Here is a 57671-nt window from a genome sequence, read left to right as displayed (position 1 = left end):
TCGCACCGGTCTCCTGCCCGTTTTTTCAGGTCACCAACTTATCCTCGAGCGAGAGCCAAGGAAGAGAAGAGGTGATCCATGAGCTATCAGTTTGTCCATATCGAATGTTACTCGGCCGCCCCGCGCAAGGTTAAGGGGGCGCCTGAGCAGGTGAACACGGCCGAGCAGGTCTTTGGCGAGGCGATGCGGGTGCCACGCTATTCGCGCCATGTTGCGGAGCCGAAAACGCCAATCAAGCTTGACGGCACGACGACGCTCAAAAAGCTCGAGGCGCTCTGGGCCAAGAAGGTGGAGACGATCCGTGAGACCGTGAAAAGTGCGAAAGGCACGAGCTATCAGCGTCGGCTGCGTCGGGATGCGGCGACGCTTTATGCGGAAATTCACTCGCATCCATTATCGGTTGAGACCCTGACCCATGATGGGGGACGGCATGCACCTGAGATCAAGACCTGGGTGCAGCGAGTGCTTGCGCATTTTAAAATCCGGATGCCGCAGGGCGTGGAGTGGGCGGCCGTGCTGCATCTCGATGAGGCCCATGTCCACCTCCACATCTTGGCGATCAATGTCGACGATCCGAAGCTCGATGCGAACAAGCTGCATGCGGGCAAACGCGCGGCCACGGAGGTGCGCGCCTCCTGCGAGACCCCTTCGGCCATTTGCTCGCTCCCGCGTCCCATTCCCAAGCCTCTTCCTCCGAGACCGCGCAAGCGGGCTCTTGGCAAGCGACCGGAGACCATCGCGCGCAACAAGGCGCATAATGCTGCGCGTCTTGAGGCGTGGCGCACGGACTGTCGCGCGGCGCGGGCTGAAAATGCGAAGGTGCTCGCGTCGTGGAAAGAAGAGAACCGCACCCATCTGAAGGCGGCTCGAAAACTGCGGGGTGAGGTTCCGGAAATGGTCGCCTACCGTGCGGCCATGCGTCAGTTCCAGGACGATTACCACCGGGCGGTCGGAGAGCACTGCGGGCTCTTGCGCGACGGGCCGCGAAAAGCGCGGCTAACGACGAAACAACATGCCGCGCGCAAGGCGATCGCGGAGCAGATGCGAGTGCAGTCTGCGGAGCTCGACCGAAGAACTCTTGAGTTTGCGCAAAAGCAAGCCGCCCTGAGCAATGTCATCGCCGCGCTTTCCGGCGGCGGTGCCGAAATTTTGGGCGGCGAGTTAGTGATGGAGGATATGCCTAACTGTCTCACTAAGCTTGGTGAGAGCGACGAAGACCGGATCATCCAGGGGATTCTGGATCTCCTAGTGCGTGCAGGGGAGGCCGGTGTTGGTGCGCTGCAGCTGTCGCGCGATGACGAGATTGATGGGCCGGGGATGGGGTAGGCGCCCGATGCCTTCTCCTATGCCGACCTTGCGTTCCTAAGTCGAAGTATTCGGCGATCACGCCGTCCCGACTTCAGCTCTGCCGAGGCGCGACCTCGAAAAGCTCTGTGTGATCATCCTGAATGCGGTCGATCTGATCGAGGATCCGCGACAGGTGATCGCGCATCGCCTGCGTCGCGCGGTCAAGGTCCCGGCTTTCGAGCGCGCTCAGGATCTTCACGTGATCGTCGAACGCATCGCGCGAGGCGAAAGACAGCGACAGCATCCGCACGCGGTCCATGTGCCCCTTGTTCTCGGCGATCAGTTCCCATGTGAAGCCGAGCCCGGCACGGGTGCAGATCTCGCGATGAAACTGATCGTCCAGTTCGTGGAATTTGGTCTTCTCACCCTTTTCCATCGCGGCGCGCTGTTGCTCGATCAGATCGCGCAACGCCGCGAGATCCTCATCGGTCAATGCGGCGACCGCGACGCGCACAGTTTCAACCTCGAGCGCGTTGCGAATGAAGCGCGCCTGCAGCACCGCTTCGCGTGAAATCAGCGAGACCGTCGTCGCACGCTGAGGTCGAATCACAAGAAATCCGAGCTTCGACAAACGGTAGAAGGCATCGCGCACCGGCTGGCGCGAAACCCCCATCTGCTTGGCGACCTCCACTTCTGAGAGCTTGGTGCCCGGTGGCAGGGATAGCCCCAGAACCTGTTGGCGTAAATGTTCGAAAACGACATCGGAAACCGACATGCGTGCGTTCTGATCAAGCTGGGTCAAAGGCAGGGGCGCGGGCATCGGAACTCCTCGTTGACGGTCCGGGTATTCTAGCATATTAGTTTATTAGTTCGGTGGTAGTCCACCTAAGAAAATAGCTACAGGGGGAGCGATAGACCATGGCGCTGTTGAATAAAGATCGCCTGCTGCCAGCGGATCCGGGGGTTCGTGCCCTTGCGCGCGATCTCTATGACACGATCAAGGACGCCCCGATCATCTCGCCCCACGGCCATACCGATCCGCGCTGGTATGCGCAGAACGAAGCCTTTCCCGATCCCGCCCAGCTTTTCGTGACGCCCGATCACTATGTGTTCCGGATGCTTCACAGCCAAGGCGTGCCGCTGGAAGCGCTTGGCGTGCCGCGCGTCGATGGCGGCGAGACGGAAACCGATGGCCGCAAGATCTGGCGGCTGTTCGCGGAGCATTACCACCTGTTCCGCGCCACGCCCTCGCGGATCTGGCTGGACTATGCGTTCGAGACGATCTTCGGCTTCACCGAGCGGCTCAGCGCCGACACCGCGGACATGTATTACGATCGCATTTCGGAGGCGCTTCAGCGCCCGGAGATGCGCCCGCGCGCTTTGTTCGATCAGTTCAATATCGAGGTGATCGCGACTACCGAAAGCCCGCTCGAGGATCTGAAATGGCACCGGATGATCCGCGAAAGCGGGTGGGGCGGGCGCGTGATCACCGCCTATCGCCCCGATCCGGTGGTCGATCCCGATTTCGAAGGCTTCGCGCAGAATGTCGAGACGTTCTGTCAGCTTGGCGGGCAGTCGGGCACATCCTTCGCGGCCTATCTGGACGCCCATCGCGACCGGCGCGCCTATTTCGCCTCTTTCGGGGCGACCTCGACCGACCACGGTCATCCGAGTGCCGCGACGCTCAATCTGGATCGCGCCGCGGTAGAGGCGCTCTATGACAAGGTGCTCGCGGGGAAAGCGGACGCGGCGGAGCGCGAGGCATTCCGCGCCCAGATGCTGACCGAGATGGCGAAGCTGTCCTGCGAGGACGGTCTGGTGATGCAGATCCATCCCGGCTCGTCGCGCAACCATTCTGATCCTATCCTGTCCCGCTTCGGGCGCGACAAGGGCTGCGATATCCCGACGCGCACCGATTATGTCGCAGCCCTCAAGCCGCTTCTGGATGCGGTGGGGCAGAACCCCGAGCTGCGCGTCATCCTGTTCACACTCGACGAGACCACCTATGCGCGCGAGCTGGCGCCGCTGGCAGGGGTCTATCCCTGTCTGCGCCTCGGCCCCGCGTGGTGGTTCCACGACAGCTTCGAGGGCATGTGGCGCTACCGCGAGATGACCACCGAAACCGCGGGTTTCTACAACACGGTCGGCTTCAACGACGACACCCGTGCCTATTTGTCGATCCCCGCGCGCCATGACGTCGCGCGCCGGGTCGATGCCGGATTCCTTGCCAACTTGGTCGCCACCGGGCGGCTGACGGAGGAGGAAGCTTCTGAGGTCATCCACGACCTCACACACAGGCTTGCACGCCAAGCCTACAAGCTCTGATTGAGCACTTTCTGGGAGGAGAGAAGTAATGAAGAAGACACTGACACCTATCGCTGCGCTGCTGATTTCGGCCGCCAGCGTCACGACCGCGTCGGCCTGCGACATGACCCTGCGCTCGTCGGACACCCACCCCGACGGCTACCCGACCGTCGAGGCGGTGAAATCGATGGCGAAAGAGGTCGAGGCGAAGACCAATGGCCGAATCTGCATCGAGGTCTACCCTTCGGCTCAGCTCGGCGAGGAAAAGGATACGATCGAGCAGACCCAGCTGGGCGTGATCGACATGGTGCGCGCCTCGTTCGGCACCTTTAACGACATCGTGCCGGAAACGCAGCTGTTCTCGCTGCCCTACCTGTTCCGCTCGGTCGAGCATCAGCACCACGTTCTCGACGGGCCGATCGGCGCGGAAGTCGGCAAGGCGTTCGAGGCACATGATCTGGTGCAGCTGGCCAATTACGACGCCGGTTCGCGCAGCTTCTACAACTCCGAGCATCCGATCAAATCGATCGACGATCTTCAGGGCATGAAGTTCCGCGTGATGCAGAACGACGTGTTCGTCGACATGATGAAGGCGATCGGCGCCAATGCTACGCCGATGCCCTATGGCGAGGTCTATTCCTCGATCCAGACCGGCGTCATCGACGGCGCAGAGAACAACTGGCCCTCCTATGACAGCTCGGGCCATTACGAGGTCGCGCCCTATTACACGCAGGACCAGCACCTGATGGTGCCGGAACTGGTGGCGATGTCGCTCACGACCTGGAACAAGCTGAGCCCCGACGACCAGAAGGTCATCAAGGCTGCTGCGAAGAACTCGGAAACGCTCGAGCGCAAGCTCTGGGCCGAGCAGGAAAAGAAATCCGAGGACAAGGTCGAAGCGGCTGGCGTCAAAGTCGTGAAGGATATCGACAAGCAGCCCTTCATCGACGCGATGAAGCCGGTCTACGACAAGTATGTGACCACGCCCGAGGCGAAGGATTTGGTGGCGCGCATTCAAGCGACGAAGTGATCTGACCCCTCGACCCCCGCCCGAAGGGGCGGGGGCACCTTCTTTCCGTGGAGTTCCCTCCGATGCGCAACATTGTGGAGAAACTAGCCGTCTGGACCGGCTGGTTGGGCCAGGCTGCCCTATGGCTATCAGGGATCGGGTTGGTGCTGATGACGGCCTTCGTCTTCGCCCAGGTCTTTTACCGCTACGTCCTCGGCTCAAGCCTGTTCTGGGCCGAACCGGCCAGTGTGATCCTGATGGGTTGGTTCATCTTTCTCGGCGCGGCTGTCGGCATCCGGGAGGGCTACCACCTCAGCTTCGACGTGCTGCTTTTCGTGCTGCCCGAAAAGGTGCGCCTGACCTTCTTCTCGATTTCTGACCTCGTGGTCGCGGCCTTCGGTTTCGGGATGCTCAAATACGGCTGGGAGCTGGCTGACAAGATGGCCGCCACGACGATTTCGGGGCTCGGCGTTTCCGGGGCCTTCCGCTTCGTGCCGGTCGCGGCGGGCGGAGCGCTGCTGATGATCTTCTGCGCCGAGCGCATCCTGCGCCGGCTCGCGGGTCTGTCTACGTCGCGGTTCGGCGACGATCACGACGCGGCGGAGCTCGAGGGCGAAGCTGTAACTGGCGAAGGGAACTGAGCTCATGGAACTCTGGATCTTGTTCGGGACCTTTACCGTCCTTCTGCTGATCGGAACGCCGGTCGCATTCTGTCTCGGCGTGGCCTCCTTTGCGACAGTCACCTATCTCGGGCTTCCCCCGGTGGTGGTGTTCCAGCGTCTGAATTCCGGCGTCTCGGTCTTTGCGCTGATGGCGATCCCGTTCTTCATCTATGCCGGTGACCTGATGGTGCGCGGCGATATCGCGCGGCGGTTGGTCGCGCTGGCGGGCGCCTTGGTGGGGCATATGCGCGGCGGGCTGGGGCAGGTGAACATCCTCGCCTCGGTGATGTTCGGCGGCGTGTCGGGCTCGGCTGCGGCGGATGCCTCGGCAGTGGGCGGCCTGATGGTGCCGCAGATGCGCGAACGAGGTTACGGCGCGGATTACGGCGTGAACATCACCGTCACGGCGGCGATCATCGCGCTGATGCTACCGCCCAGCCATAACATGATCATCTATTCGATCTCGGCAGGCGGGAAGATCTCGATCGCCGACCTGTTCACCGCCGGGATTATTCCGGGTCTGGTGCTTGCGCTGTCGCTGATGACCGCCGCCTATTTCGTCGCCAAACGCCGCGGCTACCCGACCGAACCGTTTCCCGGTCGCAGGGCCCTCGGGCGGTTGTTCTGGAACGCGATGCCCGGTCTGATCATGATCCTGATCATCTTCGGCGGCGTGCGCTCGGGCATTTTTACCGCCTCTGAAAGCTCCAATATCGCGGTGGTCTACGCGCTTCTGGTGACCGTCTTCCTGTATCGCACGATGAAGCTGTCGGATTTCATCGAAGCGACCAAGGGCGCGGTGCGCACGACGGCGATGGTGCTGATGGTGATCGGCTGCGCGGCCTCCTTCGGCTGGCTGCTGGCCTATCTGCAAGTGCCGGCCAAGCTGATCAATCTGCTCGAGAATTTCTCGCATAATCCGATCGTCATCCTGCTGCTGATCAACCTGTTGCTGCTGGTGCTGGGCACGTTCATGGACATGTCGCCGCTGATCGTGATCACCACGCCGATCTTCCTGCCCGTGGCTCAGGCCTTCGGCGTCGATCCGGTGCAGTTCGGGGTGATCCTCGTGCTCAACCTCGGGATCGGTCTCTGCACGCCGCCGGTCGGTGCGGTGCTGTTCGTCGGCTGCGCAGTGGGCCGGGTGCCGATCACGACGGTGATGAAATCGATCTGGCCGTTCTATTTCGCGACCTTCGCCACGCTGATGCTGGTGACCTACATCCCGGCGCTTTCGCTCTGGCTGCCGTCGGTCTTCCACTGAGAGGAGTTTTCGCATGAGCTATCCGATCGCCTATCCCGATGAGGGCATCGCCCGTCAGGTGCTGACCGAAAACGAGCAGATGATGCTGGTCTCGGTTCGCTTCGAGGCCGGGGCAGAGGGCGCGCTCCACTCCCATCCTCACGTGCAGGCCACCTACTGCACCTCCGGCGAATTTCGCTTTGTCCTCGATGGTGCGGAGCACGTGCTGCGCGCCGGGGACAGCCTGATGATACCGTCCGGCGCCGAACACGGCTGTGTCTGCGTCGAAGCGGGGGAGCTGCTCGACTGCTTTACCCCGCGCCGCGACGACTTTTTGTGAAAGGACATTCAATGCTCAGCGTAGAAACCCGCCACGCCATCCATCCCGATCACGCCCGCACCATGGGCACGCAAGAGCTGCGTGAGCATTTCCTGGGCACGGGGCTGTTCGCGCCCGGCGAGATCCGCTTGATCTACACGCATTACGACCGCTTCACCCTCGGAGGCGCGGTGCCGAATGGCGCATCGCTGACGCTCGACGTGGTGGACGAGACGCGGACCGCCACCTTCCTCGAGCGGCGCGAAATGGGCGTCGTGAATATCGGCGGCACGGGACGCGTCTCAGCCGCTGGCGACACCTGGGAGATGGGGCGCGGTGATGTCCTGTATCTGGGCATGGGCGCAGGACCGGTGACCTTCGAGGGCGACGGCCGGTTCTATCTGGTTTCCGCCCCCGCGCATCGCGCCTGTCCGCATCGCCTGATCAAGCTTGCCGAGGCGAACCGCGTCGAGCTGGGCGAAGCTGCGACCTCCAACAAACGCGTCATCAACCAGTTCATCCATCCGACCGTGATGGAAAGCTGCCAGCTGGTGCTGGGCTATACCCAACTGGTCGAGGGGTCAGTCTGGAACACGATGCCCGCGCATGTCCATGACCGCCGGATGGAGGCCTACCTCTACTGGGGCATGACGCCCGAGGCGCGCGTGCTGCACCTGATGGGCGAGCCGACCGAGACCCGCCACATGATGATCGCCAACGAGGAGGCCGTGATCTCGCCGCCGTGGTCGATCCACTCCGGGGCCGGGATCGGCGAATATACCTTCATCTGGGCGATGGCGGGCGACAATGTCGATTACACCGACATGGACTTCGTGCAGCCGGCGGATCTGAAATGAGCCCGTTTTCGCTAGAGAACCGCCGCGCCCTCGTCACCGGCGCGAACACCGGCATCGGTCAGGCAATCGCTGTGTCGCTGGCTGCGCAAGGCGCACATGTGACCTGTGCTGGGCGGCGCGAATGCACCGAAACGCTGGCGATGATCGCTGATGCGGGCGGGCAGGGCGAGGCGCTGCTCCTCGACTTCGCGGACCCGATGGCCGCGCAGGACAGCTTCACGGAGGCGGGCTATTCGATCCTCGTGAACAACGCGGGCATCATCCGGCGCGAAGACAGTCTGGAGTTCACCGAGACCGATTGGGACGCGGTGATGGACGTGAACCTCAAGGCGCTGTTCTTCACCACGCAAGCCTTCGCCCGCGCCGCGCTCGAGCAGGGCAATACGCCTTCGGCAGTGGTGAACATCGCCTCGCTGCTATCCTTTCAGGGCGGCATCCGCGTGCCGTCCTACACCGCGTCCAAGCATGGTGTGGCGGGGCTGACCAAGATCCTCGCCAACGAATGGGCGGCCAAAGGGATCAACGTAAACGCCATCGCACCCGGCTATATCGCGACCAACAACACCGAGGCTCTGCGCGCCGATCCAGAGCGCAGCGAAGCGATCCTTGCGCGAATTCCGGCCGGGCGCTGGGGCGATCCTTCCGATATCGGCGGCACCGCCGCCTTCCTGTGTTCCCCCGCCGCGCGCTACATCCATGGCGCGGTCCTGAATGTCGATGGAGGCTGGCTTGCCCGCTGAACGTCTCACCCGCGAAAGCGCGAAGCTCAAAACCGGTATCGTCCATCTCGGCCTCGGCGCGTTCTTCCGCGCCCATGGGGCGATCTACACGGCTGAGGCTGCTGCGAAAAGCGGCGGCGACTGGGGGATCACCGGCGTGTCGCTGCAATCGTCGCGGATGCGCGATGCGCTGGCGCCGCAGGATTTCGCCTATAGCGGGCTGGAGTTCGGCCCCGAGGGCGAAACGCCCGAGCGCATCGAGATCGTCAGCGATATTCTGGTGGCCCGCGAAAATCCGCAAGCGGTGCTCGACGTGATGGTCGATCCGGATGTGCGCATCGTATCGCTCACGATCACTGAGAAGGGCTATTGCCATTCGCCCGCGACCGGCGCGCTTGACCCCGATCATCCCGATATCGTGCATGACATGGCCAACGACCTGCCCGTCTCTGCGCCCGGCTATCTTGTGCGTGCGCTGCAGCTGCGCCACGCGCGCGGCCTGCGTCCCTTCACCGCGATGAGCTGTGACAACCTGCCCGAAAACGGCCGGCTGCTGCGCGGCGTGGTGTTGGATCTGGCGCGTCGCATCGACCCGGAGCTGGCGGACTGGATCGCGGCTGAGGGGCGGTTCCCGTCGACCATGGTGGACCGCATCGTGCCCGCGACGAAGCCGGAGGACATCGCGCGGCTCGAAGAGCTCGCCGGCTGGCACGACGCCTTGCCGGTAATGCACGAGCCGTTCCGCCAATGGGTGATCGAGGATGATTTCGTCGATGGCGAGCGGCCCGATTGGGGCGCGGTCGGTGTCGAGATGGTCAGCGACGTCACTCCGTTCGAGCATATGAAACTGCGGATGCTGAACGGCACCCACAGCTCTCTGGCCTATCTTGGCTATCTGGCGGGGTTCGAGACGATTTCCGACACGATGGACGACGAGGTGATGGCCGACTTCGTGCGCTATCTGTGGCGCGACGAGATCATCCCTTCGCTGACCCCGCCGCCGGGCGTCTCGCTCGAGCGTTATGCCGACGCGCTCGCAGAGCGCTACGCCAATCCCGCGATCCGTCACCGGACATGGCAAATCGCGATGGATGGCAGCCAGAAACTGCCGCAGCGCATTCTGGCCACCGTCGCCGATGCGTTGAAGGCCGGGCGGAGCTGCCCGGGCCTGATGCTCGCGATCGCGGCCTGGATGCGCTACGTCGGCGGCGTCGACGAGAGCGGGCAGCCGATCGAGGTGAAAGACCCGCTGGCCGCTGAGTTGCGTGCGCTCTCCGACAGTGCCGCGGATGCCGAGGGCAAGGTTGCGGCGCTTCTGTCGTTGCGTTCTGTGTTTCCGCCCGAGCTCGCACAATCCCTGCAGGCCCCGGTCACGGAGGCCTATCGCGTGCTCGTCGAAAAAGGCGCGCGCGCCGCGGTGCGGGAGGTTCTCCAATGATCGAGAGCTGGCGTTGGTATGGCCCCGAGCTGGACACGATTTCCCTGCCGCAGATCGTGCAGACGGGCGCATCCGGCATCGTAACCGCCTTGCACGAGATCGCCTATGGCGAGGTCTGGTCGCGCGAGGCGATCACGGAGCGGCGCGCCCGGATCGAGGCGGCGGGGCTGCATTGGCACGTGGTCGAAAGCCTGCCGATCCATGAGCGGATCAAGCGCGGCGAAGGCGATCTGAGCGCGCTCTTCGCCAATTACCGTCAATCGATGGCCAATCTCGCCGCCGAGGGCATCACCACGATCTGCTACAATTTCATGCCTGTTCTGGACTGGACCCGCACCGATCTGACCGCGCCACTTGCGACAGGCGGTAGCTGCCTGCGCTTCGAGGCCTATCGCATGGCGGCTTTTGAGATTCACATGCTGAAGCGCGAAGGGGCCGAGGACGATTACACGCCCGACGTTTGCGCCCGCGCCAAGACCTTGTTCGAGGGTTCGACACAAGACGAGCGTGACGCGCTGTTGCACGCGATCATGTCGGGTCTGCCGGGTGCCTATGACCGCTACGACATCGCCGGGCTGCGGGACCAGCTCGCGCTTTATGACGGTATCGATCGCGACGAGATCCGGCGCAATTTCAAACGCTTCCTCGATGAGGTGATCCCCGCGGCAGAGGAGCTGGGGCTGCGGTTCTGCGTCCATCCCGACGATCCGCCGCGCGACATTCTGGGTCTGCCCCGTGTCGTCTCCAACGCCGAGGATATCGACTGGATCCTGCGGGCGCATGATAGTCCCGCGAACGGGCTGACGCTTTGCACCGGCTCGCTCGGGGCGAACCCGGCCAACGATCTGCCCGCGATCGCCGAGCGCTTTGCGCCGCATATCCATTTCGCGCATCTGCGCAACGTGCGCAAAGATCCCGATGGCAGTTTCGAGGAAGCCGCGCATCTGGGTGGCGATACCGATATGGTCGCGGTTTCCGCGGCTCTGCTGGCCGAGGAAACGCGCCGGGCGTCCGAGGGGCGTGCGGATGCGCAGATTCCGTTCCGCCCCGATCACGGTCATGTCTTGCTCGATGACGCCGCCCGCGGCTCTTTCCCTGGCTATCCGCTGATCGGGCGGATGCGCGGGCTGGCCGAGATGCGCGGCGTGATTGCCGGGTTGAAAGGGCGTCGCGATGGCTGAAGCGATTACACTTCATCCGCGCGATACCGTAGCCGTTCTGGCCGCGCGCGCCGATGCGGGCAGCATCCCGCTTGGCACCGGTGAACCGCTCGCGCAGCCAGTCTCCGCCGGGCACAAGCTGGCGCGGGTGGCGATGGCCGAGGGTGATCCGGTGATCAAGTTTGGCCAGATTATCGGCCGCGCCAGTGCCCCGATCGCGGTGGGCGAACATCTCCATAGCCACAATGTCAGCTATTCCAAGCATGACGAGACCCACCAGATCGGCGCGGATCTCGCAAACGCCGAGGCCGCGATCCCGAAGGTCGCGCCCCGCAGTTTCATGGGCTACGAACGCGCCGACGGTCGGGTCGGCACGCGTAATTATATCGCGCTCTGCGCAACGGTGAACTGCTCGGCCACGGTGATCAAATGCGCAGCCGCCGAGATCACGGCTGAGGGCGCGCTCGATCCTTATGACAACATCGATGGCGTCGTCGCCTTCGCCCATGGCACCGGCTGCGGTATGGCGGCGAGCGGGCGCGGGGCGGACAGCCTCGAGCGTGTCCTCTGGGGGCATGCGACCCACCCGAATGTCGGTGCGGCGATCTTCGTGGGCTTGGGCTGCGAAGTGATGCAGATCGCGCGCATGGAGGCGCATTTCGGGTCTGCGGGGACCGAACGGTTCCATGCGCTGACCATTCAGGAGACCGGCGGCACCCGCGCCACGATCGAGGCGATCAAGGCGAAGCTGCGCGAGATCCTGCCGCAGGTTAACAAGGCCAGCCGCAGCTCCTGCCCGGTTTCCGCGCTGCGGATCGGATTGCAATGCGGCGGCTCGGACGGGTTCTCCGCGATCACCGCAAACCCGGCGCTGGGTGTGGCCTCGGACCTGATCGTGGGGCAGGGCGGGGGCGTGATCCTCTCCGAGACCCCCGAGATCCATGGCGCCGAAGATCTGCTGCTGCGCCGCACTATGCCCGAGGTGGCCGAAAAGCTCCTTGGTTGTCTCGACTGGTGGGAGGGCTATGCCGCACAGGGCGGCGGATCGATGGACAACAACCCCAGCCCCGGCAACAAGCAGGGCGGGATCACCACGATCCTCGAGAAATCCCTCGGCGCGGTCGCGAAGGCCGGGGCGACGCCGCTGCGGGCCTTCTATGACTATGCCGAGCAGGTCCGCACGCCGGGGCTGAGCTTCATGGATAGCCCGGGTTACGATCCTGTTTCGGCGACGGGCCAGATCGCGGCAGGTGCGCAGATCGTGGTGTTCACCACCGGGCGCGGCTCTGCCTTCGGCTCGAAACCCGCGCCGACGATCAAGCTGGCGACTTCGGATCGGCTCATGGAGGCGATGCCCGACGATATGGATATCGGCTGCGGCGACATCCTCAGCCAAGGCGTGTCGATCGCTGACAAGGGCGCGGAAATCTTCGAGGCGATCCTGCGTGTCGCATCGGGAGAGAAAACCAAATCTGAAGACCTCGGGCTGGGCGATAACGAATTCCAGCCGTGGCAAATCGGAGCGGTGATGTGACGAAGAAACCCGTGATCGCATGCGTCGGGGAAGCGATGGTCGAGCTGTCTTTCGATCGCCCCGAGCAGCAGATCGGCTTTGCCGGCGATACGCTCAACACCGCGGTCTATCTTGCGCGCGCGACTGGGGCGGCAGCGCAGGTCGAATTCGTGACCGTGCTGGGGCGTGATGCGGTCTCCGATCGCATGGGCGCTTTCATTGCCGCCCAAGGCGTGGGCTGCGCGCACATTCGTCGCCACCCCGAGCGTCTGCCCGGTATCTACGCGATCGCACTCGACGCAAAGGGAGAGCGCAGCTTTTCCTATTGGCGCGATCAATCCGCGGCGCGCTGCCTGTTTGAGGACGGGTTCGCGCAGCTTGAAGGGGTCGATCTGATCTATCTCAGCGCGATCACGCTGGCGATCCTGCCCCATTCGGTGCGCCTGTCGCTCTTGGCACATCTGGAGGCACATCCCGCCCGGGTGGCTTTCGATTCCAACTACCGCCCGCGGCTCTGGGAAGATATCGAGACCGCCCGCGCCGTGACCGAGGCGGCGTGGCGCATCAGTGACATTGCGCTGCCTTCGCTGGATGACGAGATGGCGCTCTTCGGTGATCGCGATGCGCAAGCGGTGCGCGCACGGCTTAACGGCTGGGGCGCGCGCAAAGGCGCGTTGAAGATGGGCGCGGGAGGGGCGATATCGCTCGATCCCACCGCCAAGCCGCTCGACCTGCCTGCTGCGCAAAAGGTGGTCGATACCACCGCAGCCGGCGACAGTTTCAACGGTGCATGGCTCGCCGCGCATTTTCGGGGCGCTTCAGACGAGGGCTGCCTTGTTCAGGCTCATGCCTGCGCGCTCGAGGTGATCGCGCAGCCGGGGGCGATCATAGCTGCGTAGCTACCAAAGAGGGGGCTCGTCTTGCAACTTGCGATGCCGCGATCCCCCGAGTGGCCAAGATTGCCGGTTCCAGCGGCACGCAGCGCGACCCGAGAGGGGATCGGGCTTCAATCTCCATTCTTCACCCCAGTCGTCGGCTCAGCTCTTCGGTCTTATGGATTGATTATTGTTAGTTGCTCAGAGTGATACGGCCTCGGTCAAGATTTTTGATCTTAAGTCCTCAGGATCGCCGCCTCATGATGCTGCCAGCCCGAAATCGCGCGGCGAGATCGCGATATCGGCAATCGTGTAGTTGTCGAGCGTCGCCAAGAAAGCCGCCCGGGCTTCCGCCAAGGGAGAAATCAAACGGCAGGATGCTGTGATCGTGCAATCTCCGTCGCTGCGCATACATTCGACGAGATCGAAATCCGTCTCCATGTGGCGCACAATTGTTCCGACGCCGATCTCTTGGGCGGCACGTGCAAGCCCCAGGCCGCCGGACCGGCCGCGTTGGGCAGTCAGAAATTCGCCTCGGGTCAGCGCGTTGACGACCTTCATGACCGTGCTTCGAGGCGCGTGATAGGCCGCGACGAGATGATCGATCGTGAAGCGGCGGTCTTTCATCGACGCCGCATAGATCATGACGCGCAAGGCAAGGTCCGTAGTGTCGTTCAAGCGCATTCGCAGATCTCTCCTGATCGGGCTCCCAAGCGACGCGTCTCGTATCACGAGGCCGGACAGAATGTCGCACAAGAAAAACATACCTGTGATTGGCATCTTAATTCCCGAGAGAATAGATGCGGTTCATTGGTATGTTTTATAACCCAGGAGACAATGATGGCCAAGCCGCTCTCGGAAAACACACTCGCGATCATCGAAGCCACTGCACCCGTCGTCGCCGAGCACGTCGATCAGATCGTGCCGGTCATGTATCGCAGGCTGCTCGCCGCTCCCGAAATCCGGGCGCTGTTCAACATGTCGCATCAACATGGCAACTCGCCGCAGCACAAAGCGCTCGCGGGGGCGCTGGTGGCCTATGCGACCCATATCCGGAATCCCGGGGTCTTGGCCGATGCGCTGGAACGGATCGCACAGAAACATGTCGGTTTGCAGATCCTCCCCGAGCATTACCCCCATGTCGGCGAAGCGCTGCTGGGCGCTGTCGCCGAGGTGTTGGGCGAGGTCGCGACCCCCGAGATCCTGAATGCCTGGGGCGAGGCCTACTGGTTCCTTGCCAATACGCTCATCGAGCGAGAAGAAGAGATCTACGCCGGTGCGGAAGAACAGGACGGCGGCTGGCGCGGGTGGCGGCGCTTCAAGGTTGGCGCGAAGGACAGCGAAACCTCCGAGATCGCGTCCTTCACGCTCTATCCCGTGGATGGGTTGCCTGTTCTCAAGCATCGCCCCGGTCAGTATCTGAGCTTCCGCTTTGCACCTGCGGAAGGCGAGGAGTATCGGCGCAACTACTCGATCTCCTCGGCGCCGGATGGTCAGTCCTACCGCATCACCGTCAAGCGCGAGCCCGGCGGGCGGATCTCCAACTGGCTGCATGATGCGGTCGAGGTCGGCGCCGAGTTCGACGTGGCCGCGCCCGCTGGCGAGTTCTTCCTCGATCCCGCAGACAAGCGAGAGGTGGTTCTGCTGTCAGGCGGCGTTGGCCTCACCCCGATGATCTCGATGCTGGAGAGCTATGGCGGCGGCGATCTGCGGATGGTCTATGTCCACGCGACGCGGAACGGCCAGTCCCATGCGCTTGCCGCGACCTCCCGTGCGAAGGCGCATGAGAGCCACGTCTTCTATGAGGTGCCGGAAGAGAATGATGTCGCGAATGGTGTCCATACCGGCCGCGTCGATCCGAACTGGCTCGTGCAGATCAGCGATCCCGCTAGGGCGGACTATTTCATCTGCGGCCCGACGGGCTTCATGCAGGAGATGGTTTCCGGTCTGAAGGCAGCAAACGTTCCGGACGCTCGCATTCACTATGAGTTCTTCGGCCCCGCATCCGCGCAGATCGGTTGATACCTCGTCCCAGCGCTCTATCCGTCGAGCGCCGGGCCGCCGCTCTATGTGACCAGAGCTGCTTTGAAGAGATGCCGGTGACTTGAAAAGGGGAGGGGACGATACACGACGGGCCGCACCTAGAACCGCACCCTCTTGCTGTTGAACGAGCTCCTGCGAGCCCGGAGCTTCACCCGCATGTCGATATACGTTCTGAGCATGATGTGTCGTCGATCGAACGTCCTAGCTGCCTAAGCTTCATGGCAATCTCTTCCGGCTTGTGCCGCTTATTCGATGTCTCTCGTCCTCCGTTTTCTGAATAGAACGGTGGGGTCGTGCGACCGGGAGGCTCAAAGCGACGTAATCGCTCTTTGCTTTGGCATGCCGCCGAAAAGATTAGACAATTTGAGCTTCAGAAGCTGACATAGAAGAAGGCCGGGGAAGGCTCAGATGAACGCGAAGCAGCCGGGCGATCGCCCGGCTGCTCCCGCCACCAACCTGACAGCTTGAGGGGCTAACTGCGTCAGGTCACTCGACGATGTGCTTGAAAGGGTGTGGGTGGTTCACGCCGTCGATAGCGGTAGGGTGGAAAAGCTTGGATGGCCTTGAGGGTCTCAAGGCGGGCTGAGAAAACGGGATCACATCTCGGGCAAAGCAGAGATATAAGGTAAGAAAAAGACCAAAAAATATGCATTTTAGGCTCCAAGATAACTATTTGGAGAAAGTGTCGTTCCTTAAATTGAAATGACGACCACTCAACCTTTGAGCGAGAAGGTGGCGAGAGGACGGTGGGAAAGTGACGGATTTGTGTCTGACTTTTTCTTTCTTGTGCCGACCATGATTTCGGTCCGATTGCGGCGTTTATAATTGCGTTCGCCGAATTCTACGAGGATCTGCGCGTCTTTGCAGCGAGAGATGTATGCCCTCAGAGCCCCGCAATCAGATAGGGCGGACTATGAGAGATAGTGGCGCCCCCCATGGCAACTCACGCCTTCAAAGTCCGGTCGAGGTTGCCTCATACGCACCCCGGCTCCCCGCGTCACTCGCCCGTTTGGTCGCCTCTCCGAAGATCGCCGATCCGCCGCTCGATCGCGTCGAGCCGCAGGAGAACTTCATCCCGGTAGGCACCGGTGCGCGTGGTCTCCTCTTCTGAATGAGCGTCCTGCATAGAATCCACGATCAGGCCCACCAGGAGGTTCACCACTGCGAAGGTCGTGACCATTATGAAGGGCAAGAAGAAGGTCCAGGCCAGAGGGTGGGTTTCCATCACTGGGCGCACGAAGCCCATCTCGCTCCAACGCTTCCAGCGGTTGTAGAGTGTTTTGGGTGGACCGTATTCCTGCGGTGCATCGCGCCAGTGCAACCCATTGCGGTTTATGAAGATTATCCCGCTCAGAATATGACGATCATCAACCCGTGGGCGGCCATGGCTCTTCGGAAGTGAGGAAGATCAGAAAACAGTCCATTGGACTGTTTTTCTGACGAACGGCTCGAGCAGTGCCATCTTCTCGTCGCTCAGCCAGAGAAGACTGCTCACCACACGCGCCTATATCTAGTCAAGCGGACGATCGAGAGCGGTCTTCCCTGCTTTTGAGCTGAATTGGTCGTCTCGGCAAAGAAGCTTTCCTCCAGGGGTATGGCTTGCGTCCTTTTGCCGACCCACTCGGTTCGATTTTTGGTAAATCCGGCCCCCCCCCCCCCCCATCTTTCCCACAGCGGGTATCCTTCGGCGTGGGTGTTTTTCCCTCCGGCAGATCGCGCGGGCACGAGGAACGTATCGCGAGAAAGGTCATGCCCCGACGCGGTCGTATTTCTTCCTCTGACACGTGCTTCATAGGGCCGCGCTCGCTTAGAATGAAACTGCTCCGCAAGGGGTCAGGTTTCGCGCAGGCCCTCAGGCACGGCGTAACCCCAGTCGGGATACATTTCGCAGATGACTTCCTTCATCAGGCAGATGGGCGGCGAGGTGTCTCCTTGCCGGTAATTCATGAAGATTGGCGAAGTGGGGTGTTCCTCGATGGGACGATAGCAGATGCCTTCCATCCGGAGCCTGTCCAGAGAAGCAGGCACGACCGCGATACCCTCCTCGGCCGCGACGAGGCCGAGGGCGATGTGCAGTTCGCGGGCTTCATGGGCGATCATCGGCGTCAGTCCGTGGTCGTGGAAAACCGTCAGAACCTGATCGGCGTAGCTCGGGCGCGGCTTGCTCGGGTAAAGGATCTGCGGCTCTTCGGCGACCCGCGACAGGGGCAGCGGCGCGTCGGTTCCGGCCAGGGGATGCGTGATCGGAAGAGCGACGATCATTTGTTCTTCACGCAGCAGAACGCGCCGGATGTCAGTGTCCTCGAACCGCTGGGTGCCAAAACCCGCGTCGATCCTTCCTTCCTTCAAGGCGTTAATCTGTTCAAGGCTGCTCATCTCGACGAGATGCACTTCGATATCGCTGGCTTTCTTGCGAAAACCTCGGATCAGTGCTGGAAATCGACCATACATCGTCGAGGCGACGAAGCCGAAGACCACGCTGCGCTTGGCGCTCTTGATCGTTCGCGTCATCATTACCTTCGTCGCTTCGGCATGGCCGAGTATCTGTTCGGCCTGCTTCAGGAACAGACGCCCAGCCGGGCTCAGGCGCAACGGACGCACCGAGCGGTCGATCAGCTCCGCGCCCATCTCCGCCTCGAGCATCTGAATCTGCCGGCTCAGAGGAGGCTGTGCCATGTTGAGTGTGTTCGCCGCACGCGAGAAGCTCCTCTCCCGCGCCACCGCCACGAAATAGCGGAGCTGCCGCATTTCCATACTATACCCTCCCGGCATAAAGGCAGACTTACTTGGTCTTGGCCAAACGCCTCTCACTTTGTCAGTTTAGCCGAAGCTTGATTGAGCCGGGTAGAGGAGGACGCTACCCGTCGGGAGGTATCGCTCGATACCTATTAGGTCTGAAGAGCCGCGAGATGGCTCCGAAACCCGATTTTCGGGAACGGTTTTTTACACCCGGACGGTCGGTCTCCCAGCCGCTCGGCTCGACGATCCAGCCAAGACCCTGCCGTTGCAGGAACGCACCAGATTGGAGGAGGACCTATGGCAAACGACCTGAAATCCCGTATCGAGAACGCGGTGATCGAGAACCCAGAGACCGGTATTCACCGCTGTCGTCGCGACATCTTCACCGATGAAGAGATGTTCGAACTCGAGATGAAGCATATCTTCGAGGGCAACTGGGTCTATCTTGCCCACGAGAGCCAGATCCCGCAGAACAACGACTACTTTACCACCTGGATCGGGCGTGTGCCGATCATCATCACCCGCGACAAGGAAGGTGAGTTGCACGCCGTGGTCAACGCCTGCGCGCATCGCGGCGCCACGCTCTGCCGTCGCAAGCATGGCAACAAGTCGAGTTTCACCTGCCAGTTTCATGGGTGGACCTTCAACAACGCGGGCAAGCTGCTGAAGGTGAAAGACGGCAAGACCGGCGCCTATCCCGAAGCCTTCAACCGGGATGGGTCGCATAACCTCAAGAAGGTTGCGAAATTCGCCAGCTACAAGGGCTTCCTCTTCGGGTCTCTAAACCCCGACGTGGCGGACTTGGAAGAGCATCTTGGCGAAACCCGTGTCATCATCGATCAGATCGTCGATCAGGCACCTGAGGGGCTCGAGGTTCTGCGCGGAAATTCCAGCTACACGTTCGACGGGAACTGGAAGCTGCAGATGGAGAACGGCGCAGACGGCTATCACGTCAGCTCGGTTCACTGGAACTATTCCGCCACGATGGGGCACCGCAAGGAAGAGGGCACCAAGGCCGTCGATGCCAATGGTTGGTCGAAATCCACGGGTGGTGTCTACGGCTTCGAGCAGGGGCATATCCTTTTGTGGACCCGGACACTAAACCCGGAGGTGCGCCCGATCTGGAATCACAAGGACGCGCTGGCCGCACGCCTGGGCGAGGAGAAGACGAGCTTCATCGTCAACCAGACGCGAAATCTCGGCCTCTATCCCAATGTCTACCTTATGGATCAGTTCTCGACCCAGATCCGGGTGGTGCGTCCGATTTCCGTCGATAAGACCGAGATCACGATCTACTGCTTCGCCCCCGTCGGCGAGCCGCCGGAAGAGCGCGCGCTGCGGCTGCGGCAATACGAGGACTTCTTCAACGTCTCAGGCATGGGCACCCCCGACGATCTGGAAGAGTTCCGCGCGTGCCAAGAGGCCTACGCCGCCGCGGATGGCGTCTGGAACGACTTGAGCCGCGGGGCCACCCGCTGGGAGAATGGTCCGGATGAAAACGCCAAGGCGATGGGAATGAACCCGATCCTCAGCGCAGAGCGTGCCGAAGATGAGGGGCTTTTCGTTCGTCAGCACGAATTCTGGGCCGAGACCCTTCTGAAGGCGCTTGAGGCAGAAAAGGCAGAGAGCCGCGTGGAGGAACTGGCATGAACGCGCCTTTGACAAATGATCTGACCGCACTCACGCAGTTTCTCTATCGCGAAGCGCGCTTGCTCGATGATCGGGAATGGGATCGCTGGCTCGAATGTTACGCGCCCGAGGCGAGCTTCTGGATGCCGTCCTGGGACGATGACGATCAGCTGATCGAGGATCCGCAAAGCCAAGTCTCCCTGATCTATTACCCCGATCGGGCCGGGCTCGAAGACCGGGTTTTTCGGATCAAGACCGAACGCTCCGGCGCGACGATGCCCGAGCCCCGCACCAATCATATGATCAGCAATGTCGAAATCCTCGAGCGGCGCGAAACGGAGATCGATCTGCGGTTCAACTGGCACACGCTGAGCCACCGCTACAAGACGACGACGAGCTTTTTCGGAACGTCTTTCTATACGGTGGATCTGTCGGGCGACACGCCGCTGATTGCCGCCAAGAAAGTGATCCTGAAGGACGATTACATCCATCAGGTCATCGACGTCTATCATGTGTGATCGGAGGCAATCATGAGCTATCGCGTAGCGCTCAATTTCGAAGATGGCGTGACCCGTGTCATCGAGGTCAAGCCGATGGAAACGGTGATGGACGCAGCCTATCGCCAGAAGGTGAATCTGCCGGTCGACTGTTCGGACGGGGTTTGCGGCACCTGCAAGTGCCGTTGCGAGCAGGGGGTTTTCGATCTCGGGGATGATTTCCTCGAGGAAGCCTTGTCGGAAGACGAGGCGCAGGAGGGGTATGTTCTCTCCTGCCAGATGGTGCCCTCGGGGGATTGCATCGTCTCGGTCCCGGTGCCCTCGTCGAGCTGCAAGCTGACCCCTGCGGAGTTCGCGGTCGAGGTGAGCACGCTCGACCGTGTATCGCCGACGACGATCCGGCTGGGGTTGACGCTGCCTGACCCAGGGACACTCGACTTCCTGCCGGGGCAATACGTGAATATCGCTCTCCCGGATGGGCAAACCCGCTCCTATTCCTTCAGCTCGGCACCCGGTGCGTCCGAGGCGTCGTTCCTCATTCGCAACGTGCCCGGCGGGGCGATGAGCACGCATCTGACAGAGACAGTGACACTCGGAGAGAAGATGTCGTTCACAGGCCCTTATGGGAGCTTCTTCCTGCGGCAGGTTCAGCGCCCGGTGCTGATGCTGGCCGGTGGGACCGGCCTTGCGCCACTTTTGTCGATGCTCGAAGTTGTGGCCGAGACCGGGGAAACCTCGCAACCGGTTCACCTCGTCTACGGTGTGACGACGGATGACGATCTGGTGGAGGTTGCGCGGCTCGAGGCGCTGTCTCAGCGTTTGCCGAACCTGACATTCGCCTGCTGTGTGGCCGATGAGGCCAGTGTCCATCCGCAGAAAGGTTATGTCACCCATCACCTAAGCGATGCGGATCTGCGTGGCGGCGATCTGGACGTCTATCTTTGCGGGCCACCTGCGATGGTGGAGGCGGTGCGCAACTTCCTCGCGGAGAAGAACATCGTGCCTGCGAGCTTCCATTACGAGAAGTTCACGCCCGCAGATATCAGCACCTCGGAGGCCGCATGAGCGCAACGGATCATTTCCCGGAACGCTTTGCGGGGCAGGTCATGGTCGTGACCGGGGCGGCGCAAGGCATCGGTCTTGGCGTGGCCGCCCGAGCCTGTGCGGAAGGGGCTGATGTGTTTCTTGCGGACCGGGCGGAGTTCGTCTCCGAGGTCGCAGCTGAAATCAACGCTGCGAGTCCGGGCCGGGCAAAAGCGGTGGTGGCCGATCTTGAAACCTATGAGGGCGCCGAGGCGGTCATGGAGGGAGCGATAGATGCGTTCGGCGGGATCGACATCCTCGTGACGGGTGTCGGGGGCGCAATCCGGATGCGGCCTTACGCAGAGTTCGAGCCTGCGCAGATCAAGGCCGAGATTCAACGTTCCTTGATGCCAACGCTTTGGTCCTGCCATGCGGTCCTGCCGCATCTGCGCGCGCGGGGTGGGGGCGTCATCGTGAATGTCTCCAGCAACGCCACGCGCGGCATCCATCGCGTGCCTTATTCGGCGGCCAAGGGAGGGGTGAATGCGCTGACGGCCAGCCTCGCGATGGAAGTCGCAGGCGAAAATATCCGGGTCGTGGCCTCCGCTCCGGGTGGCACGGAAGCGCCGCCTCGCCGTATCCCGCGTAATGCCAAAGGCGACACCGAGGCTGAGCAAGGCTGGATGGCGGAGGCGGTCGAACAGGTCAAGAATTCGACCATGATGGGACGCTACGGTTCACTCGATGAGCAAGTCGCGCCTATTCTCTTCCTTGCGTCACGAGAGGCGTCCTACATCACCGGCAGCACTCTGGTGGTTGCAGGTGGCGATACCGGGTGATTCATCGTTTCTCTCGAGGCTGCGGGCTGCTGCTCGCGGCCTTCCTGCGGCGATACGACGACAATGCGGTCCGACCACATTGTTCTTTGAGTAACCAAGCAGCCGTTCATCTTGCCGGCGGCTAGACTGCGCCAAATCCGGGGGGCTCGTTTTGCTGTATTTCATAAATCCCGGTTTCAAAGCATATCAATGGCTTACGGCGGGGTAAGGGTGCTTGATAGACGGTATGCCACGGCGCGAATCGCGCACCCCCGTGAAGTTGAACGAGCACCTGCGGGCTCGGTGCTTAAAGTGCTCGATTATATGCATTCCGGGTGTGACGTGTTGTTAAACGAGCCCCGAGGCGTATGCCTCGCTCCTCCGAAGACCGACATGTCTTCTCACTCTTCGCGCTCGGGGCGTCCTTCGCGTTTGCTCTAGCGAGGGGCTCGCATTTTCGCCTTGCCCCGACAGTCCGGAAAACGCACGCAGCCAAGGAAGACACCGTAGCGGCCCCTGCGTTTGGTGAGCCAGCCTTCACTGCAATTGGGGCAGGCTGGTTGCCCCGCGCCGCATGCTGGACAGGTCATTTCTCCGGTCTTCGTATCGCGAAGCGGCAATCCAGCGCCGCATTGCGGGCAGGCGGGCATGCGATTGCCGCACAGCTTTACGTGTTCGCAGCGATACCAGCCCGAACCGCCTTTTCCGGGCATGTAAATCAATCGCCCGCCGCATTGGCTACAGATATGCTGTTGCTCCGAGGCCCCGTGAGGGCGCTTGATTTCGTAGCGCGGGTCGTCGATCAATTCGCGGACGAAGATCGATGGCTGCGCTTCCGAGGCGAGAATGGTCACCGTGTTGCGTGCGCGTGTCATCGCGACATACATCACGCGGCGTTCCTCGGCGTTTTCGAATGGCTCCGCCTCTGGGGAGACTAGTGTCAGGAGTGGATCGTCAACGATCTGCGAGGGGAACCCCATACGGCTATTGTCAGCCCCGAGGATGATCACATGATCCGCTTCGAGACCTTTGGACGCGTGGATTGTCTTGAAGCTGAGCGAAAGCGAAGGGTGTTTCTTTTGTAAACGCCCGAGGTCGGGCTTGATGAAGCGATACCTTCCCAGCAGCAAGACCGAAGCGCTTCGATCGCTTGGTGAGTGGAATGTCGACAGTGATGTGAGCGCGCGATCGAGTGCCTCATCCGCGGTCTCGCGGTGGGTCAAGGAAATGCGAATGGCTGGTTGGTTTGCTTCCCCCGCAGGGACCACCTTTTTTGAGATCTGAGCCGGATTGCGCAGAACGAATAGCCTGGCCGCCAGTGCGATTTTGTCGACCGATCGGAAGGTGCGCCCGAGATCGACTGTCCGATGAATGCCCGTCTCACCGGCGAATGTCCCTCCGAATTCGTCTCCGAAGTTGCGCATGATGTGGATTTCGGATCCGGCGAAGCGATAAATTGACTGCCAGTCATCGCCGACTGCAAAAATTCTGGCATCGGCATGCTGCGCTTTAAGGGCCTGAATGAGGCGGGCGCGACCGGTCGAGATGTCCTGAAACTCGTCCACGAGAATATGGCGGAATGGACTCTGGTATCGTCCGGATTCGACATGTGCGGTCGCACGGAGGACCATGTCCTCGAAGTCGATGCGTTCGCCCAGTCGCGCCTGATATTCTCGATAAACGGCACCGAAGATCTTCAAAAAGGCTTCCGCTCTCTTACCCATTTTCAGGGTCGTGGCTTTTTCGGCGCAAGTTTTGAGCTCGTAGCCGCCGTTCTTGAAGTGGCGTAAAAAGGTTCCGATCAGAGACGTTAAACCATCGACGACGCCGATCTGCGTCACCCGGTCGTAAATTTCCTTTGGCGGGATTGGGCTCGGAGCGACATGCGGTTCGAGTTTCCTTGCGAGTTCCTCAAGAAGCCGACTTTCCTGACGTTCCCAGCTATAGGTCTCGATCAAGACAGTCTCATGCGCCGCGTGGACCTCCCGTTTCCACAGCATGCCTTCGAGATACGCGTTGCGATCAACGAAAGGAGCGGTCGTAAGTAGCTCTTTACCGTTCGGGTCGCGAGATTTTCGCACGCCGAAATGTTCGATATAGACGCCGCTTTCGGTCAAGCGAAAATCGGGGGTGTAGATACGCCGCCCGGTTTCGGGAAGTTTATGCTCGTAGGTCGGTTCGTATTCGTAAGCGATGCCATTGCGATAGAGCCAGTTCGCAATCAGGAGTTCTTCGAAGCTTTTGACGGTGTCGCCCTTCAAAGATCTGAGGTTGCGACTCTCGACCTCCGAATACCACTCGTGCGCCCGCGAGTAATCCCATTGGTTGGGGAAATCATCGTAATACCCTGCAAACCATCCAATCACGGTTTCGGCCAGCTCAGTATCGCCGCGCACGATGTCTCGGAGGATGTCCTTGATTAGAGACAGGAAGGCTTTGTCATCCGTCGCTGTTGGCGCGAGCGCCGGCTTTTTACCTTCGACCGCACCGATAATTTCATATGAGAGCGCATGGAAGGTGCGTGCTGCAACAGGCTCTCCGCAGCGGCTCTCGATCCTTTCCGACATCTCCGAAGCAGCGTCTCGCGCGAAGGCCAAAAGCAGCACTTCGTCCGGCGTTCTGATGCCAGCCTTGAGAAGATAGGCAGCCTTTGCCGTGATGACGCTCGTCTTGCCGGATCCGGCACCGGCCAGAACCAGCGTCGCATCTTCATCGACGATCACCGCCAAGCGCTGCTCTGGTGTGAGCGGCTTCGACTCGACCGTGTCGAGGAAACTCTTCCAGCGCTCGAGTTGGGTGTCGACAAAACGCTCGATTGCCGCGGCGCGCGCGGCGGCGGGATCGCTGGCGAAGGCAACTATTGGGGCGAAGCGTGCAATCTTTTCTTTACCAATGGCTGTGGCCTTAAGTTTCGACAAAACGCGCTCGTTTAGCTCCAATGCGTCGCGCGCGAGTGTTGCCACAGAAAATGCGGCCGGGTATGCCTCAGGCGTCCGAAGGGGCCGCAAGGCTGCGAGGAGGCGCTCGATCGTCTCCTCTTGTCTTCCCAGTTCTTCGTGATTGAACGCCGCCCAAGCTGTTTCGAGAGCCTCAGCGAAAGCTTTGGCTTCTGCTTGGTTAACAGCCGGCAGGGCTACTCTCTCTCCGGTTTGCAGATCAAGGATAAGCCGCGAGAAAAACACTCCTCGTTTAAGCGTGGGTTTGTCGGCGACCTCTTCGAAGCCGATCCAGGTCCGCATGCCCGAGGCAACAGAAATGCCACCCTCCGCCAGGGTCAATGAGCGCGGATGCTTTCCACGAGGGTTTGAGAGAAATCCGAAGATTGAATGAGAAACGAGATCCATACGCGAGAACGACAAATACCTTTTCAACAAAACCTGAACGCGGAATGACCGATGTGGTCGCGTAACCTGCTATGGCACGGAGGCATGTCCCTTGGGGCGCCGCCTTCAAAGTCCAAGATTGCACATTCTCATCCCATCGGCGAGATGCGTTTTCATCGGCTTCTTGGATCGCCTAAAGGGGTGAGGTTGATTCTTGTGGTGAGGGAACCTAGCACGTGATGAAGCCGTCGTTTGGTGCGTGGTCTATCATCTACGAAAAATTCCAGATGCCATCAATGGCAATTCCTCGAGGGTGGTTTGAGTATTTCGTGGTCGCCTTGCCTATATGGAATTGGACAAGGCGATGCTATTTCTGAGCGGCTCAGGGCCAGACTCTGTTGGATCGAGTCGAACGCTGAGGCGCCTAAAAACGATCCCTGCGCCAAATCTGCGACAGTTACCGATCAGATGAAGAAAGTAAATATTTGCGATATTCGGAAAGTTCATCGGGTGGTTCTACATATGTAATCGCTAAGGTTTGAACTATTCTTGGTGCCCAAATAATCCTTTTTCGACTTAGGACATCCAAAATCGTAAGCTCTTTGATCGGCCATAAACGGTAGGCGTATTCAAATGGGCTTATTTTATGAGGCGGTGGGTTCGGAGGCATGAAGTTGGAAAGGGCGGTTTGGGCCATGGTGATCGGAAGTTTGTAGCGTGAGTTTTCCGGATCTTTCCAGGCGATAGGAGGTAAGGGCTTGCGGTGTTTCTGGTTTGTGAGCTTGATTGGTAGGTTGTTGTAGGTGCGCATTGTGCTTAATGCACGTATGCATAGCGCTTCTAATATTGTGAAAAATTGATAATATTGCTCACCGTCTTGTATGGAGACTTCATCTTCGTGTATAAAAAATACCCACTCACCAAAGCCTTGCTTGGAAATGCTTTGAGATACTCTTTGCCTTAAATTCTTTCCCATTCCGCAATAAACTGAGTTTCTTCCAATTATAATATAAACTCCAGGTTTGGCGGGAATGAGTTCTATGTCTTTTGCGCGAACTTTGTAGATGCTGCCAGTAGATTTGAAGATGTAATCGCTTTCTGCCAGTAAGCCATCAAACGGTTTTGCCTCAATGTGATTTCCCCAAAAATCATATGCGCACGTTGTTTTCATTTCGGATATCCTTTCGAAACATTCTTCAGCTGCGTGCGCCCAACCTGAAATTCCGCAGCATGGTGGGTATGGCCGAAAAGCCATTTCTCGGGCTGGTATTCCTCGATGAGCGCAGTCAGGTCTGAAGCGTAGCACCAAGGCAGCGGCGCGCCCGGAGGGAGTGCAGCCGGGTGCGGGGCATGATGCGTGACGACGACGGTTTCGCCATCGAAGGGCGTCGCCAATTGCCCTCGCAGCCAATCGAGATGTTCATGGTGCTTCGCGATGGTGTCGGCTGGCCGCGCCTTGCGGTAGCCGCTTCCTGCGACGCGAATATAGCGATAGTCATTCATCACCCAGTCGTTGCGGGACGACTTTTCCGCAACGCTTCCCGGTCCGAGCGCGAAGTCAGTCCAGAGCGTGGCGCAGAGAAATCGCGTGCGCTCATGTATGAGCACTCGTTTCTGCGCGAGATGAGCGCCGGCTTCACGCGCGAGATCCGCGAGGCGGTCGTCGCCATCGAGCCGAAAGTCGTAGTAGTCATGATTGCCCGGGATGACATGAATCCGATCGAGATCGACGTGCTGGCCGATCAGTTGAAGCGCGGGGCGCCAACGGATCTTGGGCTTGTTGGCGAGGTCGCCAGCTATGATGAGAAGCTCAGCGTTCTCGAGCTCAAGGTCATCGAATGGGTTGCGGTGTTTCTGCATCCAGAGATCGAGATGCAGGTCCGCCAAGATAAGCACCTTGGACATGATCAGGATCTCCGATCGGCGCGCAGGAGCTTTGCGCTCGCAGAAAGGCGTCCATCTTTTTGCAGGGTTTTCAGGAAACTTGGATCGTATAAGCCCAAGCGATAGAAGCGGTTACAACTTCGAGCCCAGCCCGCCTTCGGCTGGAGATTCATGAGAGGCGAAGTTCGAACCCGCGCACCCTCACGCAGATGCGGGTGGCCGGAGACTCGCCCGACGAGTAGTGGCACGGCGTCTTCGAAGATCGCGCACCACGAGTCTAGGAGAGGCGCGGTTGATAGCTCCCCGCTCGCTAGGTTATCCCCGATTGCGGGTGCCAGGTTACTGAGCGCGATCATCCATTTCATAAAGAGTGTGGCGTCGAAGGTTCCGTCCGCGCTCGATCCGCCTTGTCCGCCAAGGGCGCGATCGGCGAGATAGGTCTGCAGGAGTGGAACAAGCGCCGGATGTTCTCGAATGCGCTGCTGGGTGCTGCCGAGATCGAGCGTCCCGAGCGAGTTGACATCAGAGATGGACTTGAGTATTGGAATAAAAGGTCTAATCGGTCTCGTGTCGTCTTCCATTATTGTTTCTCCATTGCCTCCATTTAGCCTGCCAGCTAAACATCGGACATGCGTTTGCTGTGCTCGGACAGGCATATGTACGAGTTGGTTTCCATGACGAAGGGCGCAGGCCGACAGCATGTCGACCTAGATGCCCGGTGGGTGCGTTGTAGAGTGAGTGTCGCTGCGGAGCGCCTCAAAGATGGGGCGGTTCACTCCGGCAGATTGGGCTAGGTGTGTGCCATCTATGTATCCTCGCTTTGCCCTCGCGGGGCTTGTTTCACCAGAACACAGTACTAAATCCTTGGTTCGCCGTCGAGGGCTAGCTTGTTGGTATTATTGACGTTTTTCGCATGGGGTGTTCGGTCTGGTAAGTTGCTGGCTGAGTGGGGCAAAGTGCTTCCTTAGGTGCCGAAATGCTTCTTTTTTCGCATCGCCGCCTATTAAGGGAACTGGTTTAATACTTAAACCTTAACCGGCAGCTTCACGAATCAGCCCTGTCGCCTAAAGCGCACATTCCCGCGCCCTACGCTCTCAATGATCAGCGTGTCGGCGTATTTCTTAGGTATTAGCTTAGCTAGGCGCGGGCGCGCTACCGCCCACTACGAGAGGCGCGCGTCGAATTTGAGGGGCAGGCCGTCCTTCGACTGATGTCGGTCTACGCGTCGTCTTTGCGATCGTTTTTCGCACCGGGCCTCAAGCCAGCCAATCACCTCGTAGCCCAAAACCTTAAGTAGATCCCGTCCGATTGGCTGGCTGCTGAAAAGCCGGGCTCAGCTTGCAATGCTATCCATTGATCTCCCTAGACTGCCCGGCTCTCGTCCGGCATTACGCCTAGCAACTTCCAGAGACGCTCGGCGCGGAGCCTGAACCGTGACAAGGGGGATGATAGGAAGCTGTGGCGGCGGCGCGGGCGAGAAAGATAGCTCGCGCAAGGGGGCAAGCCGCGCCCGTTCGCCGTCCGTTTTTCGCATGAGCTAGTGGGCCGGCTTTTCGCGGGGCGCGGCCGAATCTCGCTTCACCTTTCATCGCAAGAGGGCGATCGCTTGCGGCTGTCGAAGGCTCGCATTGTTTCAGAGGACGCCGGTCCCATTCTGTCGAGAGCATCGCCAAGTTGCCATCGCAAATCTTTTTCGCACGCGTTCGCGGATGTCCCCGATTTTCTGCATGCTTGGCGCTGCCGCAGGGTAATCAGACGATGCTTGTTTTGAATTTTTGGATTTTTGTGCATTTTCGCTTCATGTTTCTTGGCTAGAAGGCTTTGGGGGATTTTTGCCTTTCGCCTTTCGCCTTTCGCCTTTCGCCTTTCGCTTTTCGCTTTTCGCTTTTCGCATGACGGCTGAGCTGTTCGCTGCGTTCGGGATTCTTGCTGCATCGACAGGTGAGATAGTCAAACCTACCAAGGCTCTGGCGTATCGTCTTGATCGTCTGACGGGGAGGTCGCGTCACTTGGCTGTCCACGCAGGATCGCCCTTGCGCGGGCCAGAGGATCTTCGATCCGGCGCGCCTCGACGGCCGCGATCTCGTGTTCCAGTCTCTCGAAGATCGGTGCGTAGACTAGTTTTTCGAGCATCAGCTCGGCGACGCGCTGTCGGGCTTTCACGAGCCGTTCGAGAAGCTCTTCGTCGGATTTGGTGAACCCAGTTGCGCGATGAGATTTTCGCCTATTTGGCGCAAAAGGACGCTGGGCCATGGCATGCATCTCCTGAGACCGCGCGAGCGAGGCTCGGCGGGGACGGGTAAGGCGATCCGGGGCGGATCTTGACGATGCGTTCAGTCTAAGTGCCGAGGCTGAAAAAACGGGTTTTCGATTTTTTGCGAGGCAGAGGAAATTTCGCCGACCCGTGTCCCGCTGCGTTTCGGGCGGGTTGCGCTTGGTCAGGTTTTTTTTCTATCTGTGTGCTTTGGATAGAAAGATTTTCGCACATGTCATTTTCCGAGCTCCTGAGGGCCGAACGCGTGGGGCGCGGGCTCACACAAGCTGACCTTGCCTCCCGCGCCAATATCAGCATCCCGACGGTGCGCGCTCTCGAGAGCGGGGCGGGCACGATCCTTTCGCTCGAGGCCATCTTGCCGATCCTTGGCTTGCGCTGGCGTGTCACTGAGCCCGGGGAACATATGGGGCGTGTGCTCATGGAGCGGCGGCGTGCGCGCGGTTTTTCGCAGCAGGCTCTCGCCCGCAAGATCGGTTGCAGCCGCGTGACAATAATTGCCTTGGAGGCAGAGTTCTCGGGACGGGTTGCGACGCTTGCCGCAGCGTTGCGGCTGCTCCGCATCCACCATCCACTGGAACGGAGCGATCTCGCGAAAGGACGAGGGCTGGTGCCGCGTAAGAATGAGGCGGAACAGGACCGTGTCATGACGCCGCCTGATCTGGCCAAGGCAATCATCGATCATTTTTCGCATGCGATGGAGGGTCGCGTTCTCGATCCGTCGCGCGGAGAAGGGGCATTCTACAATCACTATCCGGATCACCTGGAGCGGCATTGGTGCGAGATCAGTGAGGGGCGCGACTTTCTCTCTTGGTCTGATCGCGTAGAGTGGGTTGTCACAAATCCGCCCTGGTCAGAGCTGCGCACGTTCACGCGACATGCTATGCGCGTCTCCGAAAATATTGTCTGGCTCGCGCCGTTGACCAATCTGACGACGAAGGCGCGGTTGCGGGATCTCCAGGAGGCCGGATTCGGAATTGCGGAATTGCTCTTCGTCGACACACCGAAGAGCTGGCCACAGAGCGGTTTTCAGATCGTCGCGGCCCATTTGAAGAAAGGGTATACCGGGCATTGGAAGGTCGCCCAGCTTCGAGGGGGAGGGGGCGCACAAGCCTCTTAGTGTGCCCTGCACTTTGTCTTGTGTTGATCCTCGTTCGAGCGCTTTCAGATCTCGTCCAGCTCGTCCAGCTCGTCCAGCTCGTCCAGCTCGTCCAGAGATCCCATATCTTGAGCCGTGCCCCCATGGGTCTCGCGCCATGGACGAATGTCATAGACGTCGCGTCCCTCCTGAAGTTCGATCGATATGCCGCGTTCCAGAAGCCAGGCTGTCGCAAATTTCATCAGCCGGGATCTGCGTTCGTGGTCGTCCTCGACGCCATAGAGATGGAGATGCGCCAATCCGGGCTCGCCATAATGGGCGCGGGCCGAGACGAAGAGGTTGAGGTCTGGATTGCCTGCTCGCAGCAGTGCCTCCAGCTCGCCGAGGACCCTTGGGCGTTGAGTTCTCGCTCGAGCAAGTTTCTGATCGATAGACATAGCAGCCTCAAAGGCTGAGGAACTTGACGGATTTTGGCTCGCGGCTCTTCACGAAGCCGACCCGGTCGGCTCGGACTTTCTTGAATACTAAATTCTGATGCTGCAACTCGCTGGGGCTGACCTCGCCTCTCGCCAGACGTTCTTCATCCTTCGCGCGGCTTCGCGCCTTTTCCTCTTGCCGCTTCCTGAAAAGATCTTCCATGCGGTGCCCTCCGTAAAACTTAATTATAGCCTGAAAGCCCGTGCTTTGTCTCGTTTGATCGGAGGCGCTGGCTGCGAGTATTTGAGATGTGCGACGGCGCGCTCCTCGTAAGCGGCTATCGCGGTTGTCGCAGACGTGCCGACACGGGCAGGTGATCTGCCCTCAGCGCTGCGGCGAAAACTGCGACAAGCATCGGCATCCCTACGCTTCTTCTCAGAGGCGCTTCTGGTGAAGCAATGATCTCGGGCCAGTTTGACTTATTTAGCCCTATCCGGTCTAATTTCGACGGAGGGAGCGCGGTATGGACTGGAATGTGACAGCCGGTATGATCCTCATGGGCGTGTTCGCTGTGGCGGCCTTCTGGATTGTGATGCGTGAGCGCCGGTATATTACCGATGTGGCGAGCCTGAGTGCTGAAGATATTCGGTGGTTCAATTCACTCCCTCTTTCCGGCGACGCCTATTTTGGCGAAAGGACGACGGATGACGGCGAGGGGGATGATCCTTCGAATGGATCGACCTGAAAGCGATGCTGATTACATCGGAAGCTTAGCATCTTGATCTCGCAGAAAGCATCTTCTCGCAGATATCCAAGCCGCCGCGCAGATGCGGGCCGATTTCTAGCTCGGGAGCTCGGTGCCGACCGTTGGATATAGCAGCCTCAAAGGCTGAGGAACTTGATGGATTTCGGCTCGCGGTTCTTCACGAAGCCGACCCGGTCGGCTCGGACTTTCTTGAACACGAAATTCTGACGTTGCAGCTCGACAGGATCGACTTCGCCCCTCGCCAGGCGCTCTTCATCTTTCGCGCGGCTTCGCGCCTTTTCTTCTTGTCGTTTTTTGTAAAGGTCTTCCATGCAGTGCCCTCCGTGGTTGCCGATAATAGCCTGAAAGCGTGGGCTTTGTCTCGTTTGATTGGGGGCATCGGCTTCGCGATTTTTGAGCTGTGCGACTGCGTGCGCCCGGTGAGCGACTACCACGGCTGCTCCGAGGCCTCGACGCGCGTCAGTATTCCGCAAAGAAGGCGGGACCAACCCGAGCAATTCCGAGTTTGATCTTTTTGATGTTTCGTCGCTACAGTTCTGACGAAAGGATGTGTCATGGATCTGGCCGAATATATCATTGCGGGCGTGCTCACCGTGCTCTCCGGGGGAGCGGCGGTGGCCGCTTATGTCTTGCGAGCCACCCTTTCGGAGCCAGCCACGATGACGGAAGAAGATCTCAGGGCACTTGAGGCCTGTGACCTTCCCGAACCTCGATTCATCAAGATTGATGGCCAACTCAAAGCTCCGCGCACCCGTCTTACGCCTCAGCCAACAGGCCCTAACAGACGTCTGTGCCTGACGGGGCCCCGCCGGGCCAAGAAAGCGCGACGCCCGGTGTAGGTCGCCTTTGTCTTTCCGGCCAAGCCGACGATCAGTTTTGTGGACCCGTGTGCCTCGCATTTCGCAAGCGACATTCTCTCCCGGGTATCCAGCGTGCCGCGCCGCCGCTTCGATGCTCTACCGAGCTCGTTCGTGCGCCCGATAGCCAGCCGTAGAAAACCCCAACCCGTCCTCGTTCTTGCTGGGCGATCCCCCGAGCAGATCTCCCATGGTTTCGACGAGTGTTTTCGATAGGGCCGAGCCTCGATGGTATTCATCGATCCAGAGCTGGGCGCCCACGTGGAAGCCGCAGGCGGCTCCGCCGGGCGCGATGAGCCTGAGCGTGCCGACAGGCTCCCCAGTTATGTAGCCAGTGAACCCGATGCCTGCTCGGATTTTCTGCAAGATACGGGAGGCTTCCGGCCTTGGAGAGAACGGGGACTCTCGCAGTCGGTCCTTTGAGCGATTAGAGCAACGATGCTTACAGGTGGATGGCCGGGGCTCTACGACGCGTGTTGCTTCGCAATATCTCTTCGAGGCGGCCAAGCTCTTCCGCAAACATGTCACAGACGAATCGATTTATGTGACGTAATTGCAATTTGCGATGATCAGAAATTGAGTCCCCAAGTCCCGGCAATTCAATGCACGCAATAACTGTGCGGCGATCAAGGTTTTAGGTAAATTCAACTCAAGGTAGTGAATCGGCCTTGCTGAGTGTGAAAAGATAAAATTACTTTTGCAAATATCTTGAAAGCCTGCATTAACCTTTCTGGAAGCGACCTTCGACTGCTTCGGCGCCTCTCGCACAGCGAAAGTTTCTGCGTTTCGAGGCGTTCAACGTTCATAAAATCTACTAACAACACCTCGTTCCTACATTTCAGATATATCAATGCGTGAATTTCAAAAAGCCAAAGGCCGGTCGCTGCGAATTTTTACATGCGAGTCTTGTTCGCATCGGTTGCGTTTCGGAGCAAGCCGATGTGGGGCTTGCGGTCGGAGCGCGCCTCTCCTGAACCGGTCCGGCGTGTGGGGCTTCCTGCTGATCTTTGCGATTTTCGTAGGGGTTGTGCTGATCACGCGGTGAGTTGGTCTCAAGCACGGCGCTGCTTTAGCAAAACTTAGAGGGTGAAAACTTGAATGGTTTAGGTCTTACAAGTCCGCCCATGGTCGGTTTAGAAGCTGTTATTCTCGTCGTAACTCTTTCCCTCTTGGCGCTCGCGTTGCGGCGAAAGTTGACCAAAGCCGCTGCGTGTTTCGTTATTTTTTGTTTTTCGATGTTGGGCGCTCTACTCACCTGGGGGCTCATTTATGCCCCCGATGGATCTTCTTTTCGGGAATTTGTCTGCTATCTGATCGGTGTCTGTGGTGGTTTTCTCGGGCTCTCGCTGTTCATGCTTGTCGTCTCGCCTTACGGATATTTGGTGATGTCTGGTGTTCTCGCAGTTGCGTCGACGGTGATGTTTGTTGAGGATATTTCCTACGTTTGGGAGAGCGCGGCACTGCGTGAGACGGCTCTCATCGCCTCACTTCTCATCTTTGGATTGGCAGTTTACTTGGAAGCGACGGAGGGTGCGCTTCGGCCGATGGTGCGACAATTTCGAAGAGGTGTTATCTCTCGTTTCGCGTCGAGAGAGCCTCAGCGATAGCGTGGGGAGCGAAATTGACGGAAGGGGTAAAGGTGGTCGCGTGCCTGAGCGTCTCTAGTGCAATCGCGCCATAGCGTTTGCCGCGCATTCGGTCTTCGGCGCAGCGACCATGCGGGATTGATGCCCAATTGCTGAAATCGAACGCAGGTCCGCTCACTCTCGCGAACGGAACTTCCGAGTAAGTATAATAACTGGTCGCGGCGGGTTTCGGGTGTCGTTCCCCATTCTAAATTCGGTCCGAGCTGTGATCTAAGGCAGGCTTGAAGACATGCGTCACGTTGTCCAGAAAATGGCGGCTCAGTGTGTTCGCAAGCGTTCTCCGCACTATGGCCCGAATGCCTCAGGCTCCTCTGCGGCTGACGAACTGAAGTTCGTCGCCTCGACACAGTGCGAAGTTGCTCCGTGGCCAAGACGCGACGGGGATCGACGGAGGCGGAGCTTGCAGCGATTTCCGTAACGAGCGCATTCGCACGTCATATTCCCGAGGCTGATCTTCCAACGCGGCAAATCGTAGAGCGAGCTCACGTTCGATGCTCTCGCAAGACAGATGGCCGTAGGTCCGGCTCACCGTGTCTGTGTTCGCGTGGCCGAGTTGACGCGCGACGATGGCAAGCGGCGCGCCAGCCTGCACAAGCTGACTGGCATAAGTGTGCCGCAATCCGTGGAACACGAATTCATGCGGCAGCCCGGCCTTCTCGACAGCTGCTTTGAAGAGATGTCTGTGACGGGTTTTCCAGATCTGGCCTGCGCCAGTGCGAAAGACGATGTCATCGTCTGCTTTCCCGGCGCATTTGGCCAAGAAAAATCGCATCCCTTCCTCGGGGAGATACACATAGCGTGGTCGCCAGCCTTTGGGAGAGGAGACGTAAATGCCAAAGATGTCTTTTCCGACATCGCACACGCGAAGCGCTGAAAGCTCGGACACGCGACAGCCCGTATAAAGCGCTGCACGCACCAAGTCCGCAAGATCTGGGCGGCATGCGGCGATCAGCTCACGACACTGCGCGCGGGTAAGGAAGATCTGGCGAGGCACTTCCAAATTCGGGACGCGGTGGATGCAGCGCCAAGACCGTTCCGAGTCAGTATGCCCGTTCTCCCAGGCCATCCGAGCCGCTATTCGCACTATCCCCAGCAGTGTATTCAGTGTTGCTTTCCTGCGGCGCAACGCATCGGGGTCGAGGCTCTCAATCTTTACCCTTGCCTTGAGCGCCTGTTTCCCGCGCTTGGGTGGCGTCTCAAGGACGGCACGACAGAAATTGGTGATGGTCTTTCCGGTGAGGTCATCGAGCAGAACTGATCCGAGGCGCGGTAGAATATGGAAGTTGATCAGTGCGACAAGCGTCTCAAAGGTCGTCTTCGTGGCAGCAATGCGCTTCCATTCCACATAGTCGATCAGGGCGTCGCCCACAGTAAAGCCAGTGTCACTCTTCGAATATCGCAGATGCTGTGTGGTTCCCACCGGATAGCTCGCAGAGGCGATGCCCCGCAATTCCTGCTCGGCGAACCAAGCGCGCGCGAGCGAGATCGCCGCTTCGTAGGAAAGGCCCTGAGAGTTTTCCGAATCTGCGGGTCCGAGCCGCTGCTGCTTATAGCGGCCATCCTTCTTGCGGATCCGAGCGACCCAATGAAGGGGCTTAGCTGGTTTCTTCTCGAGCCCAATGTGACGGCAATACTCGAGAATGTTCCAATAAGGATGCGCTCTTTCAGGAAGAGCTTTGATCGTCTTGTGGGTGTCGAGCTTCGGCGCGTGATCCATGGGTTGCTTCCTCTTGGCCAAGGTTGAGGAAGTATCTTCGTGCCCTGTCCGTTAAGCCATATCGCTCGACATAGTCGAGTAACACGGCTTCCGCCGTGTCAGGTTGGGTCGGGTCTTTCATTGCATTCTCCTATCAACTGCACGAGTGGGCAGGCTAACAATTTGAGAGTAAATGAGCCGTTAAGCCTAGCCGGTATCTGTCGCGTGCGACGAGTGCGGCTTGCTAGGTAAATCCCACCAACCACCCGCTTCCCGCGTCGCGTTGACGGAACCGGCGCCCAGCCCTCATACACGGCTCTCGGACGAAAGTGGTTCAGGAGAACGCCCGTTGACGCAGGATCTGGTGATCGCGGAATGAAGAAGTCCTCGGGCGAAGACGAATTGGCTACATGGCTGCGCGCCTATCGCGAGGCGGGAAGGCCGGGGGACCGCTTGCCGACGATGCGCGAACTGATGAAGCGGTTCGGGGTTGCGCAACGAATGTCGGCTTCGTTCCATATCGCTTCGACCGAACGAAAAGACAAAAGCCGGGTGGCGCGAGACGCGCGCACCCGGCCAGGTTGGTCTCTTAGCCCTTCACGATCATCCGGTAGCGCAGCTGGTCGAAGATCACGGCGCAGATGAGCAACAGACCGATGAGCACCATCTGCATGTAGGAGCTGACCTGCGCGAGGTTCATCCCGTTTTGCATCAGGATGATGAAGAACGCGCCGAGCACGACATTCTCCACCCGGCCGATCCCGCCGCGCAGCGAGACCCCGGCGATGACGCAGGCTGCGATGCTCTCCATTGCGATCGTGCCGCCAAGGTTCGCATCGCCGCTCTCGACGCGCGCGGTCAGCAGCAGGCCGGTCAGGGCCGCGATCACGGCGCAAAGCCCATAGACGAGGATCAACGTGCCGCGGGTGTTGATCGCCGACAGATGGGCCGCCTTGATATTGCCGCCGACGGCATAGATGCGGGCGCCGACGCGGGTGCGCGCCATCAGCACCCACATCACGATGATGGCGATCACGGCGATCACCACGGGCACGGGAACTCCGAACACCCGGCCGAAGCCGAACGTATCGCCAAAGGCGAAGGGCAGGCCCGAGACCGGCACGCCCCCGGTCAGGAACAGCGCAAGCCCGGTGCCGACAGACGAGACACCCAGCGTCATGATGAAGGGCGAGACGTCGAACAGCGCGACGCCGATCCCGTTCACCGCGCCCACGATCAGCGCGACCGCGAAGCCTGCGAAGGCGCCGATCAGGATCACGAGCCAGATCGCATCGGGGAAAATCTGCGCAGCCCATGTCATCGCCAGCGCCGAGACGACGGAGCTGAGCGCGATCACCGTGCCCACCGAGAGGTCGAAGCCCCCCGAGATCAGCACCAGCATCTGGCCCAGCGACACGAGCACCAGATAGACCGATTGCCGCGCCACGTTGATCAGGTTCTGCGGCGACAGGAAGTTGGGCGCAGCGAGGGTGAAGATCACGGCGGCCGCGATGAGGAAGAACGGCAGCACGCCGAGCTTGATGAAGATACGCAGCGGCAGCGCCGCCAGCGAAGGCTTGGAATTGGCCTGCATCATGCGGGGCTTCCTTCTGTGTCTTTTTGTGTCTGTTGGGAGGCGCCGGGTTGGTCGAAGAAATAGCGCAGGACGATGTCCTCGCGCAGATCCTCGCGCGGCAGCTCGGCGGTGATCTTGCCATTGGCGAGCACGATGGCGCGGTGGGCGAGGTTCATCACCTCGGGCAGATCCGACGAGATCACCACGACGGCCTTTCCGGCCTCGGCCAGTTCCGCGATCAGCCGGTAGAGCGCCGCGCGGGTGCCCATGTCGACGCCCACGGTCGGCTCGTCGAAGATGTTGAGATCGGCCTCATGCCCGAAGGCCTTGCCGAACAGCACCTTCTGCTGATTGCCGCCCGAGAGCTTGCCGACGACGCGGCTGCGGTAGCTCTCATGCAGTTCGACATGGCCGAAGATTTCCGCCGCGCGGGTGCTCAGCTGACGCGAGCGCAGCAGCGGGCCGCCCTCGGCCATCAGGTCCATCACCAAATTGCCGCGCGGCGTCTCGGCGAGGATCAGGCCCTCGTGCTTGCGGTCGGGCGAGAGATACCACGCGCCCGCCTTCACCAGCTTGCGGGTCTGTGCGCCGGTGACGTCCCGGCCCTTGAAGCGGACCTGCCCGGCATGGGTCGCGTTGAGCCCCATCACCGAGCGGAACAGCCGCGATTTGCCCGAGCCCACGAGGCCCGCGACGCCCAGCACCTCGCCCCGGCGCACCTCGAAGGAGGCGTGATCTATTCCGGGCGCGACGAGGTTTTTCACCTCGAGGACAACCTCGCCCGGCCTGTGGGCGATGGTCGGGTAGATGTCGCGGATTTCGCGCCCGGCCATCATGTCCACGAGCGACTGTTCGGTCATCTCGGCCATCGGCGCGGTGCCGATATGCGCGCCGTCGCGCAGCACGGTCACGCGCTCTCCGATGCGCTCGAATTCATGCACGCGGTGCGAGATATAGATGATCCCCACACCCTCGGATTTGAGCCGCCCGATCACCTCGAAGAGCTGATCGACCTCGCGATCGGTCAGCGAGGCGGTGGGCTCGTCGAGGATCAGGACCGACAGATCGCCCTGCATCGCCTTCGCGATCTCGACCATCTGCTGTTGCGCCCGCGACAGGCGCGCCACGGTCAGGTCCGGGTCGATGTCGAAGTTCAGATCGGTCAGGATCTGCTTTGCCCGTTGGCGCATCGCGCGCGGCGACAGGAAGGGGCCGACACCCGGCTCGTGGCCCAGAAACATGTTCTGCGCCACGCTCATCGTCGGGATCAGCGAGAATTCTTGAAAAACGGTATGGATGCCTTTGGCCTGCGCATCGGCCACCGAGGCGAACTGGACCGGCTCGCCGCGCATCTCGATCGTGCCGGAGGTCGGGGTATTCGCGCCCGCCAGCAGCGAGATCATCGTCGATTTCCCCGCGCCGTTCTCACCGAACAGCACATGCAGTTCACCCGCATAGAGGTCGAAATCGACGGCATCGAGGGCGAGGACGCCCGGATAGGCCTTGCTCAGCCCATGCGCCTGTAGAAGCGGTTTGCTCGTCATTTGCTGTCTCCCAGGGCAGGAATTGGCGGCGCCGGCGGAAGGGGGAGGGCCGGCGCCGCGCTTCGTCAGTTCACCGAGAAGACCGGCTGGAAGCCGTCCGGGGGCAGCACCGCGGAACGCGGCGTGTCTTCGATATTGTCCTTGGTGATGACGAAGATCTTCGGACCGACATGCTTCACGTAGTCCTTGCCTTCGAGGATCCGCACCGCCTGATCGACCGCGATCCGGCCCTGGATCACCATCGAGTCTGCCGGGGCCGCCTCGATGAAGCCGCGCTGGATGCCGCTATAGACGCCGGGCGTCAGGTAGAAGGCGAGGTTGCCGACCTTGTCGGTCAGGCCGCGCTCGCGCAGCAGGCCCTGTGCCACTTCCGCGGTCACTGCGGTGCCCGCGATGTAGCTCACTTCCGGGTTCGCCTGCAGCACGTCTTCGACGAGCTTGAGCTGGGCTTCCTTGCCGGTATCGCCGTAGCGCGGCTCGAGCACTTTCACGGCCGAGCCTTTCACGGCTTCCATGAAGCCCTTGTTCGCGGCTTCGACCCAACCGGCGCCTGCCGGGCCCGGGAACCAGCCGACGGTCACTTCGTCGCTGCCCTCGGGGTGCTTCTGCGCGAGGTAGGAGCCGATTTCTTTGCCCATCGTCTCGAAGGAGACGAGCGACTTGGCCGCGAGGTCGGGCGAGGACATGCCGTTGACGAGGTCGATGACCGGGATGTCCTTGTCGGCCAGTTCCTTCACGACCGAGTTCAGACCGTCATAGGAGATCGCCCCGATGATGACCGCCTGCGCGCCACCGGCGGCACAGTCCTCGATCTGGCTGATCTGCTTGGCGAGGTTGGTGTAGCCACCGGCCTCGACCACGTTCAGGCTGACGCCTTCACGCTTGGCCTCTTCGGTCACGCCGTAATCGACGCCCAGCCAATAGGCATCTTTCATATGCGGGAAGGAGACGCAGATCTTGTAATCCTTGTCGGCCTTGGCCAGCGCCTCATATTCGATGGGCTGGGCGGTGCCATCGGCGGAGAAGGCCGGGACAACCTCTTCGGCGGGGTAGGGGAACCACGCATCCTCGGCCATGGCCGGGAGCGCGGCACACGTAGCGCCCAGAAGCGCGACGGATGTCAGGACATGTTTCATTGTTCAGAGACCTCTCTGTTGCTTGGTTTGATCGCGGGTTGTCCCCGCTTGTGGAATAACGTCGGCGCGGGGCGCCCGGGATTTACCCGAGCGCGGCGCGGATCTTGTCGAGCCGTTCGCGGCGTGCGGTGCGCGCGGCCAGTGCCTGTTCCATGGTCACCTCGACGAAGCGCACCTTGGTGTTGGGTTGCAGCTGCCCGATCAGGTCCATATCGGCCGAGATCACCGCGCCGAGGGTGAAATACCCCCCGCCCGAGACCGCGTCGCGATGTAGCACGATGGGCTCCTGTCCGCCCGGCACCTGGATCGAGCCGTAGGAATAGCAGCCATCGACGATGTTGGACGGGTCGGAGCCCGCGCCGAAGGGCTGTTCGCGCTCGACGAATTCCATCGGCGCACCACCGCGGAAGCGATAGCCCATCCGGTCCGCCTCGGGGGCGACGGTCCACTCGTCGGCGAAGAACTGCGCCTGCGAGGCCGGGGTCAGCCGGTGCCAGTAGAGGCCCGGGAGAACCCGCAGGCTGACCGGCGTCTCGACCGGGGCGAGCAGCGCCTTGTCGAGCGTGCGCTCGGTCATGTCCTTGGACTTGCCGACCGGGATCACGTCGTCCGCCGCGATGGCGCGGCCTTCGACCCCGCCAAGCGCGCCGATCGGATAGGTCGAGCGCGAGCCGAGCGCGCTCGGCGTGTCGATCCCGCCGCCGAAAGCGATGTAGATGCGCGCGCCGGATTTCAGGAAGCCGAAGCTCAGCGTCTGACCGGCCTTCACGACGAAGGAGGACCAGCTCTCGCGCGGCTCGCCATCGACCATGATCGGCATCTCGCCACCGGTGACGGCCACGAGCGTGTCATCCTCGAAACTCAGTTCCGGGCCCATGAAGACGGCTTCCAGACCGGCCTCAGCCTCGTCATTGCCGACCAGCATGTTGGCGACCCGCATCGCGAAGCGATCCATCGCGCCGCCTTCGGGAATGCCGAGATGGAAATAGCCCGGACGACCAAGATCCTGGATCGTCGTCGACAGGCCGGGTTTGACAACCTTAAACGCCATTGAGGGCCTCCATCAGTTTCGCATTGGTGCCCGCCATATCGGCGTTGAACGCTTCGAGATCGAAGGTCACTTCGGCAATGCGGGGGGTATAGGTGCCGTCTTTCACGGCGGCCTCGATCCGGTCGAACTCGGCGCGGTCGATCGGTTTCCACTTCACGATGTCGCCGGGTTTGAAGAAGACCATGAAGTCTTGCAGATAGGAGACGGTCTGGGTCGGATCGAAGATCGTCATCGGGGTGATGCCGAACATCTGGTAGCCGCCCGCGCCGCGCACCGAGTAGATGCAGCCGAAGCAGCCGCCGATGCCGACCGTGTGCTTGGGCGTGTCGGTCCGGGGGCGCAGGTATTTCGGCACCTCGATCTGCTTTTCGCGCTCGACGAGTTGGTAAAGGAACGGCAAGCCCGCCACGAAACCCACCATCGAGACGAACCACGGCTGCGAGTGATAGGCTTCGATGAAGGCCTCCACGCTTTCATAGCCGTTGATCCGTGCGGCATATTCGAGATCGGTCGCCTCCGGATCCTGATGGCGTTCGCGGAACCGCATCAGAGTCTCGTGGGTCCAGGGGTCCTGGAAATAGACCGGGACCTCGACGATCCTCGTGTCGAGGCGCTTCTCGCCGGCCTCGGCCTTGTGCTCGAGCTCCTTGATCCGCGCCATCATCTCGTCGGGCGAGATCACGTCGGGGTTGAAGCGCACTTCAAAGCTGGCATTGGCGGGGCAGATCTCGGTTACGCCGGGAATGTTCGCCTCGGCCACGGCGTTGCGCAGCGACAGTGCTACGAAGAAGGCTTCGAGCGACATCTCCTCGTCGACCTCGACATAGACGTGCTCGTCGCCGCCAAAGGAATACCTTGTCTTCATGGGGATCTCCTATGCTGCGTCGGTTGCGGTGAGGTTGCCGGCATCGAGCCACGGCTCGAGCCATTGCGTATGGAAGTCGCCGGCGCGCACGCCCGGATCGGCGGCGAGCGCCAGATGCAGGGGCGTGGTGGTCTTGAGACCGCCGATTTCCAGGTCTTTCAGCGTCTCGGCCATCAGATCGATCGCGGCCTCGCGGGTCGGCGCATGAACGATCATCTTGCCCAGAAGCGAGTCGTAGAAGGGCGGGATCTGATAGCCCTCATAGAGGAAGTGATCGAAGCGCATACCTTCGCCTTCGGGGATCGACAGCGAGGCCACCTTGCCGGGGAAGGGCATGAACTGCATCAGCGGGTCCTCGGCATTGAGGCGCACCTCGATCGCATGGCCCGTGCAGGTGATCTGATCTTGCGTGACAGGCAGCGTCTCGCCGCCCGCGATGCGCAGCATCATGGCGACCAGATCGAGCCCGGTGATCATCTCGGTCACGGGATGTTCGACTTGAATACGGGTGTTCATCTCGATGAAGTAGAACTCATCGGCGGCCGCATCGTAGAGATATTCGATCGTGCCCGCGCCGCGATAGTTCACGGCCTCGGCCAGAGCGACCGCCGCGTTGCACATCGCCTCGCGGGTGGCTTCGGGCAGGCCGAAGGCCGGGGCTTCTTCCCAGACCTTCTGGCGGCGGCGCTGCAGCGAGCATTCGCGCTCGTAGCAATGGACCGCGGCCCCCGTGCCGTCACCGAGGATCTGCACCTCGATATGGCGCGGATTGATGATCACCTTTTCCAGATAGAGACCACCGTCGCCGAAAGCCGCTTCGGCCTCGGCGCGGGCCTGCGGGGCGAGACGGGCCAGCTCGGCCGCGTCCTGCGCGATCCGGATGCCGCGCCCACCGCCACCGGCGGCGGCCTTGATCATCACCGGGTAGCCGATCTCTTCGGCCACGCTCAGCGCCTCGTCTGCCGTGATGCGCCCGTCAGAGCCGGGCACCGTCGGCACGCCAGCCTCTTTCGCGGCGATCCGGGCGGCGACCTTGTCGCCCATCCGCTCGATCGTCTCAGCCTTGGGGCCGACGAAGATCATCCCGGCGTCTTCCACGGCGCGGGCGAAATCGGCGTTCTCGGCGAGAAATCCGTAGCCCGGATGGACCGCATCGGCGCCCGCGTCTTTCGCGGCCGCCACGACGGCAGAGATGTTCAGGTAGGATTTCGCAGCCGGGGCAGGCCCGACACAGACCGCCTCGTCGGCGAGCTTGACCGCCAGCATCTCGGCATCGGCCTCGGAATAGGCCTGCACCGTCTTGATGCCGAGCGATTGCGCAGCGCGGATGATCCGCACGGCGATCTCGCCCCGGTTTGCAATGAAGAGAGTTTCGATCGCCATTGGATCAGCCCATCTTCGCGAGCACATCGCCCGCCGAAACCGGCGTCGCATCCGCCGCGACATAGTCCGAGAAGGTGCCCGCAGCCTCGGCCTTCACCTCGATGAAGGTCTTCATCACCTCGATCAGCCCGATCGTGTCGCCGACCGCAACCGCGTCTCCCGCGGATTTGAACGGGGCCGAATTCGGGTCGGGCTTGTGGTAGAAAGTTCCGGGAAGCGGGGAAACGATATCCGTCATGGCTCTCTCCTGTCAGGTCTTTTCATTTTCAGCGAGAACCATCGCCGCGGGGGCAATGGTGACGCCATTTTCTTGCAGTGCAGTCTTGATCGCGTGGCCGATTTCCAGCGCGCCGGGCGTGTCCGAGTGGAAGCAGATCGACTCGAACTCCACCGTAATCGTCTTTCCGGTGACCGTCTCGACGGTGTTCTCGAGGCACGCACGCACGCATTTCGCCGCGAGCTTCTTGGGGTCGGGCGCGGAGACGTGGCGGGCGAAGACGATCGAGCCGCTGTCGTCATAGTCACGGTCGGCATAGAACTCGCGCACGACCGGCTGACCGAGGCGCTTGGCGACCTCGTAGGTCTTCGAGATGTCCATGCAGAACAGGATCAGCCCCGGCGCGTAGCGTTGCAGCGTCTCGACCAGATGGCGCGAGAGGTCCTCGTTGCGCGCTGCTTCCATATAGAGCGCGCCGTGCGGTTTGACGTGCTGCAGCGGCACCCCGTAGCGGCGGCCGAATTCGCGCATCGCCCCCACCTGGTAGATGATGTCGTTCACCAGCTCCTCGGAGCTCGCGTTGATATGGCGGCGCCCGAAGCCTACGAGATCGCGATAGCCGGGATGCGCGCCGAGACCGACGGAATGCTGATGGCAGAGCTTCGCGACCCGGTTCATCTGCATCGGGTCGCCGGCGTGAAAACCGTTCGCGACATTGGCCGAGGAGATCAGCGGCATCAGCTGATCATCCGGCGCGCCAGCCATGGCCCAATGGCCGAAGCCTTCTCCGAGGTCACAGTTCAGGTCGATGAGTTTCGGCATGTCTCTTCCCAGATCTCTGTTGCAAGATCAGCTTTCGACAATGTGAACGACATGTAAAATTCTAATATCAGTGAGGGCATTATCGTGATAATCGATAATGTGATTAGACACTGTCCGGTGCAAATCGCTGAAAAATATGGATATGACTTCGATCTGTGCAGATTGCGAACCTATGATATCTGAATCCCGTGGTCAGCATTATCGGAAAATCCGAAAGGAGGCGGCATGAACTTCCGTCAGCTCAAGTATTTCGTGGCTACCGCCGAGACCGGTCAGGTCAGCCGGGCGGCGAACGAACTCTCGATTTCCCAGTCCTCGGTGACGACCGCGATCCGCGAGCTTGAGGCCGAGATGGATACCGAGCTTTTCACCCGGACCTCGCACGGGATGGAGCTGACCCAGTCGGGGCGCGAGCTGCTGGGCCTGTCCTACGATATCCTCACCAAGCTCGACGAGGCGGTGAATATCCGCGAGCGCAGCAGCGGCGTGACCGGGCGGGTTCTCGTCGCGACCACCTACACGGTGATCGGGTATTTCCTGCCCTACCATCTGGGGCGGCTGGCGCGGCTGCACCCCAATCTCGATATCCAGCTCCACGAATTGAACCGCGAGGCGGTGGAGGAAGGGCTGCTGTCGAACCGGTTCGACATCGCGATCGTGCTGACCTCGAACGTGATGAACCCGGAACTGGAGAGCGAGACGCTGATGCGCTCGCCCCGCAGGCTCTGGCTGCCGCAGGGCCATCGGCTGGCGAACCTGCGCAGCGTCGATTTCAAGGAGATCGCCGACGAGGACTATATCATGCTCACCGTCGACGAGGCGGCGAACACGACGATGAAATACTGGAACTTCGGTTCGACCCAGCCGCGCGTGAAGCTGCGCACCTCGTCGATCGAGGCGGTGCGCTCGATCGTGGCGAACGGGCAGGGGGTGACCGTGCTCTCCGACATGGTCTATCGGCCCTGGTCTCTCGAGGGCAAACGGATCGTGACGGTCGAAACCGATCCGCCCGTTCCGACAATGGATGTCGGTCTGGCCTGGCGCCGAGGGGCCGAGCTGTCTCCGGGCGCGGTCGCGCTCTACGACTACTTCCGGCTGACCTTCGACAGCTCGCTGACGTTGAACAGCTGAGCCAAGGCGAACGAAATTTCCCATCGTCAACGATGCCGGCTGCAAGTCTGGGGCGTCAGTCTGCAGTCAGGCCGCGCCTCCAAGCCGCGACTTGGAGCGAAGTCGAAGCCTTGGACGCCGGCTCGCATATTTTGAGACAAATCAATGACGCCGCCCGCCCTGTCGGCTGACTGTCGGAAATAGTCCTGAAGAAACCGTCCTAGAAAACCTCGCCACGGAGTTTCGAGCCCATGCCGACTAAGAAAAAAGACGTCGAGGAAAATACGCCTCCAACCACGGGAATGCTGGCGAAGTCTCGCGAGACACTGCGGGCAGCCTGCGAGCGGCTCAACATTCATCCCGACGTTTTCGAAGAGCTCAAAGGGCCCCGTGAAACTCTGGCCGCCACGCTCTTGATCCGGATGGATGACGGGAGCCGACGCGCGTTCCAGTCTTGGCGGTGCCGCTATAACGACCGGCGAGGTCCGACCAAGGGCGGCGTTCGTTTCCATCCGAACGTCTCGCTCGACGAGATCGAGACGCTTTCCTTCTGGATGACATTCAAATGCGCCGTGGCCAATCTGCCATTCGGCGGCGGGAAGGGTGGGGTCTGCGTGGACACGAAGACGCTCTCGGTGAACGAATTGGAGCGCTTGAGCCGGGCCTATGTCGAAGCCTTCGCGCCGTTCATCGGCCCCGATCGCGATATTCTGGCGCCGGACATGTATACGAACGGGATCGTCATCGCGTGGATGGCGGACCAATATAGCTGGATATCAGGGCAGGCCTCCCCGAGCGCGATCACCGGAAAACCTCTTGCTTTCGGGGGCACGAACGGGCGGGTCGATGCGACGGCGCGCGGCGGATACTATGCTCTGCGCTATCTGGAAACCGCGCTCGCCCTCGACCCGAACACCGCCACGGTGGCGATCCAGGGGTTCGGGAATGTCGGCTTCCACTGCGCGAAGCTTCTGCATGCGGACGGGTATAAAATTGTCGCCATTTCGGATTCCGCCGGCGGCATCTACGACCCAAGCGGATTGGATCCGCTCGCCGTCATGCAACACAAGCATGAAACCGGCGGTGTCAAAGGCGCGAAGGGACAAGGCAAAACGAAAGAGATTTCAAACGCCGAGTTGTTGGAGCTCGATTGCGACGTGTTGGTGCCTGCCGCATTGGAACGGCAGATCACGCTCGAAAATTGCGACAAGATCAACGCCCGCATCATTCTGGAAATGGCGAACGGGCCGGTCTCGCCCGAGGCCGACAAGAAGCTGACGGAAGCAGGGCATATCATCGTGCCCGATATCCTCGCCAATTCCGGCGGCGTGACAGTGTCTCATCTGGAATGGGTCCAGAACAGATCGGGTTTTTATTGGGACAGCTCGCGTGTCCGGGATCATCTGAAGACGACGATGGAAACCGAGACGCAATCGATCTGGACCTTGCACAACGAAATGGAGCTGTCGATGCGCGATGCCGCCTATATCCACGGCCTGCGGCGGATCGCTGAATCCGTGGAAGCCCGGGGCACGCCCGCTTATTTTGAGGGATCATAGCGGCCGATCCCGACCTCAATTGGCACATGGAAAAGCACAATCTCGGGGTCAGCGACAATCCTCGTTGGCCCGTATCCTCGCAAGGATAAGCTTTCAAAGAAGCGGTGCTCGAGAATATGCATTCACAGCGTGAAGCGCCATTTATCGACCCCCAAGGTTCCGCGGACGAATAGAGCAATCTCCCGCTCTGGGGCGCTGCGCGTGCTTTTGGGATGCAGCGCGCGCAGCGCGAAGAGGTTCTGGCTTCTTCAGTCTGGCGCTTCCACCAGGATCTTCACCTGGGATTTTTCCGCGACAAGGGCCTCGAAGCCTTGCTCCACGATCTGATCGATCTTGATCCGCTTGGTAACCAGCTTGTCGGCGCTGAAATAGCCCTGCACCATCAGCTCCATCACCGCCGGATAGACATTGCGGTATGCGATGGTGCCCTGCAGTTGGCGCTCTTTCAGAACGGCCGTATTGGGTTGGAAGGCGGCGTCTCCCTCCCAGATCGACACGATCAGCGTCTGACCTTCGTGGCGGGTGCTGTCGATGCATTGCGGCAGAACGCGCGGCACGCCTGTCACCTCGAAAGCAACGTGAACACCGCCGGTGGCCGCACGAATTTTCGCGACGGGGTCTTCCGCCATCGGGTCTATGGCGCTGGTGGCGCCGAGTTCGAGCGCTTTCTCGCGGCGTTCAGCTGAGGGTTCTACGACATGGATCTGGGCCGCGCCCGCGACGCGCAGCGCCTCGACGACCAAGAGCCCGATCGGCCCCGCGCCGAAGACAGCAGCCGTGTCCCCGGCCTTGATCTTCGACATGCGCACCGCATGCAGCGCGACAGCGGCGGGCTCGACTAACGCACCCTGTTCCATCGACAGCGCGTCGGGCATCTTGTGAACCATCCGGGCAGGCACGACCGAGGTCGCCGCGAAACCGCCATGTCCCCCGGAGAGCCCGACGAAACCGAGGCTGTCACAGAGATTGTATTTGCCCTCAAGGCAGGCGGGGCAGGTGCCGCAGGCGAAGATCGGCTCGATCGCGACACGATCGCCGATGCCCAGTCCCGTGACGCCTTCTCCCAACTCCGCCACGGTCCCACAATATTCGTGGCCCATGGTGATCGGCGCCTTGTCGTGGCTGAGCGGATGATCCTGCTCGACCGGGACGAAGATCGGTCCCGCCAGATATTCGTGCAGATCGGAACCGCAGATCCCGGTCCATGCGACCTTGATCGCGACCTCGCCGGGGCCGGGGGTAGGGGTGTCTATTTCCTCGACGCGAATGTCTTTCACGCCGTGCCAACGTGCAGCTTTCATGGAATGTCTCCGTTCAACGGGGGAAGTTCTCCCGGCCCGTGAGGGGCCGGGAGAGGGATGGGGTCAGGAGAGGTGATGGACTTCCTGGAGCCCGTAGACCGGGGTCTCCAGCCCCTCCAACCGCGCTTTCAGTTGCAGCGCGAGATAGAGCGAGTAATGCCGCGATTGGTGCAGGTTGCCGCCCATGAACCACAGATGCTCCTGCTGGGTCGGCTTCCACATATTGCGCTGCTCGCCTTCCCACGGGCCGGGGTCTTTTGTGGTGTCCGAGCCAAGCCCCCAGACCTTGCCAACCCTGTCGGCGACCTCCTGGCTGATCAGATCGGCGGCCCAACCGTTCATCGAGCCGTAGCCGGTTGCGAAGACCACCAGATCGGCGGGCAAGCGCGTGCCGTCGGCGAGCACCACAGCGTCTTCCTCGAAATGGTCGACCTGACCCTTGGCCAGCTTCACCTCGCCATCAATGATCAGTTGGCTCGCGCCCACGTCGATGTAATAGCCCGAGCCGCGGCGCAGGTATTTCATGAACAGCCCAGAGCCGTCATCGCCCCAGTCCAGATCGAAGCCGGCCTTTTCCAGCCCTGCATAGAACTCCGCATCGCGCTCGCGCATCTGGTCGTAGAGCGGGATCTGGAACTCGTGCATGATCTTGTAGGGCAGGGAGGCGAAGATCATGTCCGCCTTCTCGGTTGTGACCCCGTTCGCGAGCGCCTCTTCCGAGTAGAGCGCGCCGAGCCCGATCTCCATCAGCGAGTCCGAGCGCACGATATGGGTGGAGGATCGCTGCACCATGGTGACATCCGCATCGCCTTCCCAGAGAGCCGCGCAAATGTCGTGAGCGGAGTTGTTCGAGCCGATCACGACCACTTTCTTGCCAGTCCACGGATCGGGTCCCTCATGCTGCGACGAATGCTGGATCGTGCCCTTGAAGTCTTCCATGCCCGGGAAACGCGGCATATTCGGCTTGCCAGACATTCCGGTCGCGAGCACAAGCTGCGTCGGCTCCAGCGTCACCGTCTCGCCGTCGCGATTGACCTCGACCGTCCATTTTCCGGTGGCGTCGTCGTAGCTGGCGCCGGTCACTTCGGACCGCGTCCAGTAATTGATCTCCATCACCTTGGTATACATCTCGAGCCAGTCGCCAACCTTGTCCTTGGGCGTGAAGACCGGCCAATTGTCGGGGAACTTGATGTAGGGTAGATGGTCATACCAGATCGGGTCATGCAGGCAGAGCGACTTGTAACGGCTCCGCCACTGGTCGCCGGGCCGGTCATGCTTATCCAGAACGATCGCAGGCACACCAAGCTGGCGCAGCCGCGCTCCCAGCGCGATGCCCCCTTGGCCGCCGCCGACGATCAGCACATAGGGCTGCGTGCCATAGCCCAGATCCGCCTCTTCCGCCTCGCGGTGCTCCTTCCACGAGGTCCGGTTCTTGCGCGCGCCATGTTCAGCGCCCATCGGACGGCGCGTGCCGCGGTTTTCCTCGAAACCCTTGAGCTCCTGAAGCGCGGTCAGCAGCGTCCAGATGCGGCCATCTCGGATCCGCATCAGGCCCCAGCCGCGGCCCGACTTCGTCTCGAAAGTGACCCAGGCGGTGATCACGCCGCCCTCCTCGGCAGGGATCTCGCCCGACTGGATCTCGAACTTGCCGGGGCGGGTGTGCTCGAGCTGGTTTCTCAGCATGTCGGCGACGCCGTCCGGCCCTTCCACGGTTTTCAGGTTCCAGCTGACCGCAACGAGGTCGCGCCAGTAGCTGTCGGTCGCAAACAGCGCGGCCGCGCGGTCGATATCGCCGCTCTCCAGCGCGGCGTTCAGGCTGTCCAGCATGTCCTGGGTCTGTGTGTTAATGGTGGTATCAAGCATCGCGTCTCCTCCTCTGCGCGTGTCTCTAGGAGGAGTATCGGCGCGTGATCGCTGAGCGATCCATGGTCGCGACGCGTGCAAAGGGAGGAAAAGCGACTGCTGCGGCGCGGCATGTTGCGTGCGCAACAAGGGCGCAACATATCACTCGGGCGGACGCAACCCGGCCTTGCGAATCCGGCGCAGGATAGTCGAGCGGTTGACCCCGAGCCGCCGGGCGGCGCGCGCCATGTTCCACTCGCAGGCGTCCAGAATCTCCTCGAGCATGTCCCAAGGGTCGCTCGGTGCGGGCAGAGCCTTCTCGATTTGCGGGGTTACTTCGACGGGGCTGGGCAGATCGAGCAGATCGATCACCGAGCCGACACAGAGCGCCGCCGCGACGTCGAGAACCTGTTCGAGCTCGCGAATATTGCCGGGCCAGCTACGTCCCAGCAATTCGGCCCGTGCCGAGGGCGACAGCCGGACCGCGTCGCCCGCGTGGCGGCGCAGATGACGCGACATCAGCCAATCGAGATCACGCCGCATCCGCAGGGGCGGGACGCTGAGCACGCACCCCGCGAGCCGATGGAACAGCGGGCGCGGCAGCGCGATCTGGCTGGGCTCAAAGCAACTCGTCGCCAGCGTGCGCAACTCGGGGCGCCGGTCGAGGAGCCCGCCGAGCGCGATCGCCGTCTCCGGAGCGATCTCTTCGATCCGGCGCAGCAGGAGTGTCGTCGGCCCGATCGCCTCGGCGCAGTTTTGCATCAGCGTCTGCGGGGCGAGCCCCGCGCATTCGAGGCTGATGAACCCTTGCGACTTGCTGGTCATGTGGATCGCTCGGGCGAGTTTCGTCTTTCCGGTGCCGGTCTCGCCACAGATCAGCAAGGGCACATTGCCCGGGGCCAGCCGCTCAGCCTGTCCGATCAAACGGTTCATCTCCGGATCGCCCCCGGTCAACCCCGCGAGCGGCCCGCCACGACGCAGTCCCTGATGAGGGTGACGTGGCGCTTTGGGTGCGATCGCATGGCCAAACAACGCCCCGCCATCGCGCATCTCGATCACCCGCTCCTCGGTTGGGCGGTCACGCATCAGGTCGGGCAGGTCGTCGACGCTGATGCTGAGCACCTCATCGATCCCGCGCCCGAGGATCGGGGCGCCTTCGGGAAACAACCGCCGCGCGGCGCGGGTGTAGCCCAGCACGCGACCGGAGCCATCGAGCCGCACAGCGGCCTCGGGATCGACATCGAGAAACTCAGGGCTGGAGGACAGGCGCAACACCCAGTCGCGCGGGCTCTCGGCCATGAGGTTGGCCATCTCGACCCGTCGTGCCGCTGAGGTCACGAGATTCATCGCGAGGTTCTGGCTGCTCTTGGGCGTGGGCGAGCGCAAAAGCGAAATGTCGAGCACCGCTGCCAATTGCCCGAGACTGTCGAAGATCGGCGCGGCGGTGCAGGACAAGACAGTATGCGCGTTTCCGAAATGGTCGTCCTGATGCACTGTCACCGGCTCTTGCGTCACGATGCAAGCCCCGACGCCACAGGTTCCGGCGAGATCCTCGGACCAGTTCGAGCCTAGATAGAGCCCCGCGCTGCGCAGGTCTTCGGTGAAGAGATCATCGCCGAAGAAATCGACGCAGACCCCTTTGGCATCGGTCAGCAGCAAAACGTAATTCTGCCCGGCAACCTGCCGGAAAAGCGATTGCAACCCGGAGCGCGCCGCGGCGATCATCCATTCCGCCTGCTTGCGGTGATCGCGCAGCTCTGCCTCGGTCACGATATAGGCAGGGTCGGAGCGCGTCGGATCCATGCCGTAAAGCTCGACACAACGCCGCCACGAGGCCGAAACGAAACTGTCTCGCCCGGTCTGGCTGCCGTCCAGCACCCGTCCGATCTCCTCGACATGCCCTGCATCTCTCATGGCGCGTCGCCTCCCTGGAGGGACGATAGCACAGACTGCGCTTCAGACCGGAATAGAAATTGGTCGTAGAGGATGGCATCGCCGATGCGGAGCTTTTTACCTCTAGCTCCAACAAGGTCGCGCCAGGCTGCAATCGTTTTGCGATTGCCTTTGAAAATTTGAATGCACGAGAAGTGAGAGCTGCGGTGCGATATCCCGACCGACAACGCGGACCGTCCGGCTCGGTGGCCCTCTCGGTGATTTTGGCTCGACCGATGTCGGTGGTGGCGGCTCCTGTGAGAACGTCGGCGAACACATCCGCGATATGATCCGGCGCGACAAGGAGGGGGCGGGGCAGGAGGCAACTCGATCACGTTGTCCGCGGCGCAGCTGTTCCGACTTGAAAGGCCTTCAGACCGGCGCGTAGCTTGAACGCGAAGACCCAACCACCCGGAGGCCCTATGCGCTGGCTCTTTCGCGCTCTCGCTCTCGTCGTTCTGATCGCCCTGAGCCTCGGGGGGGCGCTCCTGCTGATCCCGTCGAAGAAGATCGCCCAGATCGCGGAGGCACGGTTCGAGGCCGCAACCGGGCGCAAGATGACGCTGAGCGGGGCGGTCCATGCAACGATCTGGCCGCAGCTTGGCGTGCGCACGGGGCCGGTCGAGATCGCGAATGCGGATTGGTCCAAGGACGGGCCGATGCTCTCGGCCAAGGGGCTCCAGATCGGTGTTGATCCGGGCGCGCTGATCGGCGGTGAGGTTCGCGTCTCCAAGGTCGACGTGCTCTCGCCGAACATCCTTCTCGAGCGGCGCAAGGACGGGACCGGGAACTGGGGGTTTACGCCACCGGCCGCGGCCACCAGCACTCAGGCCGCGCGCCCGAGCCCGGGCGAGGGCGGCGGGATAACGGCTTTCAGCCTCGACAAAGGGGAGATCAGCGACGGATCGGTGAGGTGGATCGATCATGCGAGTGGCCAGCGCCTTGCGCTCAGCCACCTCGATGCGAGCCTCGCGCTTCCGTCCTTCGACGGTCCAGCGCGCCTTGACCTGACAGGGCAGGTCGAGGGCAAGGCGCTGAAGGTCAATGGCACGCTCGAAAGTTTCGCGTCCTTCCTTGCGGGCGATCCGGCCCCCACCGATCTTGCGCTGACCCTCGACGCGTCGTCGATCGGCTTCAAAGGCACGTTTGGGACGGCACCCTTGGCGGCAAAAGGGGCGCTCACCGCAAGCGTCAAGGATCCAACCGCGCTGGCTGCGATCTTCGGACAGACCGCGCGAGATCTGCCGAAGGGGCTGGGGAGTGACACGATTACCGCGAAGGGCGATGTGACACTGGGCGCGGATGGCGCGATGCAACTGCGCGGTGGCAAACTCACGCTCGACGGCAATGCGCTGAGCGTGGCGGGCGATCTGTCCTTCGCGAAAGGCAAGCCGCGGATCGATGCCCAGATCGACGCGGGCGCGCTTGATCTCTCGGCGCTGACCGGGGCGTCGGGCAAGGCTGGCGCAGGCGGGTCCTCCTCCGGCTCTGGCTCTGGCGCCAGTGGCTGGTCAACCACGCCGATCGACGCCTCGGGCCTGAGAGCGCTGGATGGAAAGATCGCCCTCGATGCGAGTTCCATCGATTTCGGCACTGCCAAGCTGGGCCCGACCAAAGCGCAGATCACGATCGACAACGGCCGCGCGGTGGCAGATCTGCGTCAGGTCTCGGCCTATGGCGGCAGCGTCACCGGGCAAGTGGTGGCCAATGCGCGCAACGGCTTCTCGGCCTCCGCCGATCTGGTGGCCAAGGGCGTCTCGATGCAGCCGCTTCTGAGCGATCTGGCCGATTACACGCGGCTGGATGCGAAGGCGGATCTTGCGGTGAAACTCCTGGCCTCGGGCAACAGCGAGGCCGCGCTGGCGCGCTCGCTTTCGGGCTCGGGCAATGTCGCCTTCGGCAAGGGGGCGCTGGAGGGGCTCGATCTTGTGGGGATGCTGCGCACGCTCGATCTGAACTACGTGGGGGAGGGGGCGAAGACGATTTTCGATCAGATCACCGCGAGCTTCACCATCGCCAAAGGGGTGCTGTCGAATGACGACCTTGCGCTGAAAGCACCGCTTCTGAGTGCTGCGGGCAAGGGGCGGGTCGACATCGGGGCGCAGAGCCTCGATTACACCGTCACGCCGACCGCGCTCAGCAAGGCCGATGGCACGGGTGGGGTGAAGGTGCCGCTCTCGATCACGGGGCCCTGGGCGAAGCCGAAATTCGGCCTCGATATGAAGGCGCTCTCGGGCGACAAGGTCGATGCCGCGAAGCAAGACCTGAAGGCGAAAGCGGAGGCCGAGATCGCCAAGAAGCTCGGGATCACGCCGCAGGAGGGCCAGAGCACCGAGGATGCCGCAAAGCAGAAGCTCAAGGAGGAGGCCGCGAAAGGTCTGCTGAAGCTCTTCAAGTAGGGGGCTTCTATGTTCGTGGCAGTGCTTCGTTCATGACAAGGGGTCTCGAGAGGTTCACCCCGCATGTCTGCTGGATGGGATCGTCTCATCCAGACCGTCGATCGCTCGCAGTTTCGGCAGGGGGCTGGAGCGATTTGCTTTGAGAAATGCGCAAAATGCCTCCACGCCCCCCTTAACGTCCGCTATCCGAGCCCCATTCCCGACAGGTTTGACCTGTCCGGATGTGGCGCGCTTGACGCATTCCCCTATCCCGGACTACCGTCTCACCATGAACACGAAAACCACCACGTCGGAGATTACCTGCTCGATATCGTGAGCTGCGCCCGTAACCGGGTGCCTATCGGTGTCGAGATTTCAATCAGGTCATTTTCAAGCGATGGTGGTCGCCATGACGCAGAAGCGCGTTCAAGTTCTCCATAAAAAGCCCCTTTCAGCAAGCCTGGCCCGGTCGACGGTCATGAGCAAAACAAATACCGCTTTCGTAAAGCGGTGGGGTCGCATGTTCCCGAGCGACGAGTCTCGAGATGATTGCGGTGACATTTTCGACGGTCCGTCGAAAGAGTGGCGTGAGCGAAATAAGCGTGAAAATCATCGGATTTTTCGCGCTGTAGAGCGACTTGTCGATCAGAAATTCAGGAACACTTTCGAGGTCGACAAGAATATCAGCGACACGTCCGTCAAACGTATGCATCACCTTTATACGCATGGCGCTAGACTTGCGGGGCCGGAAGCCGCGGAGTCCGTTTATGATCTCGCGGCGGTGTTGCATGCGCAGGCGCCTTGGCTTGCAGAGGTGTCGACCTCGATCATGAACCAGGGGCTCGCGCATATTGCGGCTGGAGGCGTCGGGTTGCGCTTCGACCCGATGATCCTCGTCGGATCGCCAGGATGCGGGAAGACCCATTTCGCGCGGCTTGTTGCTGAATTTGCGCGCACGCCGCGCGCGATCATCGACGTGGGGGCCGGGGGTGCCGGGTTCCGGATCGCAGGCGTTGAACATGGCTGGTCCTCTGCCAGGTCAGGAGTCCCGGTCGAGTTGATCTCGGAAACCGCGGTTGCGAACCCGGTGATCGTTGTAGACGAGGTCTGCAAGGCGGGCGGCGCCATGCACTCTGCAGACAGGTCGGCAACGTCTCTGACAACATCGCTGCTACAGGTCCTTGAGCGGTCGAGCGCAGAGCACTTCGTCTGCCCGTTCTTGCGCACGCGCTTCGACCTTAGCCATGTGAACTGGATCCTGACCGCTAATTACGAGCACCAGATTCCCGCGCCGCTTCTCGACCGGTGTCAGGTGTTTCGTGTCGATGCGAGCAAGCCTGAGCACCTCGTGGCGTTCTTCAACCGTGCGGCCGGAGACGATGCCGAGCCGGGAGAGCTGGAACGCGTGGGCGCCTTCATCGAGGAGATGTGCGATGCCGGGCGTCCTCCGAGCCTGCGGCAGATCGGGCGTCTTGCGAAATCTCTGCGCGCAACCAGACGCGATAAGTTGATGTGATTGCCGCCAATTTCCTCGGGAAGCGAGGAGCGGAAAGAATGACGAAAGCTCTGATCGTGGCGGATCTTCATTTGGACATGTGGTCCGAAGCCGGTCGAGATGCCCTTGAGCGTCTCGATTTTAGCGACGTTGGGCTGATGATTGTCGCCGGGGATCTCACGAACAAGCCGAAGGTCAGATGGAAGCAGGCGTTCGAGAGGATCGGGCAGCAGGTCGATCTCGAGCGCGTGTATGTCGTGCCTGGAAACCACGACTATTATCATCACGCGCTTGACGGTGATGACCGGCTCGAGCAGATCGCGCGCGACGCTGGGGCAAACTTCGCGCAGAAGCGAGAGATCATCCTAGGGAGCAAGCGATATCTTTGCTGCACGCTCTGGACGGACTTCCAGGAGGGGCCCGGAACTCTCGAGGGCAGGGATGTTGAAGCCCGAGAGAAAATGAACGATTACCGCTACATCCGGGTGGCGTCAGCCGGATACAGAAAGGCTCGGCCGGCTGATACGATCGCGAAACACCGCGAGCATCTCTCTTGGCTGCGCTCAAAGCTGGCCGAGGGTTTTGATGGGGAAACCGCGGTTGTCACCCATCACGCGCCGACCTTTGACGTTCTCCCAGGAGGACAGAAGCTCAGCTGGTGTTATGCGAGTGACCTGATGGATCTCATTCACGAATATCAGCCGAGCGAATGGTTCTTCGGGCATACGCATCACCGAACTGAGCTCCTTGTCGGTAAGACGCGGGTCGTGAACGTGTCGATCGGATATCCGTTGCAGAACATGGGTGGCGCTGCCGAAGGTAAGAAGCCTCGGGTCCGAATGTATCCGAAGGGGCGTCGAGTGTGAGTTCAGCTCTTTCGTAGGAAAGAATAGGGCGCGTAATTTGGTGCCTTTGCCGGTGAAACCTCGGTTTCAGTGATAACGCTGATGATTGTGTTGGCGAGATCTATGCGTCTAGACCTGCGAGCCGACCGTCACGGCGCCTAGCTGTGCTGAAAGGCGCGGGCCCCTCTCTTTTGCTCGGGCCTACGCAATCGCCACCCAGAGAACATGAAGGGCCATGTAGATCACGATCAAAGAACCGATCGTGTAGAAGGTCGCCCGGACTTCGTGGGTTTGGCGCGTGGCATAAGCCAAGAAATGCGCAAGTCGTGTGGCAACGAACCCATACATCAGAGCCTGCGCGAGCCAAAGTGCGGGGTCGACCATGACGAACAGGAAACCCGCGACCCAGAAGGCTGGAATGTTCTCCAGGTCGTTTCGATGCATGCGCCGAGACCGATCAACATAGTCGTTGATCTCAAGCTGGGCCGGGTCGGGCGCCTTATTGAGAAGGCCACTTTGA

At 61.0% G+C, this 57671-nt stretch carries 49 protein-coding genes and 1 pseudogene (1 of these 50 cut by a window edge); 25 read left to right on the top strand and 25 right to left on the bottom strand.

The features are described from left to right. The first annotated feature begins 78 nt into the window (after window positions 1-78). Window positions 79-1326, top strand: coding sequence for a hypothetical protein (locus BMI85_RS05100; protein WP_078599806.1), 1248 nt, complete (start codon window positions 79-81; stop codon window positions 1324-1326). 73 nt (window positions 1327-1399) lie between these two features. Here the strand turns inward: BMI85_RS05100 and BMI85_RS05095 are convergent, their stop codons facing one another. Then, window positions 1400-2062 carry a GntR family transcriptional regulator gene (locus BMI85_RS05095; RefSeq protein WP_246832483.1) on the bottom strand — a complete coding sequence of 221 codons (663 nt, stop codon included), beginning with the start codon at window positions 2060-2062 and terminating at the stop codon, window positions 1400-1402. Between the two features lie 143 nt (window positions 2063-2205). Between BMI85_RS05095 and uxaC the strand changes: the two genes are divergently transcribed. From uxaC to BMI85_RS05040, 11 genes are all read left to right on the top strand, one after another. Beyond that, window positions 2206-3612 (top strand): glucuronate isomerase, encoded by a 1407-nt coding sequence (gene uxaC, locus BMI85_RS05090; RefSeq protein ID WP_078599804.1) that lies wholly within the window; start codon window positions 2206-2208, stop codon window positions 3610-3612. A 28-nt stretch (window positions 3613-3640) separates the two neighbouring features. Continuing rightward, window positions 3641-4621, top strand: coding sequence for a TRAP transporter substrate-binding protein (locus BMI85_RS05085; protein WP_078545535.1), 981 nt, complete (start codon window positions 3641-3643; stop codon window positions 4619-4621). 62 nt (window positions 4622-4683) lie between these two features. Further along, window positions 4684-5241 carry a TRAP transporter small permease gene (locus BMI85_RS05080; RefSeq protein ID WP_078545537.1) on the top strand — a complete coding sequence of 186 codons (558 nt, stop codon included), beginning with the start codon at window positions 4684-4686 and terminating at the stop codon, window positions 5239-5241. Between the two features lie 4 nt (window positions 5242-5245). Beyond that, window positions 5246-6526 carry a TRAP transporter large permease gene (locus BMI85_RS05075; protein WP_078540065.1) on the top strand — a complete coding sequence of 427 codons (1281 nt, stop codon included), beginning with the start codon at window positions 5246-5248 and terminating at the stop codon, window positions 6524-6526. Between the two features lie 13 nt (window positions 6527-6539). Next, entirely contained in the window at window positions 6540-6845 is a 306-nt protein-coding gene (locus tag BMI85_RS05070) for a cupin domain-containing protein (protein WP_078599802.1), read from the top strand. 11 nt (window positions 6846-6856) lie between these two features. Continuing rightward, complete coding sequence (gene kduI / locus BMI85_RS05065; protein ID WP_078599800.1) at window positions 6857-7681, top strand: 5-dehydro-4-deoxy-D-glucuronate isomerase; 825 nt, start codon at window positions 6857-6859, stop codon at window positions 7679-7681. Next, window positions 7678-8421, top strand: coding sequence for a 2-dehydro-3-deoxy-D-gluconate 5-dehydrogenase KduD (gene kduD, locus BMI85_RS05060; RefSeq protein WP_078599798.1), 744 nt, complete (start codon window positions 7678-7680; stop codon window positions 8419-8421). Before kduI ends, kduD begins: the two co-directional genes overlap by 4 nt. Beyond that, window positions 8399-9838: a mannitol dehydrogenase family protein gene (locus BMI85_RS05055; protein WP_078599916.1), complete on the top strand. Its 1440-nt coding sequence runs from the start codon at window positions 8399-8401 to the stop codon at window positions 9836-9838. The genes kduD and BMI85_RS05055 overlap by 23 nt, the downstream gene beginning before the upstream one ends. After that, complete coding sequence (gene uxuA / locus BMI85_RS05050) at window positions 9835-11019, top strand: mannonate dehydratase (RefSeq protein WP_078599796.1); 1185 nt, start codon at window positions 9835-9837, stop codon at window positions 11017-11019. Before BMI85_RS05055 ends, uxuA begins: the two co-directional genes overlap by 4 nt. Then, window positions 11012-12532: an altronate dehydratase family protein gene (locus BMI85_RS05045; RefSeq protein ID WP_078599794.1), complete on the top strand. Its 1521-nt coding sequence runs from the start codon at window positions 11012-11014 to the stop codon at window positions 12530-12532. The genes uxuA and BMI85_RS05045 overlap by 8 nt, the downstream gene beginning before the upstream one ends. Further along, window positions 12529-13410 (top strand): sugar kinase, encoded by an 882-nt coding sequence (locus BMI85_RS05040; protein WP_246831626.1) that lies wholly within the window; start codon window positions 12529-12531, stop codon window positions 13408-13410. The genes BMI85_RS05045 and BMI85_RS05040 overlap by 4 nt, the downstream gene beginning before the upstream one ends. Window positions 13411-13644: 234 nt before the next feature. On the opposite strand, the gene BMI85_RS05035 is transcribed toward BMI85_RS05040, so the two are convergent. Beyond that, entirely contained in the window at window positions 13645-14070 is a 426-nt protein-coding gene (locus BMI85_RS05035; RefSeq protein WP_078540059.1) for an Rrf2 family transcriptional regulator, read from the bottom strand. 156 nt (window positions 14071-14226) lie between these two features. Between BMI85_RS05035 and hmpA the strand changes: the two genes are divergently transcribed. Then, the gene (gene hmpA / locus BMI85_RS05030; protein WP_078599793.1) at window positions 14227-15408 is read left to right on the top strand and encodes an NO-inducible flavohemoprotein; all 1182 of its coding nucleotides are present in this window, start codon (window positions 14227-14229) and stop codon (window positions 15406-15408) included. 1261 nt (window positions 15409-16669) lie between these two features. On the opposite strand, the pseudogene BMI85_RS21535 reads toward hmpA, so the two are convergent. Both BMI85_RS21535 and BMI85_RS05020 read right to left on the bottom strand, forming a co-directional pair. After that, window positions 16670-16924: pseudogene (locus tag BMI85_RS21535) on the bottom strand (transposase); the annotation flags it as partial. 338 nt (window positions 16925-17262) lie between these two features. Next, on the bottom strand, window positions 17263-18183 hold the full coding sequence (locus BMI85_RS05020) for a LysR family transcriptional regulator (protein WP_078599792.1): 921 nt from the start codon (window positions 18181-18183) through the stop codon (window positions 17263-17265). 282 nt (window positions 18184-18465) lie between these two features. Here BMI85_RS05020 and BMI85_RS05015 point away from each other — a divergent pair, with 282 nt between their 5' ends. From BMI85_RS05015 to benD, 4 genes are read left to right on the top strand one after another with little or no spacing between them, the layout of a single operon-like run. After that, entirely contained in the window at window positions 18466-19818 is a 1353-nt protein-coding gene (locus BMI85_RS05015; protein WP_078599791.1) for a Rieske 2Fe-2S domain-containing protein, read from the top strand. After that, window positions 19815-20315 carry a benzoate 1,2-dioxygenase small subunit gene (benB, locus tag BMI85_RS05010; protein ID WP_078540055.1) on the top strand — a complete coding sequence of 167 codons (501 nt, stop codon included), beginning with the start codon at window positions 19815-19817 and terminating at the stop codon, window positions 20313-20315. Before BMI85_RS05015 ends, benB begins: the two co-directional genes overlap by 4 nt. A gap of 12 nt (window positions 20316-20327) precedes the next feature. Continuing rightward, entirely contained in the window at window positions 20328-21359 is a 1032-nt protein-coding gene (gene benC, locus BMI85_RS05005) for a benzoate 1,2-dioxygenase electron transfer component BenC (protein WP_078599789.1), read from the top strand. After that, window positions 21356-22156: a benzoate diol dehydrogenase BenD gene (benD, locus tag BMI85_RS05000; protein ID WP_078599787.1), complete on the top strand. Its 801-nt coding sequence runs from the start codon at window positions 21356-21358 to the stop codon at window positions 22154-22156. The genes benC and benD overlap by 4 nt, the downstream gene beginning before the upstream one ends. 416 nt (window positions 22157-22572) lie before the next feature. On the opposite strand, the gene BMI85_RS04995 is transcribed toward benD, so the two are convergent. From BMI85_RS04995 to BMI85_RS04980, 5 genes are all read right to left on the bottom strand, one after another. Then, complete coding sequence (locus BMI85_RS04995; protein ID WP_078599785.1) at window positions 22573-25479, bottom strand: UvrD-helicase domain-containing protein; 2907 nt, start codon at window positions 25477-25479, stop codon at window positions 22573-22575. Window positions 25480-25915: 436 nt separating this feature from the next. Further along, a complete protein-coding gene (locus tag BMI85_RS21055) occupies window positions 25916-26629 on the bottom strand; it encodes a hypothetical protein (RefSeq protein ID WP_143594980.1) in 714 nt (237 codons plus the stop codon). Beyond that, window positions 26626-27363, bottom strand: a complete 738-nt coding sequence (locus BMI85_RS04990; protein WP_078599783.1) for a metallophosphoesterase — start codon at window positions 27361-27363, stop codon at window positions 26626-26628. Before BMI85_RS04990 ends, BMI85_RS21055 begins: the two co-directional genes overlap by 4 nt. Window positions 27364-27365: 2 nt before the next feature. Next, the gene (locus BMI85_RS04985) at window positions 27366-27923 is read right to left on the bottom strand and encodes a DUF6634 family protein (RefSeq protein ID WP_078599781.1); all 558 of its coding nucleotides are present in this window, start codon (window positions 27921-27923) and stop codon (window positions 27366-27368) included. Between the two features lie 1375 nt (window positions 27924-29298). Beyond that, window positions 29299-29595 (bottom strand): hypothetical protein, encoded by a 297-nt coding sequence (locus BMI85_RS04980; RefSeq protein ID WP_078599779.1) that lies wholly within the window; start codon window positions 29593-29595, stop codon window positions 29299-29301. A gap of 233 nt (window positions 29596-29828) precedes the next feature. On the opposite strand from BMI85_RS04980, the gene BMI85_RS21530 reads away from it, so the two are divergent. After that, entirely contained in the window at window positions 29829-30734 is a 906-nt protein-coding gene (locus BMI85_RS21530) for a helix-turn-helix transcriptional regulator (protein WP_078599777.1), read from the top strand. A 44-nt stretch (window positions 30735-30778) separates the two neighbouring features. On the opposite strand, the gene BMI85_RS21035 is transcribed toward BMI85_RS21530, so the two are convergent. Together BMI85_RS21035 and BMI85_RS04965 are read right to left on the bottom strand one after the other, a co-directional pair. After that, the gene (locus BMI85_RS21035; protein WP_143594979.1) at window positions 30779-31150 is read right to left on the bottom strand and encodes a hypothetical protein; all 372 of its coding nucleotides are present in this window, start codon (window positions 31148-31150) and stop codon (window positions 30779-30781) included. Between the two features lie 7 nt (window positions 31151-31157). After that, the gene (locus BMI85_RS04965) at window positions 31158-31352 is read right to left on the bottom strand and encodes a hypothetical protein (protein ID WP_075777083.1); all 195 of its coding nucleotides are present in this window, start codon (window positions 31350-31352) and stop codon (window positions 31158-31160) included. A gap of 301 nt (window positions 31353-31653) precedes the next feature. Between BMI85_RS04965 and BMI85_RS04960 the strand changes: the two genes are divergently transcribed. Then, a complete protein-coding gene (locus BMI85_RS04960) occupies window positions 31654-31875 on the top strand; it encodes a hypothetical protein (protein ID WP_078599773.1) in 222 nt (73 codons plus the stop codon). Window positions 31876-32012: 137 nt separating this feature from the next. Here BMI85_RS04960 and BMI85_RS04955 read toward each other — a convergent pair whose 3' ends face one another. Next, on the bottom strand, window positions 32013-32207 hold the full coding sequence (locus BMI85_RS04955) for a hypothetical protein (protein WP_078599771.1): 195 nt from the start codon (window positions 32205-32207) through the stop codon (window positions 32013-32015). Between the two features lie 1670 nt (window positions 32208-33877). Between BMI85_RS04955 and BMI85_RS04940 the strand changes: the two genes are divergently transcribed. Continuing rightward, window positions 33878-34360, top strand: coding sequence for a hypothetical protein (locus BMI85_RS04940; RefSeq protein ID WP_078599764.1), 483 nt, complete (start codon window positions 33878-33880; stop codon window positions 34358-34360). 340 nt (window positions 34361-34700) lie between these two features. Here the strand turns inward: BMI85_RS04940 and BMI85_RS04935 are convergent, their stop codons facing one another. The 9 genes from BMI85_RS04935 to BMI85_RS04895 form a co-directional block, all read right to left on the bottom strand. After that, window positions 34701-36116: a site-specific integrase gene (locus BMI85_RS04935; protein ID WP_078599762.1), complete on the bottom strand. Its 1416-nt coding sequence runs from the start codon at window positions 36114-36116 to the stop codon at window positions 34701-34703. A 568-nt stretch (window positions 36117-36684) separates the two neighbouring features. Then, complete coding sequence (locus BMI85_RS04930; RefSeq protein ID WP_246832482.1) at window positions 36685-37692, bottom strand: ABC transporter permease; 1008 nt, start codon at window positions 37690-37692, stop codon at window positions 36685-36687. Further along, window positions 37689-39215 carry a sugar ABC transporter ATP-binding protein gene (locus tag BMI85_RS04925; RefSeq protein ID WP_078599760.1) on the bottom strand — a complete coding sequence of 509 codons (1527 nt, stop codon included), beginning with the start codon at window positions 39213-39215 and terminating at the stop codon, window positions 37689-37691. The genes BMI85_RS04930 and BMI85_RS04925 overlap by 4 nt, the downstream gene beginning before the upstream one ends. Before the next feature lie 65 nt (window positions 39216-39280). After that, complete coding sequence (torT, locus tag BMI85_RS04920) at window positions 39281-40351, bottom strand: TMAO reductase system periplasmic protein TorT (protein WP_078545607.1); 1071 nt, start codon at window positions 40349-40351, stop codon at window positions 39281-39283. A gap of 82 nt (window positions 40352-40433) precedes the next feature. After that, on the bottom strand, window positions 40434-41402 hold the full coding sequence (locus tag BMI85_RS04915) for a biotin-dependent carboxyltransferase family protein (protein ID WP_078545609.1): 969 nt from the start codon (window positions 41400-41402) through the stop codon (window positions 40434-40436). Next, on the bottom strand, window positions 41392-42267 hold the full coding sequence (locus BMI85_RS04910) for a carboxyltransferase domain-containing protein (RefSeq protein WP_078599757.1): 876 nt from the start codon (window positions 42265-42267) through the stop codon (window positions 41392-41394). The genes BMI85_RS04915 and BMI85_RS04910 overlap by 11 nt, the downstream gene beginning before the upstream one ends. Before the next feature lie 9 nt (window positions 42268-42276). Next, window positions 42277-43650, bottom strand: a complete 1374-nt coding sequence (locus BMI85_RS04905) for an acetyl-CoA carboxylase biotin carboxylase subunit (RefSeq protein WP_078599754.1) — start codon at window positions 43648-43650, stop codon at window positions 42277-42279. A 4-nt stretch (window positions 43651-43654) separates the two neighbouring features. After that, window positions 43655-43888, bottom strand: coding sequence for an acetyl-CoA carboxylase (locus BMI85_RS04900; RefSeq protein WP_078540022.1), 234 nt, complete (start codon window positions 43886-43888; stop codon window positions 43655-43657). Window positions 43889-43900: 12 nt separating this feature from the next. Further along, window positions 43901-44689 carry a 5-oxoprolinase subunit PxpA gene (locus tag BMI85_RS04895; protein WP_078540021.1) on the bottom strand — a complete coding sequence of 263 codons (789 nt, stop codon included), beginning with the start codon at window positions 44687-44689 and terminating at the stop codon, window positions 43901-43903. Window positions 44690-44914: 225 nt separating this feature from the next. On the opposite strand from BMI85_RS04895, the gene BMI85_RS04890 reads away from it, so the two are divergent. Both BMI85_RS04890 and BMI85_RS04885 read left to right on the top strand, forming a co-directional pair. Further along, window positions 44915-45820, top strand: a complete 906-nt coding sequence (locus BMI85_RS04890; RefSeq protein WP_078545613.1) for a LysR family transcriptional regulator — start codon at window positions 44915-44917, stop codon at window positions 45818-45820. A gap of 281 nt (window positions 45821-46101) precedes the next feature. After that, window positions 46102-47358 (top strand): Glu/Leu/Phe/Val dehydrogenase, encoded by a 1257-nt coding sequence (locus BMI85_RS04885; RefSeq protein WP_078599752.1) that lies wholly within the window; start codon window positions 46102-46104, stop codon window positions 47356-47358. A 248-nt stretch (window positions 47359-47606) separates the two neighbouring features. Here BMI85_RS04885 and BMI85_RS04880 read toward each other — a convergent pair whose 3' ends face one another. The 3 genes from BMI85_RS04880 to BMI85_RS04870 form a co-directional block, all read right to left on the bottom strand. Further along, complete coding sequence (locus BMI85_RS04880) at window positions 47607-48659, bottom strand: 2,3-butanediol dehydrogenase (protein WP_078599750.1); 1053 nt, start codon at window positions 48657-48659, stop codon at window positions 47607-47609. A gap of 63 nt (window positions 48660-48722) precedes the next feature. Next, window positions 48723-50522, bottom strand: coding sequence for an NAD(P)/FAD-dependent oxidoreductase (locus BMI85_RS04875; RefSeq protein WP_078599748.1), 1800 nt, complete (start codon window positions 50520-50522; stop codon window positions 48723-48725). A gap of 141 nt (window positions 50523-50663) precedes the next feature. Then, window positions 50664-52415, bottom strand: coding sequence for a sigma-54-dependent Fis family transcriptional regulator (locus BMI85_RS04870; protein ID WP_078599746.1), 1752 nt, complete (start codon window positions 52413-52415; stop codon window positions 50664-50666). 440 nt (window positions 52416-52855) lie between these two features. Between BMI85_RS04870 and BMI85_RS04860 the strand changes: the two genes are divergently transcribed. The 3 genes from BMI85_RS04860 (at window position 52856) to BMI85_RS04850 (ending at window position 57172) form a co-directional block, all read left to right on the top strand. Further along, window positions 52856-54832, top strand: a complete 1977-nt coding sequence (locus BMI85_RS04860; RefSeq protein WP_078599744.1) for an AsmA family protein — start codon at window positions 52856-52858, stop codon at window positions 54830-54832. 388 nt (window positions 54833-55220) lie between these two features. Next, on the top strand, window positions 55221-56327 hold the full coding sequence (locus BMI85_RS04855) for an AAA family ATPase (RefSeq protein ID WP_168174737.1): 1107 nt from the start codon (window positions 55221-55223) through the stop codon (window positions 56325-56327). Window positions 56328-56365: 38 nt separating this feature from the next. Next, entirely contained in the window at window positions 56366-57172 is an 807-nt protein-coding gene (locus BMI85_RS04850; protein WP_078599740.1) for a metallophosphoesterase, read from the top strand. Between the two features lie 180 nt (window positions 57173-57352). Here BMI85_RS04850 and BMI85_RS04845 read toward each other — a convergent pair whose 3' ends face one another. Further along, window positions 57353-57671: the 3' portion of an MAPEG family protein gene (locus BMI85_RS04845; RefSeq protein ID WP_078599738.1), read on the bottom strand. Its footprint extends 146 nt past the window's final position; the window shows 319 of its 465 coding nt (coding positions 147-465); its start codon lies off the right edge, out of view — the gene reads right to left on this strand; it ends in the stop codon at window positions 57353-57355.

The organism is Thioclava sp. DLFJ4-1, assembly GCF_002020145.1.
Taxonomy (GTDB): domain Bacteria; phylum Pseudomonadota; class Alphaproteobacteria; order Rhodobacterales; family Rhodobacteraceae; genus Thioclava; species Thioclava sediminum.
Note: the sequence above shows the minus strand (reverse complement) of the source record. Positions and strands in the feature narration are given on the sequence as shown.

Coding starts and splice junctions, on each gene's coding strand:
- BMI85_RS05100 (WP_078599806.1), top strand. CDS start 79: ATGAGCTATCAGTTTGTCCATATCGAATGTTACTCGGCCGCCCCGCGC.
- BMI85_RS05095 (WP_246832483.1), bottom strand. CDS start 2,062: ATGTCGGTTTCCGATGTCGTTTTCGAACATTTACGCCAACAGGTTCTG.
- uxaC (WP_078599804.1), top strand. CDS start 2,206: ATGGCGCTGTTGAATAAAGATCGCCTGCTGCCAGCGGATCCGGGGGTT.
- BMI85_RS05085 (WP_078545535.1), top strand. CDS start 3,641: ATGAAGAAGACACTGACACCTATCGCTGCGCTGCTGATTTCGGCCGCC.
- BMI85_RS05080 (WP_078545537.1), top strand. CDS start 4,684: ATGCGCAACATTGTGGAGAAACTAGCCGTCTGGACCGGCTGGTTGGGC.
- BMI85_RS05075 (WP_078540065.1), top strand. CDS start 5,246: ATGGAACTCTGGATCTTGTTCGGGACCTTTACCGTCCTTCTGCTGATC.
- BMI85_RS05070 (WP_078599802.1), top strand. CDS start 6,540: ATGAGCTATCCGATCGCCTATCCCGATGAGGGCATCGCCCGTCAGGTG.
- kduI (WP_078599800.1), top strand. CDS start 6,857: ATGCTCAGCGTAGAAACCCGCCACGCCATCCATCCCGATCACGCCCGC.
- kduD (WP_078599798.1), top strand. CDS start 7,678: ATGAGCCCGTTTTCGCTAGAGAACCGCCGCGCCCTCGTCACCGGCGCG.
- BMI85_RS05055 (WP_078599916.1), top strand. CDS start 8,399: ATGGAGGCTGGCTTGCCCGCTGAACGTCTCACCCGCGAAAGCGCGAAG.
- uxuA (WP_078599796.1), top strand. CDS start 9,835: ATGATCGAGAGCTGGCGTTGGTATGGCCCCGAGCTGGACACGATTTCC.
- BMI85_RS05045 (WP_078599794.1), top strand. CDS start 11,012: ATGGCTGAAGCGATTACACTTCATCCGCGCGATACCGTAGCCGTTCTG.
- BMI85_RS05035 (WP_078540059.1), bottom strand. CDS start 14,070: ATGCGCTTGAACGACACTACGGACCTTGCCTTGCGCGTCATGATCTAT.
- hmpA (WP_078599793.1), top strand. CDS start 14,227: ATGGCCAAGCCGCTCTCGGAAAACACACTCGCGATCATCGAAGCCACT.
- BMI85_RS05020 (WP_078599792.1), bottom strand. CDS start 18,183: ATGGAAATGCGGCAGCTCCGCTATTTCGTGGCGGTGGCGCGGGAGAGG.
- BMI85_RS05015 (WP_078599791.1), top strand. CDS start 18,466: ATGGCAAACGACCTGAAATCCCGTATCGAGAACGCGGTGATCGAGAAC.
- benB (WP_078540055.1), top strand. CDS start 19,815: ATGAACGCGCCTTTGACAAATGATCTGACCGCACTCACGCAGTTTCTC.
- benC (WP_078599789.1), top strand. CDS start 20,328: ATGAGCTATCGCGTAGCGCTCAATTTCGAAGATGGCGTGACCCGTGTC.
- benD (WP_078599787.1), top strand. CDS start 21,356: ATGAGCGCAACGGATCATTTCCCGGAACGCTTTGCGGGGCAGGTCATG.
- BMI85_RS04995 (WP_078599785.1), bottom strand. CDS start 25,479: ATGGATCTCGTTTCTCATTCAATCTTCGGATTTCTCTCAAACCCTCGT.
- BMI85_RS21055 (WP_143594980.1), bottom strand. CDS start 26,629: ATGAAAACAACGTGCGCATATGATTTTTGGGGAAATCACATTGAGGCA.
- BMI85_RS04990 (WP_078599783.1), bottom strand. CDS start 27,363: ATGTCCAAGGTGCTTATCTTGGCGGACCTGCATCTCGATCTCTGGATG.
- BMI85_RS04985 (WP_078599781.1), bottom strand. CDS start 27,923: ATGGAAGACGACACGAGACCGATTAGACCTTTTATTCCAATACTCAAG.
- BMI85_RS04980 (WP_078599779.1), bottom strand. CDS start 29,595: ATGGCCCAGCGTCCTTTTGCGCCAAATAGGCGAAAATCTCATCGCGCA.
- BMI85_RS21530 (WP_078599777.1), top strand. CDS start 29,829: ATGTCATTTTCCGAGCTCCTGAGGGCCGAACGCGTGGGGCGCGGGCTC.
- BMI85_RS21035 (WP_143594979.1), bottom strand. CDS start 31,150: ATGTCTATCGATCAGAAACTTGCTCGAGCGAGAACTCAACGCCCAAGG.
- BMI85_RS04965 (WP_075777083.1), bottom strand. CDS start 31,352: ATGGAAGATCTTTTCAGGAAGCGGCAAGAGGAAAAGGCGCGAAGCCGC.
- BMI85_RS04960 (WP_078599773.1), top strand. CDS start 31,654: ATGGACTGGAATGTGACAGCCGGTATGATCCTCATGGGCGTGTTCGCT.
- BMI85_RS04955 (WP_078599771.1), bottom strand. CDS start 32,207: ATGGAAGACCTTTACAAAAAACGACAAGAAGAAAAGGCGCGAAGCCGC.
- BMI85_RS04940 (WP_078599764.1), top strand. CDS start 33,878: ATGGTCGGTTTAGAAGCTGTTATTCTCGTCGTAACTCTTTCCCTCTTG.
- BMI85_RS04935 (WP_078599762.1), bottom strand. CDS start 36,116: ATGGATCACGCGCCGAAGCTCGACACCCACAAGACGATCAAAGCTCTT.
- BMI85_RS04930 (WP_246832482.1), bottom strand. CDS start 37,692: ATGATGCAGGCCAATTCCAAGCCTTCGCTGGCGGCGCTGCCGCTGCGT.
- BMI85_RS04925 (WP_078599760.1), bottom strand. CDS start 39,215: ATGACGAGCAAACCGCTTCTACAGGCGCATGGGCTGAGCAAGGCCTAT.
- torT (WP_078545607.1), bottom strand. CDS start 40,351: ATGAAACATGTCCTGACATCCGTCGCGCTTCTGGGCGCTACGTGTGCC.
- BMI85_RS04915 (WP_078545609.1), bottom strand. CDS start 41,402: ATGGCGTTTAAGGTTGTCAAACCCGGCCTGTCGACGACGATCCAGGAT.
- BMI85_RS04910 (WP_078599757.1), bottom strand. CDS start 42,267: ATGAAGACAAGGTATTCCTTTGGCGGCGACGAGCACGTCTATGTCGAG.
- BMI85_RS04905 (WP_078599754.1), bottom strand. CDS start 43,650: ATGGCGATCGAAACTCTCTTCATTGCAAACCGGGGCGAGATCGCCGTG.
- BMI85_RS04900 (WP_078540022.1), bottom strand. CDS start 43,888: ATGACGGATATCGTTTCCCCGCTTCCCGGAACTTTCTACCACAAGCCC.
- BMI85_RS04895 (WP_078540021.1), bottom strand. CDS start 44,689: ATGCCGAAACTCATCGACCTGAACTGTGACCTCGGAGAAGGCTTCGGC.
- BMI85_RS04890 (WP_078545613.1), top strand. CDS start 44,915: ATGAACTTCCGTCAGCTCAAGTATTTCGTGGCTACCGCCGAGACCGGT.
- BMI85_RS04885 (WP_078599752.1), top strand. CDS start 46,102: ATGCTGGCGAAGTCTCGCGAGACACTGCGGGCAGCCTGCGAGCGGCTC.
- BMI85_RS04880 (WP_078599750.1), bottom strand. CDS start 48,659: ATGAAAGCTGCACGTTGGCACGGCGTGAAAGACATTCGCGTCGAGGAA.
- BMI85_RS04875 (WP_078599748.1), bottom strand. CDS start 50,522: ATGCTTGATACCACCATTAACACACAGACCCAGGACATGCTGGACAGC.
- BMI85_RS04870 (WP_078599746.1), bottom strand. CDS start 52,415: ATGAGAGATGCAGGGCATGTCGAGGAGATCGGACGGGTGCTGGACGGC.
- BMI85_RS04860 (WP_078599744.1), top strand. CDS start 52,856: ATGCGCTGGCTCTTTCGCGCTCTCGCTCTCGTCGTTCTGATCGCCCTG.
- BMI85_RS04855 (WP_168174737.1), top strand. CDS start 55,221: ATGACGCAGAAGCGCGTTCAAGTTCTCCATAAAAAGCCCCTTTCAGCA.
- BMI85_RS04850 (WP_078599740.1), top strand. CDS start 56,366: ATGACGAAAGCTCTGATCGTGGCGGATCTTCATTTGGACATGTGGTCC.